General features: G+C 35.2%; 65 protein-coding genes, 6 pseudogenes and 1 riboswitch. Of the genes and pseudogenes, 17 read left to right on the top strand and 54 right to left on the bottom strand.

Annotated elements, in window-relative coordinates:
* Positions 1 to 190: 190 nt before the first annotated feature.
* The 4 genes from COO03_RS14730 to COO03_RS14715 form a co-directional block, all read right to left on the bottom strand.
* Positions 191 to 898 (bottom strand): hypothetical protein, encoded by a 708-nt coding sequence (locus COO03_RS14730; protein WP_097897881.1) that lies wholly within the window; start codon positions 896 to 898, stop codon positions 191 to 193.
* A 523-nt stretch (positions 899 to 1,421) separates the two neighbouring features.
* Positions 1,422 to 3,077, bottom strand: coding sequence for a putative ABC transporter permease subunit (locus tag COO03_RS14725; protein ID WP_097897880.1), 1,656 nt, complete (start codon positions 3,075 to 3,077; stop codon positions 1,422 to 1,424).
* Positions 3,070 to 3,795, bottom strand: coding sequence for an ABC transporter ATP-binding protein (locus COO03_RS14720; protein ID WP_097897879.1), 726 nt, complete (start codon positions 3,793 to 3,795; stop codon positions 3,070 to 3,072). The genes COO03_RS14725 and COO03_RS14720 overlap by 8 nt, the downstream gene beginning before the upstream one ends.
* Before the next feature lie 100 nt (positions 3,796 to 3,895).
* Positions 3,896 to 4,090 carry a hypothetical protein gene (locus tag COO03_RS14715; protein WP_097897878.1) on the bottom strand — a complete coding sequence of 65 codons (195 nt, stop codon included), beginning with the start codon at positions 4,088 to 4,090 and terminating at the stop codon, positions 3,896 to 3,898.
* Between the two features lie 178 nt (positions 4,091 to 4,268).
* Here COO03_RS14715 and COO03_RS14710 point away from each other — a divergent pair, with 178 nt between their 5' ends.
* A complete protein-coding gene (locus tag COO03_RS14710) occupies positions 4,269 to 4,628 on the top strand; it encodes a DUF3796 domain-containing protein (RefSeq protein ID WP_097897877.1) in 360 nt (119 codons plus the stop codon).
* On the top strand, positions 4,616 to 4,819 hold the full coding sequence (locus tag COO03_RS14705; protein WP_097897876.1) for a helix-turn-helix transcriptional regulator: 204 nt from the start codon (positions 4,616 to 4,618) through the stop codon (positions 4,817 to 4,819). The genes COO03_RS14710 and COO03_RS14705 overlap by 13 nt, the downstream gene beginning before the upstream one ends.
* 320 nt (positions 4,820 to 5,139) lie before the next feature.
* Here the strand turns inward: COO03_RS14705 and COO03_RS14700 are convergent, their stop codons facing one another.
* Together COO03_RS14700 and COO03_RS14695 are read right to left on the bottom strand one after the other, a co-directional pair.
* Complete coding sequence (locus tag COO03_RS14700; RefSeq protein WP_097897875.1) at positions 5,140 to 6,159, bottom strand: tyrosine-protein phosphatase; 1,020 nt, start codon at positions 6,157 to 6,159, stop codon at positions 5,140 to 5,142.
* A gap of 116 nt (positions 6,160 to 6,275) precedes the next feature.
* Positions 6,276 to 6,500 (bottom strand): annotated as a pseudogene (locus COO03_RS14695) (hypothetical protein); the annotation flags it as partial.
* Positions 6,501 to 6,633: 133 nt separating this feature from the next.
* On the opposite strand from COO03_RS14695, the gene COO03_RS14690 reads away from it, so the two are divergent.
* Positions 6,634 to 7,473, top strand: a complete 840-nt coding sequence (locus tag COO03_RS14690) for a DUF2785 domain-containing protein (protein ID WP_097897874.1) — start codon at positions 6,634 to 6,636, stop codon at positions 7,471 to 7,473.
* Between the two features lie 48 nt (positions 7,474 to 7,521).
* Here the strand turns inward: COO03_RS14690 and COO03_RS14685 are convergent.
* The 3 genes and pseudogenes from COO03_RS14685 to COO03_RS14675 form a co-directional block, all read right to left on the bottom strand.
* Positions 7,522 to 7,650: pseudogene (locus tag COO03_RS14685) on the bottom strand (tryptophan--tRNA ligase); the annotation flags it as partial.
* Positions 7,651 to 7,898: 248 nt separating this feature from the next.
* Positions 7,899 to 8,750: a DUF2935 domain-containing protein gene (locus COO03_RS14680; RefSeq protein WP_097897873.1), complete on the bottom strand. Its 852-nt coding sequence runs from the start codon at positions 8,748 to 8,750 to the stop codon at positions 7,899 to 7,901.
* Positions 8,751 to 8,877: 127 nt separating this feature from the next.
* A pseudogene (locus tag COO03_RS14675) lies at positions 8,878 to 9,522 on the bottom strand (sodium:solute symporter family transporter); the annotation flags it as partial.
* A 192-nt stretch (positions 9,523 to 9,714) separates the two neighbouring features.
* Here COO03_RS14675 and COO03_RS14665 point away from each other — a divergent pair.
* Together COO03_RS14665 and COO03_RS27090 are read left to right on the top strand one after the other, a co-directional pair.
* Entirely contained in the window at positions 9,715 to 10,176 is a 462-nt protein-coding gene (locus COO03_RS14665; RefSeq protein ID WP_097897871.1) for a GNAT family N-acetyltransferase, read from the top strand.
* A 38-nt stretch (positions 10,177 to 10,214) separates the two neighbouring features.
* Positions 10,215 to 10,358, top strand: a riboswitch (cyclic di-AMP (ydaO/yuaA leader).
* Between the two features lie 100 nt (positions 10,359 to 10,458).
* Positions 10,459 to 10,602 (top strand): hypothetical protein, encoded by a 144-nt coding sequence (locus tag COO03_RS27090; RefSeq protein ID WP_097897870.1) that lies wholly within the window; start codon positions 10,459 to 10,461, stop codon positions 10,600 to 10,602.
* A 309-nt stretch (positions 10,603 to 10,911) separates the two neighbouring features.
* Here COO03_RS27090 and COO03_RS14655 read toward each other — a convergent pair whose 3' ends face one another.
* The 3 genes from COO03_RS14655 to COO03_RS14645 all read right to left on the bottom strand — a co-directional run bounded on the left by COO03_RS14655 (position 10,912) and on the right by COO03_RS14645 (position 13,520).
* Positions 10,912 to 12,033: a PepSY-associated TM helix domain-containing protein gene (locus COO03_RS14655; RefSeq protein WP_097897869.1), complete on the bottom strand. Its 1,122-nt coding sequence runs from the start codon at positions 12,031 to 12,033 to the stop codon at positions 10,912 to 10,914.
* A 246-nt stretch (positions 12,034 to 12,279) separates the two neighbouring features.
* The gene (gene tsaA / locus COO03_RS14650) at positions 12,280 to 12,735 is read right to left on the bottom strand and encodes a tRNA (N6-threonylcarbamoyladenosine(37)-N6)-methyltransferase TrmO (RefSeq protein ID WP_097897868.1); all 456 of its coding nucleotides are present in this window, start codon (positions 12,733 to 12,735) and stop codon (positions 12,280 to 12,282) included.
* Between the two features lie 29 nt (positions 12,736 to 12,764).
* Positions 12,765 to 13,520 carry a class I SAM-dependent methyltransferase gene (locus COO03_RS14645; RefSeq protein ID WP_097897867.1) on the bottom strand — a complete coding sequence of 252 codons (756 nt, stop codon included), beginning with the start codon at positions 13,518 to 13,520 and terminating at the stop codon, positions 12,765 to 12,767.
* Positions 13,521 to 13,718: 198 nt separating this feature from the next.
* Here COO03_RS14645 and COO03_RS14640 point away from each other — a divergent pair, with 198 nt between their 5' ends.
* Both COO03_RS14640 and COO03_RS14635 read left to right on the top strand, forming a co-directional pair.
* Positions 13,719 to 14,312: a winged helix-turn-helix domain-containing protein gene (locus COO03_RS14640; protein ID WP_097897866.1), complete on the top strand. Its 594-nt coding sequence runs from the start codon at positions 13,719 to 13,721 to the stop codon at positions 14,310 to 14,312.
* A gap of 27 nt (positions 14,313 to 14,339) precedes the next feature.
* On the top strand, positions 14,340 to 15,590 hold the full coding sequence (locus COO03_RS14635; protein WP_097897865.1) for an MFS transporter: 1,251 nt from the start codon (positions 14,340 to 14,342) through the stop codon (positions 15,588 to 15,590).
* A 47-nt stretch (positions 15,591 to 15,637) separates the two neighbouring features.
* On the opposite strand, the gene COO03_RS14630 is transcribed toward COO03_RS14635, so the two are convergent.
* Positions 15,638 to 16,186, bottom strand: a complete 549-nt coding sequence (locus COO03_RS14630) for a CGNR zinc finger domain-containing protein (protein WP_097897864.1) — start codon at positions 16,184 to 16,186, stop codon at positions 15,638 to 15,640.
* A gap of 111 nt (positions 16,187 to 16,297) precedes the next feature.
* On the opposite strand from COO03_RS14630, the gene COO03_RS14625 reads away from it, so the two are divergent.
* Entirely contained in the window at positions 16,298 to 17,491 is a 1,194-nt protein-coding gene (locus COO03_RS14625) for an MDR family MFS transporter (protein WP_097897863.1), read from the top strand.
* A gap of 75 nt (positions 17,492 to 17,566) precedes the next feature.
* Here the strand turns inward: COO03_RS14625 and COO03_RS14620 are convergent, their stop codons facing one another.
* The 5 genes and pseudogenes from COO03_RS14620 to COO03_RS14600 all read right to left on the bottom strand — a co-directional run bounded on the left by COO03_RS14620 (position 17,567) and on the right by COO03_RS14600 (position 21,093).
* Positions 17,567 to 18,112, bottom strand: coding sequence for a DUF2179 domain-containing protein (locus tag COO03_RS14620; protein ID WP_097897862.1), 546 nt, complete (start codon positions 18,110 to 18,112; stop codon positions 17,567 to 17,569).
* Between the two features lie 161 nt (positions 18,113 to 18,273).
* Positions 18,274 to 18,653 (bottom strand): annotated as a pseudogene (locus COO03_RS14615) (ATP synthase subunit I).
* A 62-nt stretch (positions 18,654 to 18,715) separates the two neighbouring features.
* Positions 18,716 to 20,038 (bottom strand): hemolysin family protein, encoded by a 1,323-nt coding sequence (locus COO03_RS14610; RefSeq protein ID WP_097897861.1) that lies wholly within the window; start codon positions 20,036 to 20,038, stop codon positions 18,716 to 18,718.
* Positions 20,039 to 20,159: 121 nt separating this feature from the next.
* Positions 20,160 to 20,567 (bottom strand): MerR family transcriptional regulator, encoded by a 408-nt coding sequence (locus COO03_RS14605; protein WP_097897860.1) that lies wholly within the window; start codon positions 20,565 to 20,567, stop codon positions 20,160 to 20,162.
* Between the two features lie 169 nt (positions 20,568 to 20,736).
* Complete coding sequence (locus COO03_RS14600; RefSeq protein ID WP_097897859.1) at positions 20,737 to 21,093, bottom strand: SH3 domain-containing protein; 357 nt, start codon at positions 21,091 to 21,093, stop codon at positions 20,737 to 20,739.
* Positions 21,094 to 21,300: 207 nt separating this feature from the next.
* Here COO03_RS14600 and COO03_RS14595 point away from each other — a divergent pair, with 207 nt between their 5' ends.
* Entirely contained in the window at positions 21,301 to 22,188 is an 888-nt protein-coding gene (locus tag COO03_RS14595; RefSeq protein WP_097897858.1) for a DMT family transporter, read from the top strand.
* Positions 22,189 to 22,303: 115 nt separating this feature from the next.
* On the opposite strand, the gene COO03_RS14590 is transcribed toward COO03_RS14595, so the two are convergent.
* Entirely contained in the window at positions 22,304 to 23,173 is an 870-nt protein-coding gene (locus COO03_RS14590; protein WP_097897857.1) for a pentapeptide repeat-containing protein, read from the bottom strand.
* A 108-nt stretch (positions 23,174 to 23,281) separates the two neighbouring features.
* Positions 23,282 to 24,142, bottom strand: a complete 861-nt coding sequence (locus COO03_RS14585) for a LysR family transcriptional regulator (protein WP_097897856.1) — start codon at positions 24,140 to 24,142, stop codon at positions 23,282 to 23,284.
* 124 nt (positions 24,143 to 24,266) lie between these two features.
* On the opposite strand from COO03_RS14585, the gene COO03_RS14580 reads away from it, so the two are divergent.
* Positions 24,267 to 24,827 carry a cysteine hydrolase family protein gene (locus COO03_RS14580; RefSeq protein ID WP_097897855.1) on the top strand — a complete coding sequence of 187 codons (561 nt, stop codon included), beginning with the start codon at positions 24,267 to 24,269 and terminating at the stop codon, positions 24,825 to 24,827.
* Positions 24,828 to 24,989: 162 nt separating this feature from the next.
* On the top strand, positions 24,990 to 25,166 hold the full coding sequence (locus COO03_RS14575) for a DUF1272 domain-containing protein (RefSeq protein ID WP_097897854.1): 177 nt from the start codon (positions 24,990 to 24,992) through the stop codon (positions 25,164 to 25,166).
* Between the two features lie 33 nt (positions 25,167 to 25,199).
* Here the strand turns inward: COO03_RS14575 and COO03_RS14570 are convergent, their stop codons facing one another.
* From COO03_RS14570 to COO03_RS14550, 5 genes are all read right to left on the bottom strand, one after another.
* Positions 25,200 to 25,778, bottom strand: coding sequence for an SGNH/GDSL hydrolase family protein (locus COO03_RS14570; protein ID WP_097897853.1), 579 nt, complete (start codon positions 25,776 to 25,778; stop codon positions 25,200 to 25,202).
* 15 nt (positions 25,779 to 25,793) lie between these two features.
* Entirely contained in the window at positions 25,794 to 26,618 is an 825-nt protein-coding gene (locus tag COO03_RS14565; RefSeq protein WP_097897852.1) for an MBL fold metallo-hydrolase, read from the bottom strand.
* 36 nt (positions 26,619 to 26,654) lie between these two features.
* The gene (locus COO03_RS14560) at positions 26,655 to 27,218 is read right to left on the bottom strand and encodes a DUF7010 family protein (protein WP_097897851.1); all 564 of its coding nucleotides are present in this window, start codon (positions 27,216 to 27,218) and stop codon (positions 26,655 to 26,657) included.
* Positions 27,219 to 27,312: 94 nt separating this feature from the next.
* On the bottom strand, positions 27,313 to 28,173 hold the full coding sequence (locus COO03_RS14555; protein WP_097897850.1) for an aminoglycoside phosphotransferase family protein: 861 nt from the start codon (positions 28,171 to 28,173) through the stop codon (positions 27,313 to 27,315).
* 112 nt (positions 28,174 to 28,285) lie between these two features.
* A complete protein-coding gene (locus tag COO03_RS14550) occupies positions 28,286 to 28,783 on the bottom strand; it encodes an NUDIX domain-containing protein (protein ID WP_097897849.1) in 498 nt (165 codons plus the stop codon).
* A gap of 327 nt (positions 28,784 to 29,110) precedes the next feature.
* On the opposite strand from COO03_RS14550, the gene COO03_RS14545 reads away from it, so the two are divergent.
* Positions 29,111 to 29,320, top strand: a complete 210-nt coding sequence (locus COO03_RS14545; RefSeq protein WP_097897848.1) for a hypothetical protein — start codon at positions 29,111 to 29,113, stop codon at positions 29,318 to 29,320.
* 36 nt (positions 29,321 to 29,356) lie between these two features.
* On the opposite strand, the gene COO03_RS14540 is transcribed toward COO03_RS14545, so the two are convergent.
* From COO03_RS14540 to COO03_RS14535, 3 genes and pseudogenes are all read right to left on the bottom strand, one after another.
* Complete coding sequence (locus tag COO03_RS14540) at positions 29,357 to 30,256, bottom strand: PhzF family phenazine biosynthesis isomerase (RefSeq protein WP_097897847.1); 900 nt, start codon at positions 30,254 to 30,256, stop codon at positions 29,357 to 29,359.
* 74 nt (positions 30,257 to 30,330) lie between these two features.
* Positions 30,331 to 30,426, bottom strand: a pseudogene (locus tag COO03_RS28250) (SDR family NAD(P)-dependent oxidoreductase); the annotation flags it as partial.
* Between the two features lie 381 nt (positions 30,427 to 30,807).
* The gene (locus COO03_RS14535; protein WP_141523111.1) at positions 30,808 to 31,338 is read right to left on the bottom strand and encodes an NAD(P)H-dependent oxidoreductase; all 531 of its coding nucleotides are present in this window, start codon (positions 31,336 to 31,338) and stop codon (positions 30,808 to 30,810) included.
* Positions 31,339 to 31,461: 123 nt separating this feature from the next.
* Here COO03_RS14535 and COO03_RS14530 point away from each other — a divergent pair, with 123 nt between their 5' ends.
* Entirely contained in the window at positions 31,462 to 31,797 is a 336-nt protein-coding gene (locus COO03_RS14530; RefSeq protein WP_097897845.1) for a winged helix-turn-helix transcriptional regulator, read from the top strand.
* A gap of 232 nt (positions 31,798 to 32,029) precedes the next feature.
* Here COO03_RS14530 and COO03_RS14525 read toward each other — a convergent pair whose 3' ends face one another.
* The 6 genes from COO03_RS14525 to COO03_RS14505 all read right to left on the bottom strand — a co-directional run bounded on the left by COO03_RS14525 (position 32,030) and on the right by COO03_RS14505 (position 35,094).
* Positions 32,030 to 32,461, bottom strand: a complete 432-nt coding sequence (locus COO03_RS14525) for an NUDIX hydrolase (RefSeq protein ID WP_097897844.1) — start codon at positions 32,459 to 32,461, stop codon at positions 32,030 to 32,032.
* Between the two features lie 75 nt (positions 32,462 to 32,536).
* Entirely contained in the window at positions 32,537 to 32,662 is a 126-nt protein-coding gene (locus COO03_RS27630) for a hypothetical protein (RefSeq protein ID WP_255257292.1), read from the bottom strand.
* Between the two features lie 34 nt (positions 32,663 to 32,696).
* On the bottom strand, positions 32,697 to 33,518 hold the full coding sequence (locus COO03_RS14520; protein ID WP_097897843.1) for a hypothetical protein: 822 nt from the start codon (positions 33,516 to 33,518) through the stop codon (positions 32,697 to 32,699).
* 237 nt (positions 33,519 to 33,755) lie between these two features.
* The gene (locus COO03_RS14515; RefSeq protein ID WP_097897842.1) at positions 33,756 to 34,163 is read right to left on the bottom strand and encodes a DUF5360 family protein; all 408 of its coding nucleotides are present in this window, start codon (positions 34,161 to 34,163) and stop codon (positions 33,756 to 33,758) included.
* Positions 34,160 to 34,522 (bottom strand): DMT family transporter, encoded by a 363-nt coding sequence (locus tag COO03_RS14510; RefSeq protein WP_097897883.1) that lies wholly within the window; start codon positions 34,520 to 34,522, stop codon positions 34,160 to 34,162. Before COO03_RS14510 ends, COO03_RS14515 begins: the two co-directional genes overlap by 4 nt.
* Positions 34,523 to 34,536: 14 nt before the next feature.
* Positions 34,537 to 35,094 (bottom strand): TetR/AcrR family transcriptional regulator, encoded by a 558-nt coding sequence (locus COO03_RS14505; protein ID WP_097897841.1) that lies wholly within the window; start codon positions 35,092 to 35,094, stop codon positions 34,537 to 34,539.
* A gap of 451 nt (positions 35,095 to 35,545) precedes the next feature.
* Between COO03_RS14505 and COO03_RS14495 the strand changes: the two genes are divergently transcribed.
* Positions 35,546 to 35,968, top strand: coding sequence for a DUF1801 domain-containing protein (locus tag COO03_RS14495; protein WP_097897840.1), 423 nt, complete (start codon positions 35,546 to 35,548; stop codon positions 35,966 to 35,968).
* 79 nt (positions 35,969 to 36,047) lie between these two features.
* On the opposite strand, the gene COO03_RS14490 is transcribed toward COO03_RS14495, so the two are convergent.
* From COO03_RS14490 to COO03_RS27625, 5 genes are all read right to left on the bottom strand, one after another.
* Positions 36,048 to 37,232, bottom strand: a complete 1,185-nt coding sequence (locus tag COO03_RS14490; RefSeq protein ID WP_097897839.1) for an acetyl-CoA C-acetyltransferase — start codon at positions 37,230 to 37,232, stop codon at positions 36,048 to 36,050.
* 123 nt (positions 37,233 to 37,355) lie between these two features.
* Positions 37,356 to 38,018 (bottom strand): 3-oxoacid CoA-transferase subunit B, encoded by a 663-nt coding sequence (locus COO03_RS14485; protein ID WP_097897838.1) that lies wholly within the window; start codon positions 38,016 to 38,018, stop codon positions 37,356 to 37,358.
* On the bottom strand, positions 38,002 to 38,688 hold the full coding sequence (locus COO03_RS14480) for a CoA transferase subunit A (protein WP_097897837.1): 687 nt from the start codon (positions 38,686 to 38,688) through the stop codon (positions 38,002 to 38,004). Before COO03_RS14480 ends, COO03_RS14485 begins: the two co-directional genes overlap by 17 nt.
* A gap of 75 nt (positions 38,689 to 38,763) precedes the next feature.
* Positions 38,764 to 39,546, bottom strand: coding sequence for an SDR family NAD(P)-dependent oxidoreductase (locus COO03_RS14475; RefSeq protein ID WP_097897836.1), 783 nt, complete (start codon positions 39,544 to 39,546; stop codon positions 38,764 to 38,766).
* 211 nt (positions 39,547 to 39,757) lie between these two features.
* On the bottom strand, positions 39,758 to 39,988 hold the full coding sequence (locus COO03_RS27625; RefSeq protein ID WP_170958113.1) for a hypothetical protein: 231 nt from the start codon (positions 39,986 to 39,988) through the stop codon (positions 39,758 to 39,760).
* Between the two features lie 144 nt (positions 39,989 to 40,132).
* On the opposite strand from COO03_RS27625, the gene COO03_RS14470 reads away from it, so the two are divergent.
* Positions 40,133 to 41,038 (top strand): LysR family transcriptional regulator, encoded by a 906-nt coding sequence (locus COO03_RS14470; protein WP_097897835.1) that lies wholly within the window; start codon positions 40,133 to 40,135, stop codon positions 41,036 to 41,038.
* Between the two features lie 70 nt (positions 41,039 to 41,108).
* Here the strand turns inward: COO03_RS14470 and COO03_RS14465 are convergent, their stop codons facing one another.
* From COO03_RS14465 to COO03_RS14450, 5 genes are all read right to left on the bottom strand, one after another.
* Complete coding sequence (locus COO03_RS14465; protein ID WP_097897834.1) at positions 41,109 to 41,585, bottom strand: 2,4'-dihydroxyacetophenone dioxygenase family protein; 477 nt, start codon at positions 41,583 to 41,585, stop codon at positions 41,109 to 41,111.
* A 208-nt stretch (positions 41,586 to 41,793) separates the two neighbouring features.
* Positions 41,794 to 42,582: an SDR family NAD(P)-dependent oxidoreductase gene (locus COO03_RS14460; RefSeq protein WP_097897833.1), complete on the bottom strand. Its 789-nt coding sequence runs from the start codon at positions 42,580 to 42,582 to the stop codon at positions 41,794 to 41,796.
* Positions 42,583 to 42,962: 380 nt separating this feature from the next.
* On the bottom strand, positions 42,963 to 43,097 hold the full coding sequence (locus COO03_RS27620; RefSeq protein ID WP_255257293.1) for a hypothetical protein: 135 nt from the start codon (positions 43,095 to 43,097) through the stop codon (positions 42,963 to 42,965).
* Between the two features lie 64 nt (positions 43,098 to 43,161).
* Positions 43,162 to 44,451: an MFS transporter gene (locus COO03_RS14455; RefSeq protein WP_097897832.1), complete on the bottom strand. Its 1,290-nt coding sequence runs from the start codon at positions 44,449 to 44,451 to the stop codon at positions 43,162 to 43,164.
* A 166-nt stretch (positions 44,452 to 44,617) separates the two neighbouring features.
* Positions 44,618 to 45,673: a TauD/TfdA family dioxygenase gene (locus tag COO03_RS14450; protein ID WP_097897831.1), complete on the bottom strand. Its 1,056-nt coding sequence runs from the start codon at positions 45,671 to 45,673 to the stop codon at positions 44,618 to 44,620.
* 796 nt (positions 45,674 to 46,469) lie between these two features.
* Between COO03_RS14450 and COO03_RS14445 the strand changes: the two genes are divergently transcribed.
* Positions 46,470 to 47,243: an SDR family NAD(P)-dependent oxidoreductase gene (locus COO03_RS14445; RefSeq protein ID WP_097897830.1), complete on the top strand. Its 774-nt coding sequence runs from the start codon at positions 46,470 to 46,472 to the stop codon at positions 47,241 to 47,243.
* Positions 47,244 to 47,349: 106 nt separating this feature from the next.
* Here COO03_RS14445 and COO03_RS14440 read toward each other — a convergent pair whose 3' ends face one another.
* The 8 genes from COO03_RS14440 to COO03_RS14405 form a co-directional block, all read right to left on the bottom strand.
* Positions 47,350 to 48,246, bottom strand: a complete 897-nt coding sequence (locus COO03_RS14440) for an alpha/beta hydrolase (RefSeq protein WP_230322498.1) — start codon at positions 48,244 to 48,246, stop codon at positions 47,350 to 47,352.
* Positions 48,247 to 48,496: 250 nt separating this feature from the next.
* Entirely contained in the window at positions 48,497 to 49,495 is a 999-nt protein-coding gene (locus COO03_RS14435; protein ID WP_097897828.1) for a TauD/TfdA family dioxygenase, read from the bottom strand.
* 312 nt (positions 49,496 to 49,807) lie between these two features.
* Positions 49,808 to 51,097: an MFS transporter gene (locus tag COO03_RS14430; RefSeq protein WP_097897827.1), complete on the bottom strand. Its 1,290-nt coding sequence runs from the start codon at positions 51,095 to 51,097 to the stop codon at positions 49,808 to 49,810.
* Positions 51,098 to 51,233: 136 nt separating this feature from the next.
* Positions 51,234 to 52,289, bottom strand: coding sequence for a TauD/TfdA family dioxygenase (locus COO03_RS14425; protein WP_097897826.1), 1,056 nt, complete (start codon positions 52,287 to 52,289; stop codon positions 51,234 to 51,236).
* 37 nt (positions 52,290 to 52,326) lie between these two features.
* A complete protein-coding gene (locus COO03_RS14420) occupies positions 52,327 to 53,841 on the bottom strand; it encodes a long-chain-fatty-acid--CoA ligase (RefSeq protein WP_097897825.1) in 1,515 nt (504 codons plus the stop codon).
* A gap of 415 nt (positions 53,842 to 54,256) precedes the next feature.
* Positions 54,257 to 54,715, bottom strand: a complete 459-nt coding sequence (locus tag COO03_RS14415; RefSeq protein WP_097897824.1) for a VOC family protein — start codon at positions 54,713 to 54,715, stop codon at positions 54,257 to 54,259.
* 48 nt (positions 54,716 to 54,763) lie between these two features.
* On the bottom strand, positions 54,764 to 55,399 hold the full coding sequence (locus COO03_RS14410; protein WP_097897823.1) for a CPBP family intramembrane glutamic endopeptidase: 636 nt from the start codon (positions 55,397 to 55,399) through the stop codon (positions 54,764 to 54,766).
* A 140-nt stretch (positions 55,400 to 55,539) separates the two neighbouring features.
* Positions 55,540 to 55,827, bottom strand: coding sequence for a DUF5316 family protein (locus COO03_RS14405; RefSeq protein WP_097897822.1), 288 nt, complete (start codon positions 55,825 to 55,827; stop codon positions 55,540 to 55,542).
* Between the two features lie 174 nt (positions 55,828 to 56,001).
* Between COO03_RS14405 and COO03_RS14400 the strand changes: the two genes are divergently transcribed.
* Entirely contained in the window at positions 56,002 to 56,670 is a 669-nt protein-coding gene (locus tag COO03_RS14400; RefSeq protein WP_097897821.1) for an MOSC domain-containing protein, read from the top strand.
* Between the two features lie 337 nt (positions 56,671 to 57,007).
* Here the strand turns inward: COO03_RS14400 and COO03_RS27075 are convergent, their stop codons facing one another.
* Positions 57,008 to 57,169 (bottom strand): hypothetical protein, encoded by a 162-nt coding sequence (locus COO03_RS27075; protein ID WP_170958181.1) that lies wholly within the window; start codon positions 57,167 to 57,169, stop codon positions 57,008 to 57,010.
* Positions 57,132 to 57,296 (bottom strand): annotated as a pseudogene (locus COO03_RS14395) (undecaprenyl-diphosphatase); the annotation flags it as partial. The gene COO03_RS27075 and the pseudogene COO03_RS14395, both read right to left, overlap by 38 nt.

The following is a 57,296-nucleotide window of genomic DNA, read 5'->3' as shown; positions in this document are numbered from 1 at the left end:
AAACAATCTCTTGCAGATATATTACCGAAGAGGTTGTTTTTTATCGAACTTTATTTCAAAGCTACATCATTGTGAATAAGAAATAATTTCTATTTTTTATTTCTGGCCACTTTTTAATATTGTATAGATTAAATTTGCAACTTTACCACAAAGATAACCAATTGCCTTTTCCATAAATCATTCCATTTTATTATGAAAGTTTGTTTAATAGTTGGTTTAAATCTTGCTTTGTTTTCGTAGTTAGCGATTTCATCCGTTTCACATCTATTTTTTGTTTCTCAGCTCCTACAATTAAAGGATACATACTTTGTCCAATTGTTTTATAATCAGTTGGATGTGAAGCCTCTAATTCTTTTTCTACTGCATCCCATTTGTCACTTATTTGTTTTCCAAGCTTATTTACTGTGTCTAGCTTTGGATTAGCAACCAATTGTTTATCTAAGTTTTCAATCAGTTGAACAACTTCCTTTACATTTGTTTTCACAGCTATAGTTTGCTTCGTATCTTTCGTTGAAGTTTTTCCATCTGTAGTTTGATCACTTGTTTTCGTAGTCGTTTCTTTTTCTGTCGTTTTTCCATTTGTAGTTTGATCATTTGTTTTCGTAGTTGTTTCTTTTTCTGTCGTTTTTCCACTTGTAGTTTGATCATTTGTTTTCCCAGTTGTTGTTTTGGCATTACTGTCAGTTCCTGATGTTTCCTTTGAATTCTTTTGATCTTTCTCTGTTTTTTCGTTATTTTTCGTTGTAGACGTTTCATCAGCATTTGTTGTTTTTGCCTCTTCTTGTGCATTCGTTTGTTCTTTCTTTGCTTGATCTTTTTCTGCAGAAGGACTACAAGCTGTAATGGAGAGCATTGTACCAATCGCTAAAGATGCAATTGTTATCTTTTTCATTTTCATAAAAAGCCTCCTATATTTACAATTTTATCCTCCTCTTTACGATTCTATTTATCCATAAAAATCCCTTTTTGTTCTAACTATCATCTTTCCGACAGGAATCTCCATATCCGTACGTCATGTAATTATACGTTTCATGTTAATATTCGAGTTTTTTCTACTTGTTTTATATTACATTTGAAAAATATATTGTCGTATAAAGAATATCATTCTGTATTCCCATTCTTTAAAGCAATATCCCTCTATCAAAAGTCCTGATTTTTTGACAATCTACTTATTTCATACAAAAAAATAACTCGATAAAATATTTATTATTTCTCAACTTTTGTTTACATAATAATATTATAAACTATTAATCCATTGATTATTCCCCCTTACCAATCGGGCTTTTACATGGCGTTTATCTCCTCCCTGACTTCTTTGCTTTTATCGAGCTTTGAGGTGGTAGTAATACTGCCCATTCATGCGGGATAAACATGGCTTCTTACAGATAAATCCCCTGCATAAATACAGGGGATTTACTTTATTATTTAATATTTGCTAATATACGTTCTGCACCTAATTGTAAGCTTCGCGTTACGATTACATTTATAATTGTAAATACAATTAGTAGAATAATAAACATACCCCACAAACCAATTCCTAAAACAAAGTATAATGCACATACACCAGCTACGATAACCACATCCATTAAAATGTTCGCAAGGAAACTCCACAAGGTTGTGTATCGACTTTTAAACAATTTTTGCTCTGAATCCCAATGTATGTCCGCTGTTTGAGCATCCCAGCGCGTACCAATTAAATTTGTTAGCCATAAGCCATTTGCGCTTAATAAAAACCATAGCAACATAAAGAGCGGTGAAACACCCGCAACAATAATCATAATTAGGCCAAATACAGCTAAAATGGCTATATTAATAAACCATGCTGTAAATACTTTTGCAAAAAAGATATCCGATGCTTTTACTGGTAAATAACGATTGACAAACCATGAACTTCCATCCCTAGAAAAGGACGTTGTTGCAATAACATTACTTCCCATTAAAAATAAACCTGCACAAAAACCAATGCCAAGAGCTAAACCAGACCATTCTGGATCTTTTACAAACTTAGTTAACCACTGTAAGTTCCCGTCCTGTACGAAAAGAATAAAGAATAGCATAATTGGCATTATGAAAGTTTGCACGATACAATTTATAAAAAATTGTGGTGTCCGGAATAAAGTTTTGAACTCTTTTTTTACATAAGCTTTTATGTGTGAGCTTTGTATAGTTGATTTCTTTAAGTTCTCTGCTGAAATAGCCTCTTTTTTTGCTGTACTTGTTGAAAGTCCAATAACTCCTTTTAAATATGTACGCTGTGCAACATAGAAAAACAATCCGAAAAATGCTAAGGAAATTACTGCAAAAATCACTACATATATAATCCCCTTCCAAGAAGCGTTTTCTATTAATCCCATTGCACCAAAGTATGTTGTTGGAAAATAATTGGTCATCTGAACTAGTAAAGACGATTGATGATCAGCAAAATAATTTGCAACCGCATCCCCTGATACTGCACTTTTGTTTTTCCATTGCATAAATATGTTAATGCCTACAATAAATAATAGAGTTAGCACCCCGATGAACATATTGCTTCGATCTTTATTTTTAGCAATATTTGTATATCGCATAATAACTGTCATTAAGAGTGAGGCAAGTACGAGTGGAATAATAGGGAAAAATATGTAAATCAATATTACATATAAATAATATGTAATAAACGCACCACTTTGCAGACCGTAAACAATGAAAATTGGAAGTAAAATGAAAGATGCCATTACATACTGTGTAATTAATACGGTAATAAATTTCGCTGTAATAATTTGTGCTGGCTGCAGTGGTAATGGTAACAGCGTTTCAACATCATTGTTATAATAAAATACAGTTAAAATATTCGTAATACTAATTACAAATACCCATATGCTTGCAACGGCCAATCCCATGCCAATTATCGATGTTTCCTGTCCAATTGATTTCATTCCAACATACATTCCATATGTAAGTGGACCAATAAGTATAAACCCGGCAAATAATAGTGCTAAAAATGAAAATACATACGCCCACCGTTTCTTTTTATCCGTTATAATATCTGCATAATTTAATTTCAATAATACTTTTGTTAATGTCCAAATTTTATTCATTCCCAGTCATCTCCAAGAACATTTTTTCAAGAGATTCATTGGATTTAAAATGATCTCTCATTTCATTTAAGTTTCCTTGGAACTGCAAATTCCCCTTATTAATGATAGCTACGCGATCGCATAATTTCTCAGCTACTTCTAATACGTGTGTAGAGAAAAATACCGTTTTTCCTTTATCTGCATGTTCTCTCATCATCTGTTTTAAAATAAACGCTGATTTTGGATCAAGCCCTGTCATTGGCTCATCTAAAATCCACACATCTGGATCATGAAGAAGAACACCGATAATAATAATTTTCTGTCTCATTCCATGTGAATAGCTCTGAATTTGGTCAGACAAGGCATTATAAAGGTCGAATTTCTCTGCTAAAAATTGAATTTTTTCCTGCCGGATTGCATTTGGCACCTCATACATATCAGCCATAAAATTCAAATACTCTATCCCTTTTAATCGCAGAAACATATCGGGACTATCCGGAACATAACCGAATGTTTTCTTGGCTTCCATAGGATCTTTCGTCACATCTTTTCCGTTGATCGAAATTGTTCCCTTATCTATTGCGTGAATACCTGTTACCATCTTAATTGTTGTTGATTTCCCAGCACCATTGGGGCCTAAAAATCCAAAAATTTCTCCACTTGGTACCGTTAAACTTAAATCTTTTACTGCATACGAAGAACCGTTATAACTTTTTGACACGTTTACAATTTCAATCATTTTATCCAACCCTTTCCTTTATTACCAATAAACTATATTATGATTATATCATAGTTATATTTTTTGATTTTTGTATTTTTTCAGATTTCAAACTTTATTTCTACCCATTAAAATAAATGTACAAACCTACACCAACTATTAAAATAATAGCTAACAAAATGTAAATCATTGTAAGCCGTGTAATATTTCCTTTCGTTGATTTACTATAATTTTCATCCCCATTTTTTCCTACTATTATCGTCCCAACCACCGTTACTGCCACGAGAAACAATGTAATTACTATCAAATTTGTCATTTTTTAACTCCTCCCTTCGCAACCATTTTACGCTATTTTTACTATTTATAGCGTGTAAATAGTATCATTTTTCTGAATTTTATGGAGGATTTCATTTTTTCTTTTCCCCATGTATGTATTTTGTGATATATTTATAACATAAAGTGATGTATTTGTAACATCGAAAGGAGATCGTATGATGAAGACAACTTGGATAAAATATCTTGGATTCCTTGGCTTTTTTGGATTTCTCGGTTTCTTTTATGAAAAAGGATTGTTTAGTATGTTTTGTTTCTTTTCCTTTTTCACAACGTATAGGAAAGTTCATCACGATGAGCTCTTTGAACAAATTGTAAATAAAGCTTGTCGAAATGCTTTTATCATTACATTATTGACTACTACGATATTTATATTTATTGAAATGTTATTCCCTAATCCAACTATACAAGAAATCGATATCGCTATCATTTTTGGTCTACTTGTTCTTACATTTGGATTTTCTATTTACTTTTACGATACACCAATGGATGAAATGGAAGATGCGCCATGGCGTTCATAACAAAAATAAAAGAATATCGCGCCCATTTACATATGACCCAGGATGATTTAGCAAAACTCGTTGGCGTCCGCCGTGAAACGATAAGCCATTTAGAGAAAGGAAAGTATAACCCTTCCTTACAACTTGCTCATGACATTGCAAAAGCATTGCATGCTTCCATCGATGAAATTTTTATTTTTGATGAAGTTTAAAAGTAAGAGATAAATAAGTCACCCTCTCTTGGTTATGACAGAGAGGGTGATTGTAAATCTAAATACAATGTAATTAAAAATTCTTAATAACAAACCAGACAATACTATATAAATCCATTTTCATTTTTCGACATCTAAATCCTTGCTATGCAGAATAAACAATAACCTACACTCGTTTACTCTTTCTGTTTTTACTTCGCATGTGGCAGAAAAAGGCTCGACCACCGCTTCTATGCATGAATAGATGCTCTCTCCCTCCTAAAAGTCGGTTTTTTAATTGATGTATATATACAGGATTTCTCATCAAAACTATTTATATATTACTTTTCTAATAACAATTGCTTCATCTTATCTAGTTGCTCTTTTGTAAGACCTAATCCCTTTTCAGCATAGACTTCAATACTTCCATATTTATGATTGATTTCATCAATCGCAGCCTGTAAGTATTCCGCACGCGCTTCAAACATAGCACCTAATATTTCTTTACTCTCCTCATTTTGTAGCTTTGCTCCTATAAATGCCAGCATTTTTTGATTTAATTTCTCGCGGAACCCATTGCTTAATAAATAATCTTGCATAACGGTTTCCTCTGGTACACCAAGTAGCAGTAATAATAAAGCAGAACCAAAACCAGTGCGATCTTTTCCTGCTGTACAATGATTTACAAGTGGTAAATTTTCCGGATCTTGAGCAAGCTGCAAGAAGTGCACAAATGCTTCATTTCCCGTTACAAAGTCTTTGTTCATGTTAACTAAATATTCTCCCGGTTTTCCCAGCACCGATAAGTCACCAACTTGGAAAAACTCATTTATATTTAAATCTTTTGCCAAGTCTTGCATGACCGGTAAACATACTTGACGAGCACCAGTGATACTTGGATTTGGTTTATGTTTTACTTCAAAATCTGTACGATAATCACATATTAATTTCAAACCAGATTGTTGCAAATAATTAATATCGGCTTCTGTTAACCCAGCTAATTCTTCAGAGCGATATAATTTCCCCCACTTTACTCTTCGGCCATCTATCGTTTCATAGCCCCCTAAATCTCGGAAGTTAAATGCTCCTTGTAGTGGTAACTTACGTTCTGCTATTGTAACTGCTTGTCCATTACTACCTACCAATCGAAAATATGGGCGTACATCCACACTTGGATTTTTGATTGTACATGATGATTCCCCTGATATTTTTAATAGAAATTCACCATTTCCCTCAATCTGTTCTGGAGAAATACTCCAATAAATACTAACTTCCTCTGGCCCATTTTCCCATTGTATATGTAACATATTATCTTTATTTTGTTCAATGCTTGCTTGTAACCAATTGCTTTGCTGTTTCATTTTTTTCACCAACACTTTCTTCATATAGTCCGCATATATATGAAATGTCTTTTCTTTATTGTATTACAATGAGACTACTTCTGTCCTAACTGTATTTAAGACATTCCATTTTTCATTCCTTTACATGAAGAAAAGATTTCTTTCACCTCTGCAAATGTTGGCTTCATTATATCTAGAAAAAATTCTTTTACCCGAAACATTCCTGCTGGTGTACTGACTTGAAACCAAAGGGTCTCCCACTATTCCCCTTCTTGACGACCTGAAACATTTTCAACATGCCAGTCTTCCAATAACACGGATGGATAAAGCGGAATTAAATGATTGAACTTTTGGTTTAACATAACTGCCCCCTTATCTACCTCAAAGGTTTTACACTGCAATTTCAACATATACTCCTTGCATGAGCAGGGTTGTCCTTGAATATATAGAATACTAGAAAATATTGCACAATTAAAGCACAGAGGAGGTTCATCTTTGAATATCATGACATTGCAACAACAATTGGAGCTTATTCAGCAAAATGATTATACACAAATGCAGAATATCGATATGAATGAGTTAACACTCAACATGCTGCAACATATCGGGACAACTGATAGCTATGTTCGTAATCAATTAATATATGACTGCTTTTCACATTTTATTCAAAATGAATTTCTTTCTCACGATCAACTAGAATTATTGTTAACGACTTGCCTAAGTAAGAAATATTTACACTTTGATATTACTTCTTCACATACAGATGGAGTGTTTACCCGTTCGTATACGGCGCTATTAATTGCTTTAATCATACAATTCGATAACACGCATTCCTTTTTATTACCAGAAACTATTCAAGAAACAAAAAAACAACTCATTGAATATATGAACCTCGAGACAGATTTTCGAGGACATGTCAAAAATAAAGGATGGGCTCATAGCGTTGCACATGTTTCTGATGCATTTAATGAACTTGTTCATAATCCAAACATATCCTGTACTTGCTACGAAGAAATTACGCATTGCTTATTAAATAAAATATTCATTTATTCCACTGTATATCACAGCAATGAAGATGAAAGAATTGTGACTCCTCTTTTATCTATGCTGTACCATGACTTTCCGAAAGAACAATTTTTCTCAATTATTTATAAAAAAATAAAACGACTACCGCAATTTAGAAAGCGACTTTCTCTTGATGAATATTGTATTTTATGTGCCAATATAAAAACATTTTTACGCACATTATTTTTTAGAGCAAGAGAAGACCCCAATCTCACTTCTATCTCGATTCGGGCGGAAAAACTGGTAAGGGAATTGCTAAAGTATTACTAATGCGCTCAAAATATAGATTCATAAGGAGAAAAGAAAATAAGGGAACAATTATCGTTCCCTCTCATAGCCAATCCGCTTTTTAATTTCAGCTAAATTTAGCTTCGCAATTTCCCTAGCACGATTCGCACCTTTTTCTAATGCCTCATACAATAAGCTCGGTGCATTCATATAGAATTTAAATTTCAAAAAGGGGTAAAGTCACATCGCTATCAACTTAAAAATTTATAGCGCCCCCAGAACGAAATTTTTAGACTTTCTTGTAACAAAGAAGCATATTTTATCGGCTTGGTGTGATCTATTTTCTTAACTTGATGGACATGTGACACTACCCCTAATAAGAAATGTTATACTATCACAAGGAAAAGAAGCTAACAATAAATTGTTAACTTCTTTTCTTATGGAAAAAATGGTATCTTCCTTATCTTCTAATATCTAGATTGTGATTTAATATTTGTAAGGTGAGCATCAAACATATCAATTATTTCAAGGAATCTATCCGCTTCACGGAAAACATGGTCTGCTAATAGTGGGTGAATGATACTCTTTATTTTACATTGCTCAATTAAATCACGTGCCGTTTTCTTAAAATCCCGAAGAGCTGTGACTGACACACGATTTTGATCCAGAAATTGATCTAAAAGAGGAACTGTTTGAGATTGTGGTTTCATAGATTCTAAGTCAATTGCTTGATACATCAATTCATCAAAATCATTACTGAAATTCCGGGCCATATCTACAAGCTTTCTTTCGGATGGGTCAAGAAGATGACCAATAAATTTAGCATGGTCTGCCATAATCTTTAAAAAGAACACATTTTCTTTAATAATAGCATCAGGAAGAGCATCCAATTTACCTTCATTTAATTCAATTAAGCGATTTCTAAAATAATTAGCTTCCCTACTTGTATGATCAACTAACAGTGGAAAATTATTTTGTCCTGGCAATTTACATGTGAGAATTAATCCTAGAATTTTTCGTTTAAATCCAAAAATATTAGTTGCAGCTTGTTGTACTTCTGAATTAAATCTTTTTATTTGCTCAGGATCTGTTTGATTTGTATAGGAATGTGCGATTTGTTCGATATGTTCAAACAATTGGTAAAATTGATTAGCCTCTTGGATTAGTTGAGTATCCTCACATCTAAACCCCAATCTAAGAAATAAAGAATGCTCTTTCATGATTCTAGACCAAAAACGAATTTCATTTAATGATCGTTCAACAAACATTCCAGATGTAACACCCGTATCAGGATGTAATGAAGGTTCATTCCTATTCATTCCCAATCCCTCCAGTAAATACTATGCTAGTTCTATTCTTATGAATAGGTATATATAAAAATACCATCAATTTTTGTACATGTATTTTTTCTTTTATTGCTTTTAAAAGAATAGTAGAGATAAACTATGGTACACTTAGTCCCTGATTAGCTAACGTTAACAATTCAGGTTTAACAGCCTCAACAGACTTAAACATTTGCTGAATCCCACCAAAATAGTGGATAGGGATGTATAGGCCTAAAAAAATAACTACTCCCAAAATCATAATATCTTTAATCACAGCTGTCCAAGCTGAGCCATGAATACCAGAAAATATTACATATGCTGTAATAACTATCGCACCTATAACACTTGCAACTACTGGTGAAATAGCTCCGTAAGAAGCTTCTGAGACAATGATTCCTAACCCCTTCATTTGTATACAAATATATGGTATGATCGCTAAACTTCCCACAATAGCCACTATAACCCCCATTACACGACTATCGTATTTAGATGCAAAATAGTCAGGTTATGAAATAATACCATGTTCTTTACCGTATCTCCAGATTTTAGGTGCAATCCGATAAGATATCATATATGCTAGAAATATATACGCGGGCACATAGTACGCAGCAGCACCTTTTGAATACGCCCAACCACTTCCACCTAGAAAAGTAAAAGTCGTATAAACCTCTCCAGCTATTAATGGAAATACGAACAAGGTTCCAAAACCTCTGCCGCCAACTGAAAATTGCTGCAAATTCATCTTTTTTCCTCTTCTTGCTGCTATGCCTAAATAAAGAGATAGGGTTAAGAACTACACATAAAACTGCAAAAGTTCTTGGAATTACCCAAACCTCACTGATCCGTCGGTTAAAAAAATACAATATCCGCAACGAAAAAGAATTGCGTTTTTGTTGTAGGGGTATTAATTTGATGGCTATACCTAACTTAGCCTCTTTTTATGAAAGGAGATCCATTAATGATTTGTAAACTTTCTGCTACTTCTCTTGAAGTAGCATCAGCTATTTTAGCTATCCAAATTCCTGCTTATCAAGTTGAAGCAAAATACATTAACAGTACAGCGATTCCTCGTCTATATGATACTGTACAGGATATTCAAACTTGCAATGAAACATTTTATGGTTATTTCTTTGAAAATAAGTTAATAGGCTTTATTTCGTTTGTAAACGAGGAATCTTTTATTAATATTCATCGCTTAGTGATATCACCAGCCTATTTCCATAGAGGGATTGCAACAAAGTTAATCCTTCATTTATTTCACATATTCCCTAATACGACCAAGTATATTGTACAAACAGGCAAAGCAAACACCCCTGCCCTTTCTTTATATAAAAAACATGGATTTATTGAAGTAGAGGATATTGTATTACCTGATGGACTCATTCTTACGCAATTAGAAAAGACAGAAAAAAATAAATAATTTGACTTGTTTGTTTTATTATGTTATTTTTTACTTTATAAAACCTTTTGCTGAATCCAAAATTTGGAACGGGGGAACCATTTTTGTAGCCTATGCTACTTGGGGCGAATCTTTTTTAAGTAGGGAAACTCTCACTTCCCGAGTCCGACAGCTAACCTCGTAAGCGTAATGGGAGAGGGAAGGTGCTTTTTACTTATGTTACACAGTATCCCTCCTTAACTATAAAGTATATGGAATCGATATCACTAGAAACCTATATTTATAGAAAAGGAGACTTGTACAATGTTACGTTTATCAGATCATGAAATAAAAATGATGGAGCAACGTGTTCGATTGGAACAACAACGTACGTATCAAGCAAGCAAGATTGTAGATAGTTTACATCATAAATACTTTTTCCAGCATATTTTTCAGCCGAAAAGATAAATTAACATGCTAAAATTGCTAATAGGTAAAGATAGAAACGCTATAAATGTAAAAACTATGCTGCACTTTACTAGGTTAGACCTTTCATGTTTTTCCTTTCTCTAAGTGAAAAAACATTATTCGATTTATTCAGAAAAAAACTTCATTACCATGATGTGTAATGAAGTTTTTTTTGCTACGGAAGAACATATGTCCTTTTGATGCTCATATAATTTCCCTTCCCTATTAGGCCTCCTTATTACGATTATGTAGGCACAAAACAAAGCACACTTACCAAACAAGAGACTGCAAAGTTTGTGAATTAAGACACTACGCTGCAGTTACTGAATTTATTTTCTGCTTTCTCCTATTCTTTTTCTTATACCACCACATATATATTCCAGTAAACATTAAAATAGATGGAGTAAGTCCACCGATTACATATAAGACTTTCGTAAATATTCCACCAAATGTTCCTGTATGTAACGGAAGGCGCCAAGTTTGATAGGTAAGTCCACGCTCTACATTTGGATCCATCTTTGCGATTACTTTTCCACTATATTGGTCCATCCACACCTTTATATTCCCGTTGCCTGGATCATACGAACGGCTCATACGAATTTCGATAGCACCTTCTCCCTTTCCTTGTTTCACCTTCTCCGGAATTCTCACTTGCATAACTGTTCCTTCTGGCACTTCTTTTTCAGCTGTATGTAACAATTGATCAAGAGGAAGCTTTCCTCCTGGAAGTGGTTTAGAAATTAGCTGCTCTTTCGCTGGCATCGCAGTAGCCTTTGCACCAAACCATCCAAAAATAGTTTTATCATATACCAAAAGACCACCCGTTAACGAAACGATAAGTAAAAATGGAACAGAAACTCCACCAATAACTCTATGTAAATCAAATTGCTTTACATATGGATTCTTGCTTTGACGAATCATAAATCCACGCTTCCATTTTCTGATTCCAGGCCACCATAAATATAATCCTGATAAAATAATAAAAAAGAAAATAAATCCAATTATACCTACAATCTCTTTCCCCTTAAAGTCATTAAGAAGTAAATGATAATGAAGCTCGCCTACTTGATTAAAAAATGCTTTTTCTCCTAATTCTCCATTAATTTTACCGCTACCTGGATCAATATAAATTTCTTGTTTTTCTTTTCCTTCTTTCACACGAAATAAGTAAACACCTTTGGCACTTGGTTCATCAGGTGTATACACACGCTGAATTTCACCTTTAGGGTGTTCTGCTGCTATAGTTTGAATTGCTTTCTCATAAGTAACCTTTTCACCTTCTGTTACTCTGTATAAATCAGGATGTACTATACGATTTATCTCGTGTTCAAAAACAAGTAAACTTCCTGTCAATCCAATTAGCACAATAAACATCCCAGCTATCATACTAAGGTATAGATGAATCTTCCCAATCACCTTTCGTACTTTCATATATGTCCCCCTTAATTTTATAAAGATCAAATTAATATTAAGGATAATGATTATCATTGTCAATAATAAAAAGTTAGTTTACTTTTTATTTTTAATCCATTACATATTTCTTCAAAAATGAGTGATCTATAAATAAACAAAGAAAGAGAGAGAGAATTGAAATATACATTCCGCTTCTCCCTTTCTTTGTTTAGCTAACAATTTTATAATGTATCAATCTATATATAAAATCATATCTCAGTACTGTTAAAAATAATTCTTCATTAATTCACCCATCCAATTTGGAACACGAACATTATTCCTTACATCAAATTCAGGAATATATGGTTTTATATCTAAAATAGCTGTTTGATCATTCGCATCTAATCCCTTTACTGTAATAACATTGTTTTCTACTTCTACTATCTCAACAGTAGTGATTCCAATTGGATTCGGACGATACTTTGTCCTTTGCGCAAAACATCCCTTCTCATCAAAATCACTTAAACCTCTTGGCTTTCTAACCCATGATGTATTGTCTTCTTTGAAATCGTCCATAAAAGACAGAATAATAGCATGTGAATATTCCTCTAGCCCAATTAATCCTTCCGTATACTCTGGATATATCCGGATATTAGAAATAACATTCCCCCAATTGCTATACACTTTTTCATGAACAGCAGACTCTACCTCACCAATGACATTCATATTAATACTACTCACTACTATCACCTTCTTCTTTATACAATAACTTACTTTCTTGCTTTAACAATTAAAGTCGTCGGTAGCATTCTTGCTTTATACAGAGAATAATATTTCATAGAAGGCTCAGCTGTTTGCGTATCAAAGTCACTAGATGGCTCTCCTTCTACTATTCTTTCAATTGTAAATCCGGCTTTAACGAGTTCATTTATGTATGTACTTAATTTTCTTTTATATAACACAGCCTGTACATCTTCACCTTTAAATGTTTGAAATATAATCGGCACTTCCTCATGATATGAAGATTCCAAAGCAATTTCCGGTGTTCCATACTTTAAATTCGAGTAAATAGGATGCTCCCAGCTAAAAACAAAGCTGCCACCCTTTTTTAAATATGAATAAATAAGCTCCAATGTTTTTGATAAATCTGATGTCCATCCTAGCGCATAAATGGAATATACAATATCAAAATATCCTTTTGGAATATCTGTTTCCTTCTCCATCGCAGCACATATCAAATGTGGATTCCACTCTTGTAATGTCTGCTTCGCTGTTTCAATTTGTGTTGAAGAGAGGTCCACGCCCCATAATTCTTGTGCTCCATGCTTCGCCATGTATGCTAAAGAATGGCCACTGCCACAACCTATATCAAGAACCTTTTTATTCTTAATCGTATCAAACAAATGAATTTCATCTTCAGAAACAGTATACGGCCCGTACTTTGGCAAAGAATCTACCTGAAAAAAGTAAGGTGCTACTACATCCCAGCACTTTTTATTTAGCTCTAACATTTTTGTTTGTTCCATTTCTTGACTCCTCCTCTATTCCCATCATCTTAAATGCATGTCATATCCTCATATTTAATCATTTATTACTTACTATACATGAAACCCCTCCTTTTTGTTTGTTTATTTTTAAATTTCAGAAATAACTTTCTTTTCCTCTATATATGTAATAAAATCGAGTTAAATAAATTTAACCGGTTAAAAAAAGGATGGTGCAAAATGAAACAAAAAGCAATTTCCATTATTGAAACATACGAACAATTAAAAGCAATAAGTGATCCATTGCGTACAAAAATACTTATATACTTAGTCGAAAAACCATATACAGGTCACCAACTTGCCCAGCTTTTAAATCTTTCTCGCGCAAAAATACACTATCATCTTCGCGAACTAGAAAAACACAACATCATTCAATTAGTAAAAAAAGAAGAACAGAGAGGAAATATTTTGAAGTACTATCAAGCTATTTCACGTGGCTTTATTCCTGCAGATCACTTACTTCACTACGTTGAATCACAAGAGGCAACGAGACAATCCTATTTGGAAGTGTTACATCGTGCGCAAACCAGGGTATTAACTGCTCCAGATTCATCATTCAATTTAACATCTTCTCATGTTGAAGATTGGCCTAGTATATCGATGCAAACAGAATTTTCATTAACAGAAGAACAATTTATAAAGTTTTTAAACCAGTATAGAAACCTTGTTAAAGAAACCTTAAAAAGCTCCACAGAAACTGATACCAATAAAAACTTTTATGTTACTATCACAGGCTTTGAAATTGGTCAACTACTGTTTAACCAAGATTCATAATTCATTATTTATAGGGAGGAATATTCATTGAGTGAACCTTTCATATCACAACAAGTTCAACCTAAGTATACGAGTATTTCATTATTTAAAAACCGTGCATTTTTATTCCTTTGGTTATCAAGTACCACTTCTTTTCTTGCTCTTTCAACCTACCTATTTGCAGAACAATGGTATGTTATTCGGGCCTTAGGTCAGGAATCAGCGCTTGGCATTGTTATGATGGTAACTATGGTCCCACGGGTTCTCCTAATGACTGTTGGAGGTGTGTGGGCAGATCGTTTTAAACGTTCAAAAATCATGTTAGTTTCTAGCTTCACGCGTTGTTTACTCATTTTTGTTATGATTACTTTATTACATTTACACTTATTAAATTTATGGTCATTACTGGTCTTTGCACTACTGTTTGGAATTCTAGATGCTTTCTTCTCACCAGCGAATCAATCCCTTCTTCCTCTTCTAGTCCCAAAAGAGATGTTAACTCGATCTAATTCTTTTATTCAAACTTCCAATCAAATTGCAATGTTTGCCGGACCAATGATAGGTGGCTGGATTATTACCACTAGTTCTTTCTCAAGTTTATTTTTCTCCGTTGCCTGTTTCTTAGTAATTTCATGCACTTTCACATTATGTATTAAAGAAAAAAAGCTTTCACTTTCTTCTGAGCAAGCATCTGCCAAACAAGAGCTACTAGCAGGTTTTCAATATGTATGGAATATGCCTTTTTTAAAATCCATACTTTTCATTTTAATGACAATTAATGTCTTCTTCTTTGGCCCTTTACTTATGGGAATTCCATTATTAGCGAACGAAGTATTACATGGAAAGGCAGTAGAGGTAAGCTTTTTACAAAGCTCTTATCAAGGAGGAATGCTAGGGGGCGCTTTATTAATTGGACTTTTAAATATTAGAAAAAAAAGAGGGCTTTCTATTCTAATACTTATTTCTTTTCTTGGTATTTCTCTTTCTTTTCTTGGTCAAATATATATTTTATCGCAAGGAATCATTTTACTTGTGATGATGGGTTTCATGTCTTCTATGATTAATATACCACTTGTTTCTATTATTCAAGAAAACAGTGAAACAGATAAACTAGGGAGAGTTATGAGCTTCGTAAGTGCCTCTTCCAACGGTTTAGTTCCGTTATCCTATGCCTTTGTATCCATATGCTTAACATTTGGTACTCCTATATCTGACATTCTACTATATTGTGGCTGTCTCATAACTATCTCCTCTTTTCTTTTTCTAATAAAATGTAAAATTATACGTGATACAAATTAAGTAAACAGTGCAGTATTTTTAATGAAATACTGCACTGTTTCTAGAAATTAAACGTTGTAACCTGACCGCCCTTTTCTCTTCGCACGATAATTTTTCACTTTCGCAATCGTCCCGCACGCTCTCCCTTCTTTACTACCTGCATACATACCACACCAGCGTTTACTTCCATTGCGAGAATGATCGTAAAAGACCCAGCGGCAATCCGGACATGCTTTTAATCGGCCCCACTTCTTTTGATCAATAGCCGTCAAAATAATTTGTAAAATCATCGTATAGAAATTTTGTTCTCCAATTGGTTCATATGTAATAGCGTCCATATTTTCTGTCACACACACGCGAAATGGATATTTTTCAAACCACTTTTGCATTGCATTTTGCTCCTCAACTGCAAAACGAATTCCATCTCGAAATCGTTTCAGCTCGTCCAACGTACCAAACGAAAACTCCTCATCAAAATGAGTTCTCATAAATTGAAATACATCGTCTATCGTATTCAGCTCATCTATCGGATTTCTTGTGTCATTTGGAATTCTCCATGTATTTAAAAAATCTCTTACAACTTCTAATTGTCCTGGTGCCTCTTGGCCATGGCTCAAATCCCTTCACCATCTTTCTAAAATTTACTTTTTTCTGACTTTATGTATAATAATAATATAAAATAGTTAACCAGTAAAAACTTTTAATGGTTACATTGTAGGAGGCTGTCTATGAAAAACTTTTCAATACCTATACGTGTTATACTCATTTCATCATTTTTTATGGCATTTGGATACTTTGCTGTATATGCTTTCCTTGCTATCTATTTATCGAGTTTTTTACACTTTTCCGCCATGCAAGTAGGAACAATCTTAACGATTATGACGATTACATCACGAGTTATCCCTTTATTTTCTGGTATCATTGCCGACAAAGTTGGCTATATGATTATGATGATATCCGGCTTGCTATTAAGAGGTATTGGCTTTATTTGTTTAGGAATATTTTCAGAGTTCCATACGATTTCCATTTCCGCTTCGCTAATTGGATTTGGAAGTGCATTTTATGAACCGGCTGCTCGTGCTGTATTCGGCTCACAGCCAGCTCATTTCCGAAAAGATTTATTTACATATTTAAACCTCGCTTTTAACAGCGGTGCGATTATCGGTCCAATTGCTGGTAGCCTATTACTCTTATGGAGCCCTTTATACCCATTTATACTTAGCGGATCACTCATGTTATTATTTGCTATCATTTTTTATCTTCTTAGATCTCACTTCCAAGTTTCTACTGAAAATGTACAAATCTTATCTGGGTTAAAAGCCGTTTTTGAAAATAAGCATTTTCTTTCATTCTCATTTATCATGATTTTCTTTTATATTATGTTTACTCAGCTTACTGTAGCTCTTCCGCTTCATATGACGAACATTAGCCATAGTACAAAGTTAGGTGGACTTGTTATTACAGTGAATGCAATTACAGGCGTTTTGTTTATGGTTGTATTTCGAAAAATCTTCCACAAATACAACACACTTTCGATTGTAAAATGCGGTGTGTTGTTAATGGGGCTTTCTTTTTTACTTATTCCTTTGGTTTCACATCCATATTGGCTATTTGGTTGTGTCATTTTATTTACAATCGGTGAAACACTTGTATTACCTAATGCCGATATTACAATTGCAAATTACAGCAATGAATCTTATACAGCTACATATTTTGGATTTTATCAACTATCACTCGCTATCGGATTTATGATTGGGAACTATACCGGAACATGGTTTACATCGAGCTTTAAAGGAATGGATACACCTTGGATTATTTTCGGCGGAATAGGACTGTTTGGTTTTATTTCACTCCATTTTTTTAAAAATATAGCGCAAAAACATAAAACAGATTTATTAATATCTGAAAAGAAAAGTATGTAACTTTAGCCTCCTAAATGAATTGCCTTTGCAACCTCTAAAATAAAAAGGAGAAGCATCTTTCAGCTTCTCCTTTTTTCATGATGCATGATCTTTCTTTTTCATTAATGCTCGTTTTTTCATAGCTTTTGTTAAATAGCCACCTTTGAAAGAACGAATCTCATAAGAAGACATAAATGCTTTCGGCGCAATCTGGTTAATAATTTCTAAGAGTTCTTTCTCTCGTGAACGTTTCGCAACAATATCCAAACGATAGCGGACGGAATTTATCCCTTCCCCTTCAAATACTGTTACCCCAAATCCAGCATGTCTTAATTCATCAACTAATTCATTACAACGGTCTAGTAAACTAACTTGATACGTAATATATCCAATTGCTAATTTATTTTCTATATAACCACCTAATAAAAGTCCGGCGCTAAAACCGATCACATAGGCTACAATATTCATCCAATTTGATAAATCCTGAAATACAATTCCTAAACTTACAATGTAAATTGCCCCTTCTAACAATCCAACACCCGCAGCGGATCTTGTTTGATTCTTTACAAGCAAAATCGTCCGGATTGTTAAAACTGGAACATAAATAATTTGAAGTACAAAAATAAGTAGCGCTTGTAACATTTTCATCCACCTCTTTCAAAAAGTCTTTTGTCATAATAACATATATAACCTTTAGAAAGCGATGGGATTTCTAAATTTTTTTAGTTTTTTATGAAAAATAATCAAAAGGACATAAGAAGATAAAAAAGAACCATTTTCCAGTTCTTTTTTATCTTCTTATTTTAAATTCCCTGTGATTTTTTCCTGTTTTCCTCTTCTTCTTTTACTAACTGTACATTCGCATACGCTAAATTCGCGATCATTAAAAAGTGATCACCTAAAATCCCTGTACAAAATGCTCACATTTCCATTTCATGTTCAATTTCATACATAATGACGGCTCCTACTATTGCAGCTGCAAACCGATTTAAAACCTCTATCCCAGGAACTTTTTCCTTAAGTACAATACCCCGATTTTCTCCACTCGTCGGGCTAATAACCAAAGCAATATGCACTCACTGCTAATCCGATATCAAACCCTGCTACTTGTTTTGAAAACGGAGTAACAACCCACATAAGTAGTAAACCACTACAATTGTAGTCGATATACACGTAAGGCTATTTAAATCAAAATATCCACCTCTAATTTCAAGTTTTACTTTGTATAAGAAAAAAAGCAGCAACCTACACAGTTGCTGCTTTCTCTTGTTGATGATCAATTTTTCGAATTTCAACGCGTTTAATTTGATAAGCATCTTTTTCAAGTACTTTAAACTCATAATTTTCGGCTTCGACGCACTGTCCTTCTTCAATTTCATGATTTTGCATCATAATCCATCCACCAATTGTATCCACATCTTCTTCTTCAATGTGTAATCCAAATAAATCTTTCACTTCTGTAATTAACACTTTTCCATCAACGATTTTGTGATAATCATTTACATGTTGAATTGGCGGATCTTCGTCTTCATCATATTCGTCACGAATTTCACCGACGATTTCCTCCAATATGTCTTCAAGCGTTACAATCCCAGCTGTTCCTCCGTACTCATCATATAACACAGCCATTGGAATTCGCTTTTTCTGCATTTGCAGAAGTAAATCATGAATTGGAGTTGTTTCCATAACTTCAATAGTCGGACGCATATACGTACGAATCGATGACAAATCTTCTTTATCATTTTTCATATATCGAATAAAGAAATCTTTTACGTTAACCATACCAATAATATCATCTTTATCCTCTCCAAAGATTGGATAACGCGTATATCGCTCACTTTGGATCACTTTCATGTGCTCTTCTACTGAATCTTCGAGATAGAAGCCAACAATTTCTGTTCGTGGCACCATAATCTCTTTTGCAATGCGGTTATCGAATTCAAAGATATTATTTACATACTTATATTCTGCTTGGTTAATTTCTCCACTTTCATAGCTTTCAGAAAGAATAAGACGTAATTCTTCTTCAGTATGTGCGACTTCATGTTCAGAAGCTGGTTTCAAACCGAATAAGCCAGTTACAACACGCGCTGAACTATTCAGTATCCAAATAAATGGATACATCACTTTATAGAACATCATTAAAGGTCCAGCAAATAACAATGTTACCCTTTCAGCCTTTTGAATTGCCATCGTTTTCGGAGCTAATTCCCCTACTACAACGTGCAAATATGTCATCGTCATAAATGCAAGACCAAAAGTTAATACATGTGAAACGGAAGGATTTAAATTCCATTTCTCAAATAATGGATGTAACAGTTTCTCTATTGTCGGTTCACCTAACCAACCGAGTCCCATCGCTGTAACTGTAATACCTAATTGACAAGCAGATAAATATTCATCTAAATTCGATGTTACCTTTTTCGCCGCTAACGCACCGCGTTTTCCTTCCGCAACAAGCTGATCAATGCGACTTGAACGTATTTTAACAATCGCAAACTCTGCTGCTACGAAAAATCCAGTAAATGCGATTAAAATCGCAACCATGACTAAATTAAATATTTCCAATGAATCCCCTTAGTTAAAAAACTAAGGTGTCCACCTCCTGTATACTATAATGTTTTCTGATTTGATTCCGTTAGAAAACATAGCGCTATACAGAAATTAAAGGGGATAGATACAATATATACTATACAAACATGCTCAGTGCTTGCATTAAAGCTGTCGTTTGACCAGATAAAGATTTCGATATTTTTTCACGTTGTGAAGCAGTCAATCCATCTAACAGAGGTTTCAACTGCGTTAACTCTGTTTCTAATCGATGGATATGTTCTGTCACTTCATTCACTTGTTTCGAAACGTGTTCATTGACACCGAGCAGCTTCTTCTTCTCCTCGACCCTCTCTTTAATCTCACAAAGCGGCATATGCATTTCTTTGCATTTCTCAATAAATTGTAGTGTTTCAAATGCTGTTTCGTCGTAATAGCGATAATTAGATTGAGATCGCTCCGCTTTTAAGATACCTAGATTCGTATAATAATCAATCGTTCGTTTCGATACGTGAGCCAAGTGAGCCAACTGTCCGATTCGATACACCTTCCCAACGATCTTCCCCCCTCAGTTATATTAAGGACATCATACAATACATAAACTGTACAGTCAAACGTGATGGTTTATTATTTATAATATATGCAAAAAAATCACCATATATTTTAACAAAAGCTTTAAACGCAAAAATATGTATCTACTTACATTTTGAAAATTTTCACCTATATTGCTTTAAATTTTGTTTTGGTACCCAGCCTTCAGCTTCTTTTTCTAGATTTCCACACCATATCCATCCATTCCATTCATGTAAACCAATAAGGATCTCTCCTACTTCTATATTCAATTCCTTCGCCGTATATCCTTCTAAAATGAATCCTGTACCATCTGCATTGCGTTGTATCAGTTGCTCTGGTACCCAGCCTTCCCGATTATTTCGCTCTTCGTGGCAGTATACCCAATTATCCCAGTTTTCAGGTCCTGCATATTTCTTACCGATTAAAACCATATCTCCTTTTTCTAGACAAATAGGGTCTCGGTAATTACTCACATGCGGCCAAATAGCAATATATTTCATAACACCCTCCAATAATCTGAAAATTAAGTTATAATCTTATTATACATTAGCACAGAAAGGAGAATACAGATGTACTATAGCCATTTATTCGAAAACGACCAGCCAGTTGTCCGTCTATAAACTAGGGCGGGCATTTGTATAACAAATAAACTATGCCTCGTCTTAGGGATCCTATACAATCCTAAAAATAGACGGAGGTACTTCACTATGAAACAAACCATTTTAGGAGCTATATGTTTATCTCTTGCAGCAAGTATTTGGGGTGGTATGTACGTTGTAAGTAAATATGTACTAGATTTCGTTCCCCCGCTTACGCTTGTCTGGCTACGCTTTATCATCGCTTTTTTCATTTTATATATAATTTTGAAAACAACAGAACAAAAACATAACAAGAAGATACGTATTCATAAACGGGACTGGTTCCTTTTTGCTTGGATAGGTTTCATTGGCTATTTCATCTCGATTACATGTCAATTTATTGGGACGAAATTATCAGATGCCCACACAGGCTCTTTAGTTACATCAGCCACTCCAGCATTTATGGTCGTATTTGCTGCTTTAATTTTGAAAGAGAAACTAACTGCTCGCAGAATATTTTCTACCATTTTAGCTACAATAGGTGTCATTATCGTCATTGGATGGGATATAGAAGTTCGTTCATATTTTATTGGAACACTCATTTTAGTAGGAGCTGCTGTTACATGGGCTTTGCTATCTATTTATGTAAAAATTGCTTCTACTCGCTTTTCATCCTTAGTCATTACAACGTATGCAATATTCTTTGCACTATTTTTTATTACCCCCTGTATGATTTGGGAATCGCAATCGAATCCAATTGAACATGTAAATATCTATGTACTGCTAGGTATATTATATTTAGGGATCATTTCCACTGCAGGTGCTTTTTTTCTGTGGAATAAAGGACTTGAGCTAATGGATGCTAGTATTGGCTCACTATTTTTCTTTTTTCAACCTATTGTAGGATCCTTATTAGGATGGTTACTTTTAAATGAAACATTAAATAGCAATTTTTTTATTGGTGGTACCCTTATTATATTTAGCGTAGTAATTACTACATTTGAAAAGAACAAGTAGGAATCACACAAAAACACAGGCTATAAAAAATACAGCCTGTGTTTTTATTTTCTACTAAGAAAAGGATCACATACATTTATATGTAAGTGATCTTGATGTTTCATTTACCTTTTGCTCAAGCAGACCAATGTGTTGGACGAGAGAGTAACTCTGGTAATTTCGTGTTTGCATCTCCTTTTGCTGCATTAATCTGGACTTGAGTAAGAAAAATGCTGTCCGTAAGATTTGCTCCTCTTAAATCAGCATCTCGTAAATCAGCACCAATAAAGTCAGCTGACCTTAAATCAGCGTCTCGAAGATCTGCCGCAATTAGGTATGCCCCTCTTAGATTCGCTCCCCTAAGGTCTGCTCTTCTAAGCTTTGCCCCCATAAGATTCGCTCCTCGATGATTAATCCTCTTATTTTTTTTCGAATTCTTATACTGATGACGTGACTCCATCCATACTAACTCGCTTGTCTTTAAAAGAAGCGTATTGATATCCGCTCGATGTAATGGAACATTTAGTTCCATTATTGAATCTGGACTAAGATTTGAAAGTCGTTCCGTCTCATCAATCGCGGCACGAATCTCCTTATGAATCGGACGTGTCGCTTTTAACGTTAAAGCTTCATTCAAATACCAAAGCATCTCATGAAGCTGATGCATAACTGGAAAAACGTCATACATTTTCTTTGCCTGTTCTGGTCCTGTACGCCAGTCAATTCCCTCAAAAGTAACTTGAGAAACCTTTTGTCCTGCACCAAAACACTCAAAAACTGTACATCCTTTAAACCCTTTCTGTCTAAGGTTTTTATGAATACTACAACGAAAATCCGATTGCAGATTTGAGCAAGGCTTACCAGCATCCTTATTAACCGCAAAATCTACCGAAGCTGCAAAAGGTAGTGCGACACAACACAAGCCGAAGCAATTCTCGCAGTCAGCTCGTAAACTGTTAAAACTTACGCCATTTTTTGAATCCAACTCATGATTACCTTCTAACAAAACATGTCCCCCCTGTTGCTATGTTACTTGTTTAATTTTATATGTATGTGTATATAAAATAAATAGGTTCTATTATTTTAATTTGTATGAAAAAGTACCTTCTAACAATTACAAAGTAGTTTCTGTAAACATTTTAAAAAGGGCTTTACCAACCCTTTCATTTCGTGCAATCAAATATATTGCTCTTTGTTTTTGAAAATCCCGAATTGGTATAGTGCGCAGCGGTAAATGTTCAATACGCTCTGAAATCGTCCGTGGAACAATTGTAATTCCCGCTCCTGCAGCAACCATACCTAGAATAAAATCTCGAAATGATACCTCAGAACTAATATTAGGCTCTGCCTTCAGTCTTTCAAATTCTTCTATAATCGCCCTTCGAATATCACAGCCGATTGGATACATAACGAAACTCTCTATTAAAAGTTCATTTATAAATACATCTTCTTTTTTACTAAATGAATGTTTCTCCGGAAAAACTACGTCATATGGCTCCACAAATAATTGTCTATTCCAAAGATGTTTTGGCACCCATTTTTCATCTACTAAACCTGCATCTAACTTTCCTGATACAACTTCTTCCATAATCTCTTTAGACATATCATATACTTTGGTTTCTATATTGATATTCTCACTCTTACCTCCAATAATTTTTTCTGGAAGATAGAATGCTGCAAGACTAGGTAATAGGCCTAGCACTACATGTATGGATTCTCCCATACCTTTCATTTCTTTCCTAATACTATCCCATTCCTCAACAAATGGAATGATTCTTTTTTGAAAATGAATCCCTGCTTCTGTTAATTTTATTCCTTGTGAAGATCTGCTTAATAATTCTACTCCTAATTCATCTTCTAGTTTTTTTATTTGTTTACTTACTGCTGGCTGCGTAATATGGAAATGCTCTGCTACTTTTGAAAAGCTTTTATACTCTGAGCAAAGCAAAAAACACCGTAACCACTCTATGTCCATCCTCTATATCCCCTTGTTCAAACTTTTTGTTATACCCTTCAAAATTAATGGAAATTCTCTCCTTTTACAATACTTGATATTCTTTTAATAGAAAACAAATCATTTTTGAAAAGGAGAATAACAAATGAACCAATTACCTAAAAATGCTGCACTTATTCTAGTTGATATTCAAAAAGGATTCGAGGATGATTACTGGGGAAAACGCAATAATATACACGCTGAAACAAACATGGAACTTATATTACAAACATGGAGAAAAACAAACCGTCCTGTCATCCATGTACAGCACATCTCACATAAAGAAAATCACCCATTAAGAAAAGAAAGCAGCGGAAGTGAATTTAAAGACTTTGCTATCCCTCTTCCAGATGAACCAGTATTTCAAAAAAATGTGAATAGCGCTTTTATCGGAACCAATTTAGAAACATATTTACGAGAACACAATTATGAAACTGCCGTCATTATCGGTTTAACAACAGACTATTGTGTATCCACTTCAGTTCGTATGGCTGGTAATTTAGGCTTTTCAACTTATGTCATTTCAGATGCGACCGCTACATTTGGTAGAATCTCATATGATGGAAATTATTATCATGCAGAAGATATCCATAAGCTAGCATTAGTAAGTTTGCATGAAATGTTTGCTACAGTTTTAACAACAGATAAACTTTTAAAACTAGTTTAAATCTCACATATGCATTGATTAAAAATCACTTTGCAAACAAAATATCATATTTCATTTCAAATGCTACTCTAATTCCCCAATATACTTTCATATGAAAAGGAAATATTCTCCTCTTTGTATTATTATTAAATTATAAACATTCACACAATAGGAGGAACAAATATGTCATTAGAAATGAAAACAAACTGTCAAACTTGCAATGCATCTCTTCAAACAGATTCAGAAGCATACATTTGTGTTTATGAATGTACATTCTGTGCACCATGTACAGAGAAAACGCAGCAAATTTGCCCAAACTGTGGTGGTGAATTAGTGCGCAGGCCGAAAAAGAAACAGTAAAAGCAAAGCTATTGATAGCTTTGCTTTTTTCCTTTACATCATTAATTTCACAATCCCTTTTAACTTCTCTCCGATTAACTCTGATAAGTATTCATAACCAGCTACTCCAAAATGTAGTCCATCACGCTCTTCATTTTCCACAAATCTCTTATAGTCTGATTCTTGCATCATATGAGAATATAAATTAAGAAAATGACTTCCCGTTTGCTTCGCTACTTCTTCCATCGTTTTTGCATACTGTCCTAATACTTCATTTGTTCTTGCATGCTGCCTTTCCTCATCCACTGGTGCTGGACTAATTAAAAGCACTTTTTCTGGAGATATTTTTTTAACAATCTCAATCAGATTTTCTTTATATTCTTGTAGTGATACTGGTTTATGGAACGCCGCATCATTTGTACCAAAAAAGACCGTTACAAATGTCGGGTTATAAAATAAGACGTCTTCTTCTATCCTTCTCAAAGCATCAAACGTATTATCACCCGGAACCCCTGCATTTACTACTTTCCAATCAGAAAACAGCTCTTGTAAACGCGGCGTTAATCTAGGTGCTCCATTCCAAAATGTTTCATCAGCTGTAATACTATCCCCAAAGCATACTAATGTATTCATTTCTGTTTCTCCTTTTTATGTATGAAATAATTTCCCTTCTAATGCAGCAATATAGCGCTGTGCCGAACGCTCGACAGCCTCATTTGCATCATCTTTTACTACACGATGAAAAGCGTTGTATAAACGATTAAAAGGAAGTGGCTTTACTCTTTTAGCCATCTCTTCAACCTTATTTGCTGGTAACGGAATTAAATTTGGATAGCTGTACATAAAGCTCACCCACTGCTGATCCGCTACAACTTGAATAATATCGCCTGTTAATAAAATCCCTTTCCCATCATTCCCTTGTGGCCAATGTAAAACAGAACCACCTTTAAAATGTCCGCCTAAACGGTGAATAGTTAATCCATCAGCTAATTGCAATGATTCTCCTGACCAAAAAATAATATATTTACTTGGACGCATTACCCACTCTTTATCATCTTCATGTATATATATCGGTACATCGAATCTTTCTGCCCATTCTACTTGAGTAGAATAATAGTGCGGATGAGATAGCGCAATTGCATCTAATCCCCCTAATTCTTTTACTTTTCCTATCGTAGTTTCATCAAAGTACGAAATACAATCCCATAGTAAATTGAATGATTCTCCATTCACCATATAGGCTGTTTGGCCAATCGCAAATTCTGGTTTTGTTGTAATACTATAAAGCCCAGTTTCTTCCTCAATTATTTCATTTTTATATGTATGACTCTCTTGTAAATCCTCCAGTGTTGTCCAAGATTGACCTTTCGGATTAACATACTGTCTCTCCTCATTGCAAATCATACAATTCACTGGTTCTTCTACACTTGCTGCATATTGTACGCCACATGTTGTACAAATAAAGTTTTTCATAAAAATTCTCCTATCCCCTTTTTGTTTTCTATTCTTTTAAGCTGTCATTTTACCATTCCGTTGATTTCCTACTTTTTTATTTTCGATAGATAAACCTACAATTGTAATTACATAAACAGCTGTAACTGCAATCGGTATTACTATAAATCCTTTTTCCGAAAATAAAACCCCACATATAGATGTTACTAATACTGTACCAACTGATAACAAACCATAACTCTTACTTTCATATATCCACACATATGGTAAAAAATGAACTCCTACTAAAACAGCTACTGTAAATGGTAACCACTCGGGCATTTGAAAATATACAAATACTACAAGCGGAATATTTAGTACATTTATCGCGCCAATTATTCCCCCTAAAGATCCCATCGGATTCCCTTTTGCAAACATATCAATTTTCAATAGTGCCGCTAGCATTAAACCAACTGGAAAGACACACCCCATTCCAATCAGATACACCCAAACCGTATACTTTTCCGGCAATATACTGCCTGCTATACTAGCAATAATCCAAAATATTAAACCAGCCAGCACTACAGGAAGTCCCCTTTTTGTTCTTTTTGCTAAATCTCTTTTTGCTTCCAAAACATTCATTTTTCCGTGCCTCCCCAAAAACATAAAAATATGTTCAAATATAACGAAGTCGTCTCATTTTGAACAATTGGCTGTCACGTTTAAAATGAAGCGCTTAAATTTTCCAACGAATTAGATTCATCCAATAACGCCAAGCTTTTAAATAGTCTTCTAAATCTTCAGGATGATGCCTAATACAAGTTTCTAATCGAAGATACAACCCTATTATTACTTCTTCATACAAAACTTTTCCTTTTTTATTTTTATGAAATACACATTGTTCCACTACATAGTCGATTGTTTCCTTCGTCAAATCTTCAGGCGTCGAACAAAATGCATAAATTAAGTCATATATTGGATCTCCCAAAACCGGCAAAGGATCAATCACACCATATAATTTATTTTCTTTAAATATAAAATTGTGAAATCCACAATCCCCATGCAATAAAAATGGTTGATTACTATAGGGACGTCTATTTGGACTATGTACGAATTCAAGAACAATACGAAAATCCTCTTCTATTATATAAGTTTTTAAATTCTCACTAGCCTCCATCACTCTTTTTAAAAGAAAATCTTGCCAAGAGTCTACCGGTTCTTCTTTCCATCCCCACTGATTGATCTTCATAGTTACTTTATATGCATGAATCACTTCCTGTACAAGTGTACAAAGAACATCTCTTTTATTCCCAGCATCATAACTTGTGGAACCAGGAATAAATGAGTAGACCATATATCTATTGAGTGGATCAACATACAAAAGCTTAGGAAATATACTTTCGTTTTCATAAAAATTGAGAAAATACGCTTCTTCTTCGATGACTTTTGGTTCATTCAACTTTACAACACACTGCTCTTTTCCTTCTATAAGATACAGTCTACTTGTGGTACCGCCAGTTAATTTCTTATGCCCTTTCGGATAATTAGCAATAACTTCATTAACAACCAACTGTTCAATAATTTCTGAAATATCCACTTTTTATCATCCTTACTTACATATCACTACTATAGATGAAACGACTTTATTATTATTTGACAAATATAAGAAAAAACCTTTAAAAATCTTTATATTATAGAAAAGGCAATCCTTATTCTTCTGAAATCGATAATGCAGCAGCTAATATTTCATCACAAATCTCATTCCAATTCGAATAATATAATGTAACCTCACTCGGTTTCACAAATATCCTTCTATTTGATTCATACTCTCCAGCAAAATCATGCACTTCTGTAACATCCATCCGATAAAACGGCTGATATCCTATCTTTGGATATAGACCATTTTCATTCCAACTCGGATTTTCACTATGGTCTACAATCATATATCCTAGTAAGGTACATTCACCTTTCACATACCCTTCTTCCCACGCCTCCCTCTGAAAGCATTCTTCTGGTGTTTCATCCTGTTCAATATGTCCCCCAGGAAAATCCCAACTACGATTATGATGATCTATTAATACAATCTCACCTTTATAAAAACAAAAACCATGAACACTTGTAATTCCTTTATAATCTGGTAATGTATTTGCTTTTTTCCATGTTAATTTCACTTTTGATTCTCCATAGTTCGCGTATATCGTTGTCATTCTCTTCCTCCCCTTCATTGCAAAAACACCTATAAATATATGGATACCAACGATTAGATTTTCCAATCTCCCAGGCCGTATATTTTCACCTTTTTCTATCAATATTTTATTCTTGCATACTAAAACCCTACTAATTCTACATTCATTAGATGCTAGAACAATACAAAAATGATATACAGTCTTATCAAAATATGAAGTAAAGGCAACCTAACAATGAATTCAATTTCGAAGAACAAAATTACCAAGATTCGTTTAAAAAACAGCCTAACTTTTCATAAATAAGGAAATAATAAAGAAAAATAACTGTAAATATAGGAGGCCGTATTTATGAAACCCGATTTTTTACAAGCCGTACACAAAGCCATTGGTAATATTGAGCATATCCACATTGAAGAAAGTGGATCAGACAGTTTACTCATTCATCATGATGATGTACAAAAATTACAACAAGTTGCTGAGACGTTAGAAAATCAGAAATTCCATTCTACAATTAGAAACAATGGGAATACATCTTTTATTGAAGTGATAAACAGATGAAAAAAGTTCGGTTATATGCCGAACTTTTTCCTACTTTTAAATCAAAACTTGCAACTCCTCTGCATATACCGCAGTTCCAGAGATTTCAATTTGTAGAGAATCATCTTCCTTGTCTTTTGTCACATAAACAGTGACGCGACCATCTTTTTTCATCTCTTGTCCCTGTTCAACAATTAATGTCAGTTCACTATCAAAATCTTGCTTCAAAAATGTAGCATAATACGCTCCCATTACACCAGAAGCAGTCCCCGTCACTGGATCTTCTATCGTCCCAGAATAAGGTGATGAAAAGTGACGACCGTGCATATGTACTGCTTCATCGTAAGTTTCTAAACAGAGTGGATGAATGGAAGCCTTAGGCATTTCCTTTAGAATAGATGGAAACTCTTTATTATTTGGTTTCATTCTTTCGCAAGCAGCCAATGTTTTAATCGGTACTATTAACGTCCAAATTCCCGTACTCCCGTATACAATTGGTAATTTTCCATCTAAATCGTCTTCATGAAGACCAATGCTATGAGCTAAGTCTTCTCTAGAACCATCAAACTTTTGAAACTGTGGTACTGCTTGCCTCATCTTAATAAATGATTCTCCATTTTCATCCACGCCTATATGTACTGGTAAAACCCCTGCTTTCGTTTCTATTGTGAGATTTTGTTTTCCTTTTAGTAAACCTCTTTCATGAAGTGCATATATAGTTCCTACTGTCGCATGTCCACAAAGATTCATTTCATGTCCCGGTGTAAAATAACGGATTCTTATATCAGCTACATCGGAAGGAAGTACAAAAGAGGTTTCGTTAAACCCTACTTTTTTTGCAATAAGCTGCATTTCATCATCTGTCAATCGTTCTGCATCTATTACAAGACCAGCTGGATTTCCCATATTCGGTTTATTACTAAATGCATCATAATGGAAAACTTTTATTTCCTTCATGTTCTCATCCCCTAAATTTATTTAAAAATTTTGCTATGCAATTCTGTTTCTCTCCTCAGAATACAGCCGTTTTTCCTAACAATCGGGAAAACAACATATCCCTTTTCATGAAACACTTTAACTAGCTCAAATCCTAGCCCTCGATTTCCACCGGTAATTAGTGCTTTCATGTGATATTCTCCCCTATATATCAAATCTCTTCAGATTGATTTTTATAATATATTAAAAAATCAGTCCACTTACTGTCTCTACTTGTAATAATGATTGTTTCATTTTATATCTCTTCCTTTATATCTAGGTACTTGCCCAAATAAATCCTATTCTAAGTCAACTATTGTCATTTGTTATTTGAATATTCTTTATTATTTTATATAAAATACAAAATTTAGTAAATAAATATCTTTTTCCTCCTACAAGTGCTTCCACACTTGCTGATTGTTCTGCTCGTTTTTGTAAAAGTTGTTGTAGTTTACTAAAAATCAAATTTGATGACATTTATTCATTACATAAAAATATCCCGATACCTATAAAAGGACCGGGATATTTTCAAATCATATATAAAGATTACTTTTATTCATAATATATTTAATATACTGGTCTGCACTTCTCTCGATATCTTCATCCTTTAGTTGATACTCTGCTCCATACAACATAAATGTTGGTATGAACTGCATCCCTGTGTATAGACAAGTTGCCTGAAATGGCTTTGTTAGTTCATTCATTGTAAGCCCATCTTTATACTGCGTTTCTAATCCCCCTATAGAAATCGCCAAACCAAATTCTTTATTACGCACTTTATCTCCTGTAGAACCATACGCAAAACCGTACGTCAGCACATCATCAAACCACTTCTTTAGTAATGGTGGTGAACTATACCAATAAAACGGAAACTGAAATATGTAACGATCGTGTTCTAATAATAGCCTTTGCTCATAATCAATATCAAATTCCCAATTAGGAGCTGCTTTATACAGTTCATGCACTGTTATCTCATCAGAATACTTTTTTAATTCTTCTACCCATCTTTTATTAATCCGTGACTCTTCAATATTAGGATGTGCTACAATTACAAGTGTTTTCATCAATTATCTTCTCCCTTATGAAAAATGAAATCCTTTAGTATTAGTATGTATTAGTTACATATAATTGAAAAGTACGTACTTTCAGGTGCTATAGGAACCTTAAAGTACCTATGGAGGTGTAATATGAAGATGAATCATAACTTTCCTATTGCTACTACTCTTGAAGTCCTCGGAGGAAAATGGAAGAGTAGTATTTTATGCATTCTTATGAATGGAACGAAGCGGACACACGAACTGAAACGTGCGATCCCAGATATTACACAAAAAGTTCTGACGCAACAGCTGCGACAACTGGAAGCTGATGGAATTATCCATCGTACTGTATATCAAGAAGTTCCACCAAGAGTTGAGTACACAATAAGTGAATACGGAAAATCTTTAATTCAAATTATGAATGAAATGTGTGAATGGGGAAAAGATCATCAAGTCAAAAAATCAACAAAACAAAAGAACCCATAAATTTTTATTTAGGTTAGATAAGTGAAACAGTTGAAATTAAAAGGACCACACATATTAAACATGTCTAAAATGTGTGGTCCTAATTTATTTGTAGCTTTGAAATAAAGTTTGATCAAAAATACCCCTCAAGCCAGCATTTTACAATAAATAAAAAGCATCCATCTTGAAAAAAGATTGATCATTTTTTACTTATGTTGTTCAATGATAGCGCACTATAATGGAAGAGCGTTTCTTAAAATTCTATATAAAAGGGTTGTTTATTTTCATCCAAACTGTATTCAATTCTTTGCCTGAAATTCATAAAAGTTACCATTTCTAAAGCTTGCTCAATAGGATAGAACCCTACTTCCAAACTTTCTGGTGTAGTCGTTAATTTGCCTCCAACTGGTTTAGCTAAGAACAACGTATTACATATTGAATGGTTCACATTTTGGAATACTCCACAAAATTTTAAAACCTCAATATCAATACCTGTTTCCTCTTTAGTTTCCCTTATTGCAGCATCTTTCAAAGACTCTCCTTCTTCAACTTGTCCACCTGGCATTTCCCAACCTCTTCTAGGTCCCTTGATCAATAGAATTTCTTTTTGTTCATTGATTACAATAGTCGCTGCTGAAACTATATGTTTTGGCGGTGAATAAATATTTTGTGTGCTTTGTTCCAATTGACTTCCTCCATTTCTATAAATTTAGTATGTTTATCTTTATACAGCAACCTTACTCTTTTCTGGAATAACTTACTATTTCAAAATGAACCATTCAATTCCCTTCCTTATTCCAAAATATGGTCCGATTGCAGAACGAAAAAATCCTGCATCAATACAGGACTTTTGATCAATCTTTTTTAACACATGTTCTTTCCTCATAAGTATTACTTCTCCTCATTTTTTCTGCACACTCTTATTTACTAGGAAGCTCTGATAGACGTTCCTCATAATTTTTAGATAATAAAATATTTAGCACACCTATCATATTATTTGTTTCTTGTCGTGCTTTTTCATATGCTTCTGAAAAAGCTGCTTTATTATTTTCTGGTTTTTCAATGTTCGCTAATTTGTTCCACGTTTTCTTCATCATTTCATTCTTTTGATATAACCCTAAATCTGTTTCGGATTGTGCTACAGGTGCCATATAATCAAAGTCTCCACCTTTTCGAAGATATGCAAGCGCCCCTGTAATCTCTGCATTTGAAAAATCCCCTTTTCTTGCTGGAACTTCCAGTACACGAAATGCCTGAACGGACACATATACCGCTTTGACTAGTGCTCTTTCTAAATTTGTTGCTTCATCCCATGATTTATATTGAATGGAAGGATTTTGTCCTACAGTCATAAATGTAAACCCTTCCTTAACCAAATTAGCAGGCGCATTTTCAAGGGGTTCTCCCGTACGAATATTCAGAACCTGATCACCGTAATTACAAATATTCGTTGTTCGGCCTTCTTCCCCCATAATTCGACGAATTGGATGATCTGTGTAGAATATATATCCACGTTTATCGGTATGTTGCTTTAATTCTTCTACTGTTGTTGCAACTCCAATTTGCCCTTCTTCTTTCTTTTGTACATCTTGTTTTTTCTCAGTAGAATTTTTTTCTTTTTGATTAAATGACGTATTTTCTTTTTTCTCCTCTACTGGCTTTGGTGCTTCTTTTTCAGCACAAGCAGACAATGTTAATACTGCAACAATCGTTATTAGATTCAATAATCTTTTATACCTCATGTCATTTCCCCCTCCATATTCATTATACATACAAAAATTAACAAAACCTAACACAATATTCTTATCATTCGCACTTTTCTATCCCTACAGTTACATCATCCATTCACTCTTAAAATATGCTATTTATCCAATAGAACACCTACAATTATTCTGATATTTGCGATGTAACATAAAAAAGAACCTGGTGTATCCCAAGTTCTTTCTCCTCTTTAAAAATAAATTTTTGAAACGTCTCTATTATCTCATGTTAGTCGCATACCATCCACACTCTCTCCAAATACCTTTTAAGAAAAAACATGGATAAAGTAATAAATACAGATTAGGAATCCACCAAGATACATCGAAATCTAAGCGGATTGTCCAAAATACAAGTGCCTGTAATCCTGAACAAAAAGTTAAGATTAATGACAGGAAAGCAAAGTGACTCCAAATTTGTTTGTGCTTATAATATAAATATAAACTTACAAAACCTGTAAAAGAAATCAGCAAATCCAGTGGTAAAAAAGACCAGTTCCATGCCACCAAAATAGGATTTTGATAGTCTTTAAACAAATATTCTTGTGGAATCATATGGCAAATTGTTATGAACCAATATACGATAAACCCGATATCCGTAATCAAAAAGAAGTATTTTAAACGCTTCAATTTACACGTTCCTCCACTGCCTCTTTTTTCTTATCACTATGACCTGCAGCACTAAAGTTCAACGTAACCACTCCAATCAAAATGAAAAGAATGGACAACACTTTAATAAGATTCATGTTTTCGTTGAAATAAAAGAATCCTATTATCGTAATCGTAACAATTCCCATCCCTGACCAAACCGCATATGCAATTGAAACTTCCATCCCCTTTAATGTAAGTGAAAGGAATGCAAAGCTTACTACATAAAATATAAGAATCAGAACGCTTGGAACAAGCCTAGATAATCCATCAGATAGTTTCATTGCAGTTGTACCAGCTACTTCAAATAGAATTGCTAAGCATAAATAAATCCACTGCATCATTCTCCCACCCTCTATCTTTGATTAGAAATTCCATACAGCAACATATCCATAACAGATTCAAGCATACTTCCTAATGTATATTCATTCTTTTCAATAAACATTGGATCATATATGCGGTTCAGAGCTCCTAAATATAGTTCAATAAAAAATGGAATTTGAATTTCCCTAAGACTCCCTTCCTGCATACCTTCTTCCATTAATCGTATTACTACGAGCCATCCATCACGTAAAAACTGATCTAGTTTCAGCCATTGGTTATAATGATATTTTTTCAATTCTAATAATAAACGCACATCCATAAATTGAAATTCTTGTGGAATACAAATTAAAATGCGTCTTATTTTTTCAATTGTTTGTAACGTATCATCTTCAGCGATACTTTTTTCCTTTTCTTGAATACTTTCTATTACAGTACGAATAACTTCATCTACTATCTCATCTTTTGAAGAGAAATGCTCATAGATTGTACGCTTACTAACAGCTAATTGTTTTGCTAAATCACTAATTGTAAACGTGAAACCCTTTGTTTGAATTAAATGAACTGTTTCCACTACAATTCTTTGTTTCATAATCTGCCCCCTAAACCATTGGTACCAATTTAGTTTTATTGGTACCAACATCATTTTACAATATCTAACATTCAATACGCAACTAATATCAATAATTTTCTTGCAAATTAAACATAGATAGAGTTGTTTTTACTGGATACGGATGTGGTTTTCTTTGATCCTCTTCTAACCTCCATCCAAATACTGGATTAGGAACGAACCCGCAATGTTTTTCATAATCTCTCTTAATACAACTACTCTCAGAATGGATTTCAAGTGTTTCAATTTACATGTTCCTCCACTACATCTCTTTTATTTTCACCATGTCCTGCACTGCTAAAGTTCAAAGTAACAACTCTAATCAAGTGACCTTATTTTCAAACTATGCCTGAGGTTCTGTGTCTTTAATTCAAACTCTGTATTATAATTACGTATGTGGTGAAACTGATATCTAAAAAGGGGCGACTCTATTATGTACAAACTCAAAACAACAGAAACCAACAATAGTGTAATTGAGTTTATTGAAAATGTTGACAACCTTAAAAAACGTGAAAACGCATATCAATTATTAGATATATTTACTGAAACAACGGGTTATCCAGCGAAGATGTGGGGACCGAGCATTATTGGATTTGGTACATACCATTATAAATATGCATCCGGTCATGAAGGCGATGCACCATTAGTAGGCTTTTCACCCCGAAAAGCCAAAATTAGTTTATATTTTGCAACTGGTGATCCTGAGCGAGAAGAACTATTAAAGGAATTTGGAAAATACACGTCTGGAAAATCGTGTATATACATTAATAAAGTAGCAGACATTGATATTAATGTTCTAAAAGCGCTAATCAAACAATCTGTAAGCTTTTTGAAAGAAACGTATCCAAATCATTAATGTGTGTATAGCAATCGAATGAATTAAAAAACAGGTATTTGAATACACATCAAATACCTGTTTTTAGGGTTCAGTTTCATCAGCTTTGTACATTTTCTAAAATAATGGCAATGCCTTGTCCGCCGCCAATACAAAGCGAAGCTAATCCATATTTAACGTTTCTTCTCCTCATTTCAAGTGCTAAAGAATAGGTGATTCTAGCACCGCTTGCGCCTACAGGATGGCCTAATGCAACAGCCCCTCCGTTCACATTCACCTTTTCCTTATCGACACCTAACTCTTTAATTACAGCAATAGATTGTGAAGCAAATGCCTCATTAAATTCGAACAAGCCAATATCATCTAAGCTTAAACCAGCCTTTTCTAATGCTTTTTTGCTTGCTGGTACTGGGCCAATCCCCATAATGCTCGGGTCAACCCCTGCAACGCCCCATGTTACAATTTTCGCAAGCGGCTTTAAGTTATGTTCACTCACATACTCCTCAGATGCGACTAACACAGCAGCTGCACCATCATTAATGCCGCTCGCGTTCCCTGGTGTAACAGTCCCATCCTTTTTAAAAGCGGGCTTCAATTTTGCTAAACCTTCTACAGATGCACCTTCACGAATATACTCATCCGTATCAAAAATGACTTCCTTGCCTTTTCTACCTTTTAACTTAACCGGAACAATTTCCTCTGCAAAACGGCCGCTATCTCTTGCTGCAATGGCTTTCTCTTGTGATTCCACAGAAAACTGATCCTGCTCTTCTCGGGAAATTGAATATTTTTCAGCTAAGTTTTCAGCTGTCATCCCCATTCCACAGCCAACGTAGTTATCTGTTAATGTTTCCCATAACATATCATCAACTTTTGGTGCTTTATTTGGTGTGCCGAAGCGCGTGCCTCTTAATACATGCGGTGATAAGCTCATATTTTCGGTTCCTCCAGCGACAACTACTTTTGCATCCCCAGAAGCAATGGACTGTGCGGCAGATACGATAGACTGCATGCCCGAACCGCATAATCTATTAAGTGTAAGCGCAGATGATGACTCTGCCATGCCGCTTTTTAAACCGATATGTCTGGCTAAATAAGCAGAGCTACTGCTTGTATGAATAATATTTCCAAATATGATTTCATCTACATTAGAAGCTTGAATTCCGCTTCTTTTCAATGCCTCTTCCGTTGCTGCTACGCCCAAATCGATATCGGTCACATCTTTTAATCCCCCGCCAAAAGTACCAAAGGCTGTTCTTGCTCCGTCAACAATATAAGTTGCCATTCTTTTTCCTCCTCTTTTTTTATTACATGCCGCCTGCGACTTTAATATGTTCTCCTGTAATACCTCCTGCTGCACCTGTCACAATAACTGTTCTTTGCTTGCCCATGTGTGGCCCTTCATTCTTCACTTATTACTTACGAGTGTTAAATCATTCAAATACTCTAAATCAAAACCAACCTTTTTACTTAATTCTTGTATTGAAATCTCTTCCAACATTTCTACAACTTTTACACCTTTATTCGTAAATTTAAAAACAGCGTAATCGGAAACAAATAAATCTACTTTTCGAATCCCGCTAGTTTCATATGATAATTCCTTGACTAATTTAGACATTCCATCCTTTGCAAACAAGGTAGCTGCGACAATAACCTTTTTTGCTCCTGTCACCAAATCCATCGCTCCACCAACGCCTAAAATCGGCTGATTCGGAACGGCCCAGTTGGCAATTTCACCATGAACATCCACCTGAAGTGTACCTAAAACCGCTACGTCAATATGCCCACCTCTAATCAAAGCAAAAGAATCAGCACTATCAAAAAATGAGGCACCTTTCAAATAGGTAACCGGTTCTTTTCCTGCATTAATTAAATCAATATCTAAATTTCCCTCTGCAGGAGAAGGTCCCATACCTAACAATCCATTCTCAGATTGTAAATAAACCTCTTTATCACCTAAATAGGAAGCAACCAAAGTAGGAATTCCAACTCCTAAGTTAACAATCTGTCCATCTTCTAATTCTTCGGCAATCCTCTTAGCAATAATTTGCCTTTTATCTTGACTCAACATAATCACTTCCTACCTTTGAATATTTGCTTTGGATGACATAATCCACATACGCATGAGGCGTCACAACAAATTCTGGGTCCAGCTCACCAACTTCAACAATTTCATTAACTTCGGCAATGACTATTTTTCCAGCTGTAGCCATCATAGGGTTAAAGTTTCTAGCTGTCGTATGGTACACTAAATTTCCAATTCTATCTGCTTTATCCGCCTTTATAATAGCGACATCACCTTTAATAGCCTTTTCAAAAATGTATCTCTCTCCATCAATTTCTCTTTCCTCTTTGCCCTTGCTTAATTCAGTACCAACGGCGGTTCTTGTGTAAAAACCACCTATTCCGGCACCGCCGCAGCGAATTGCTTCAGCTAATGTACCTTGAGGTAGCAAATCGATTTCAAGCTCACCTTTAGACCAGGCTATTACCGCTTCTTTATTAATGGAAAAAAAGGAGCCAATTGCTTTTTTTATTTTTCCCTGCATGAATACTTTATGTAATCCTTGTCCAAGATCCCCTAAATTATTACTAACAATCGTTAAATCACGAATTTCTATTTCTAATAGTTCATCAATGATCGTTAAAGGTGTTCCTGATAAGCCAAAGCCTCCTGTTAAAATTACATCTCCACTCTTGAAATACTTTCTTATTTCACTAGACTCAATGACTTTATCCATTATTTCCCCTCCATTTCTTTATAAAGTGCTTTCTTTTTCAGTTAAAATAAGAAATCGTTGTGATTTTATGTTTATTTACACTTTTTGTTCGAGAAGTTTTCGGGTATAGATGGTCACCCATTTCCTTGGCAGCAGCCCCACAGATTTAGCCATGAGTTTATTTTTAAAACCCGGGATGATTACCCTCTTATTCTTCATTAACCCTTCAAAGCCGCACTTGGCAACCATTTGTGGATCCAACATGTTCTTATTGAACACTTTTGTGCCTGCTCCGGCGAATTGCTGCGTGAGCGGTGTTTTAGTAAAGCCTGGACATAATACGGAAACTTGAACGCCGGTTCCTTTCAGTTCTTCAGCAATCGCTTCCGAAAAGGATAAAACGTACGATTTGCTTGCTCCATACATCGACATCCGTGGAACTGGTTGAAAGGCCGCTAATGAAGCCACGTTTAAAATTTTACCTTGCTTTCGTTTCACCATGTCATCCGTAAAAAGCCTGGTTAAATAGGTAAGCGAGATCATATTGAGCTGCAGATATTCCATTTCTTTCTGAATATCCATTTCCGTCATGAACCCGAACCCGCCAGCTCCGGCATTATTAATCAAAATATCAATGTCAATTCCCTCGATTTTCAAGTGTCGATGCAAGCTCTCTACCGTCGTATAGCTACTCAAATCGCCGGCAAAAGTATTCACTTGTATGCCATAATCCTTTTTAAAATTCTCAGCTTGTTGTCCCAACAACGTTACGTCCCTGGCGACTAACACTAAGTTATAGCTATGGCTTGCGAAAATTTTAGCAAATTCCAAACCGATTCCTTTTGTAGCACCTGTAATTAAAACAGTTTCTGTTGACATCCGTCTCCTCCCCATGTATTATTTATCCCGCATTAACGAGCAGTAAGACCCCCACCTCAAGATTAAGAGAAAATCGAAGAAGATAGGTGGAGGATAACTACCCGTAAAAGCCCGATTGGTTCAACTAACCATCAGTGGGGGGATGAAGCCCCCCACTGATGGAAGTTTCACTTTATCCAGTTCTGAAATAAGAAAGCGCTTTATCCACACCTTAAACGATAGATTCAGAATCTGTTACGCCAATGCTAAAATAAGCGCTCGTCTCCCTAATACTTCGATTTCTTTCACAACTTTCTCGTGGCCCTCTATTTGACGTGAACATACTACAACGTTTGCATCTTCCTTTACCAATGCAAGCACTTTCAGGAGCCGTTAACCTGCTACTATCTTCAGAAACTATTTCTGTCTGTCCTGTTAAACCAAACAATTGTTTAGATGACATTCTAGACACCTCCATTATTTAGAATATTTCAAATTTTATAAATATTCTTATTGTCTTTGATTATACTCATAAATTATAATTAAATAAAATTAAAGATTTTAATTTGTAAGTAAGTATTACTAATATTCAAAAAGGGGGTTGATCATGAATATTGAGCAATTAGTATATATTATTGAGGTCTCAAAACACAGTTCTCTGACTATAGCAGCACAGAATCTTCATGTGACCCAATCCACGATCAGCCAGTCCATTACAAGCTTAGAAAAGGAGTTAGGGATTAAAATTCTTAATCGCTCAAGGGGACACGGTGCTGTGCCGACCGATGAAGGTAAAATCATTCTAAAACTTGCCTACGGCGTACTGAGAAAAATTGAAGAAATAAAAGAGACGGCCAACTTATTCAATTCCATGGAAGTGGGGGAACTAAGATTATCTTCTTTACCTGGATTAACGACGTTTCTAGTGAAATCTATAGCCGCTTTTAGACATGAATATCCACACGTAAATGTGGAAGTTGCCGAAAAAAGTGGGTCTGCTATCATTGAAGATATTCGACAACATAAGACCGACATCGGACTGATTACGTATTCAGCTGATTTAAACATAAATATGGAAGGAATAGCTTTTGAAACACTATTTGAAGGAAAACAGAAAGTATATGTTTCTAAACATTCTCCCTTGGCGTTCCTTGGCACCATAACTCCGCAGGATATACTTGATCAAACTCTCGTCACATATAACGGTGAATTTATGCAGGATTTTATTCAAGATTTCTTTAACAAATATAAACCCTTAAAAGTCCTATTTACATCAAATAATGCAGATGGAGTTCTCCAAGCCATCATTGAAAGTTTAGCTATTACATTTGCTCCTGATTTCATAATGAAAAATTATTCCCCTGTCATCAATGGTGATATCATTCCAATTGATTTGATGAATCATAGGACTGTAAATATTTCTTTAGGACTGGTTCGATCAGAGAATAAACATTTATCCACTTTTACCAACAAATATATTCATTATCTAAAATCCAAAATTATTCAGAGCTAAGAAAGAAAAAAAGAGAAGCATCTGCGTCGCATGTGAACGACTAGCTTCTCTTTTTTTACGAATCTATCTTTTAAAATTTTGTTACATCTACAGGTTCAATTCCTTCAGCCGCACAGTGGTCATGGTATTTTTTCAGGAATGACTCAAAATTATCTCTGGCAATAATTTCTCCATTCTCACCTAAATAGTCTAATGTTCCTTCAACAATATTCAATGTAATAACTTCTTCCTCCCCTACAGCCTGAGGTGTATGTGAGGAGCCAGCTGGCTCATAAACAACATCACCAGCTTTGGAGACCCAAGGATCTTCGAGATATCTCCAAGTACCTTGAACAGTATAAACAATGACCGTACCAGGATGAAAATGAGCTGGAAGTTGCATAGCCGCAGGAACTTTTAATAGCGTAACAGTCTGTCCTGTCACCGGATTGACCTTAAGCAATTTAAACTTCGCATCTCCAAAATAAGGAATCCACGGTAAATCATCTGGACAAATATTATTGGCATGAAATGCCACTACATCTTTTACATTTTTTACGTTACTCACTTATATCCCCTCTTTCAATTTTTTGAAATCCGCATACTGATAACGCTTACACTAGTCGGCTGATTAACTATTGCGAATTTATTATTTTTAGTATATTCATAATTTTTAATTAAGTAAAATTATTATTTTTAACTTACACTTAAGTTGTATTAATTTACACCATCAACTTGGTATATTCACGAACTAAGTTTCATTATTTGGGTGAAATTTACTTAGCGCCAAGTCCCCCATCAAGAGTTAATATTTGTCCTGTACAATAATCAGAAGCTGCTGAAGCAAAATAAAGGACTGCTCCTACTAAATCATTGTCTCTACCTAACCTCCTTACTGGAACTTGGGAGGCGATAAGCGGGCCAGCCTTATGTACAAGTGTTCCCGGTATTTCTGGATTATTCATTCCAGTAGTGAAAACTCCAGGAGCAATGGAATTCACATGCACTCCATGGCGACCCCACTTAACTGCAAGATCCTTCGTTAAAGTCATAACTGCCCCCTTACTTGTTGTATATCCTACAGAATCTACAGCTTCTGGGTCAGTACCTTTAAAGCCGATTGAAGAAGAAATGTTAATGATTTTTCCGTATTCGTTGTCAATCATATGTCTTCCAACAGCCTGACACATTAAAAATGTTCCTGTCACATTTGTATCGAGCATAGATTGCCATTGTTCTAAAGGCATATCCGTAGCAGGCGTTTCAAAAACCGTTCCGCTACTGTTGACTAAAATTTCGATTTTTCCAAAATGAGAAACTGCTTTCTCCACACCTTGAGCGACAGATTCAGGAACTGTTACATCCAATGATACAGCAAGCGCTTGTCTTCCTAACGTCTCGATTTCTTTCACAACTTCTTCGCAAACCTCTATACGACGTGAACAAACTACCACGTTTGCTCCGGCCTCAGCCAACGCCAGTGCCATTACACGCCCTAACCCGCTACCACCTCCGGTAACCATTGCTGTCTGTCCTGTTAGATCAAACAATTGTTTAGATGACATTCTAGACCCCCTCCTAAATTAAGAATATTCAAAATTTTTAAAACATATTATGTTATTGATTATACTCATAAGTTATAATTAAATAAAATTAAAAATTTTAATGTGTAAGTAAGTATTACTAATATTCAAAATGGATACAGTCATGAACATTGAACAATTACTATAAATATAGACGGAGTTCTGCAAGTCATTATTGGAAGCTTGGCTATTACATTTGCTCCTGATTTCATAATGAATAATTATCCCCCTGTCATAAAGGGGGAAATCATTCCGATTGATTTGGATTCGTAAGCTCTTAAATATTTCTTTTAGGTTGGTTTAAACAGAGAATCCGCTGCTTTTTTGCTACATGCGAAGCACCAAATTCTGTTATACACAAACTATTTCACTTCATCCTCTATGTCAATATGATCATCAGAGTAAGTCTCAGACATCTTCTCTTGACAATTCCAGCACTCACTGCGATTTCGCTCCATAATGGCTAATTCTTCATGACAATGTACACAACGATCCATTTATGCAACCTCCTTTTCATATTTACTTATTTCTTTCCCTCCTCGATCTATCCATCAATGATTTCTAAATACTCACTTGCTCCTCTGCTTTTATTGTTGTGTGACTTTGCTTCGCGGGACGTACAACAATCAAAAACAATAATCCGATAACGAACATACCTAAAGAAGTTACTTGAAATCCATAACGATATCCCATTGCCTCAGTCGCTGCATATTGGATAAAATAACCGAATACGAGCGGAGCAATAATACTTGTTGAGCTTGCAAGAGCAACGTAGGTCCCTTGTGCTTTTCCGATGTTTTGGGGAGAAAAAAAATCCATTAATATTGCGGGTGCGAGTGAAAGAATAACATACGCGAAGCCTGGAGCAAGGGTGAAGAATAGAATGGATATAGCAGTTGAATTTACAGTACTTGCCATATATACACAAAGAGCAGATAGCACCATCATGAAACCGGCAATGTTTATCCGTGCTTTACGAATATCCCCAGTTTTACGATAAATCCTGTCTGATAGCATGGAAAATCCAATTTGACTAATCGCAGCGAAAAGAAAAGGTAAAGACACAGCTAGTTTTAATGTTTGATTATTAAAATGTTGAACTTTGGTAAAGTATGCCGGAAACCATATCGCTTGAACGGACAATAACCAATAGGCACAACCTCCACACAAAACAATAAAAACAAAATTCTTAGACAAAAGATGTGGAAGAAACTGACGCCATGAAACTTTAGAGAGGGTTGATGAATGCTCCTCCTCTTGATGAAAAGAAGGCAATCCGATTTCTTGTGGACTTTCTTTACCGAAAATGACCCATAAAACTAACACAATCAGTCCAACAATTCCCATGGCTATAAAAGCAGCTCTCCATCCATATTGATTGATCAAGGAGATTAATAATGGTGAAGCAATTGCAGGCCCAATTGTTGCTCCACAGAGAACAGCGCCAAAGCCTATACCATGTCTATGTTTTGGGAACCATTTTCCCACTATAGCCGTTGATAGAGCAGGGGCTGCGCCTTCGCCTGCTCCCAAGAGTATCCTTGTAAGCACTAGCAAAGACAGACTGGAAACAAAAGGTGTAATAAATTGAACAGTCAACCATACCAGCGACATCCAAGTTAACATTTTTTTCGTGTTTTTGGAATCAGCCATGCCACCAAGAATGATAGAGGAAAAGGTAAAGAACCAAAAGAAGGAACTTCCCACCAATCCCCATTGTGAAGGACTTAAATGTAACTCCTTCATTACGGAAACGGAAGCCAAACCAATGATAATTTTATCAACTTGGTTGATCATACCGGAAGCAACTAAAAATAATAATATAATCCAAGAATATTTTGGGGTGCTCAATATAAAAATCTCCCCTTACTTTTTTCTATTTAGGGAAAACCTTTGTTTGAATTCTGAAAGGTACTCCCCATCACATGAATCAATTGGTGTTCTTATAAAACGTTTTATAAAGGTAAGTCTTTCGGGTTTAAGCTCACGACTAAACTCCTGATATTTATTAAATCCATTACCTTATGTTTTCTACAATACCACCAGCTGTTTTTTCACGAACGGGAATACCGCCGCGACCCGCTTTCCCTGTTTTCTCATCAATAAACATCGCAAAATCAGGGGCAATTTCTCGGCCATTTGGCATCGTAAGCCACAATCTTAGTAAATGACGTTTGCGTTCCGGTTCTTCATAGTCTTCGTATTGAGTACGTGAGTGAAGAACGGTATAATTATTGACGAATTGCATATCACCTGGTTCCAACATCATATCAATATGCATGTTTTCATCATGAAGGAGGGAATCCATTAAGTCATATGCTTCAATTTCAACTTTTGACAAATGGATACCTGTTTTCGCTTGTGCTGATTCGACATATCCGCGATTATATCTGCAGCTCAATTTACCATCATAATAACTAAAGACTGGTGATGAATATACCGGAGATTCTCCTGGTGCTTCCTCACCACGACGATCCAAGAAGTATGGATGATAGAGAATTCCAAGATACTCTGGGTACTTCTCAAGAATTTCATTATAAACAGCCATCGAACTTACGATACTACTGAACCCCCCAGATTTAGCTTTTCGAAGACTTAATAATCCGACTACGTCAGATCCATCTGGGTGAAAGGGAAGGTGTGCATTTGTTTGGTAACCTCGTACACTTGAATCATTTATATTGAGCCCTTGATCAATGACATGTCCTAAGAGATCACCTTTTGCGTTTTGCGTTACTGGGATGCCTAAGTGAACTCCGAGACCCCAATAAATGATGCTCGCTTCTTCATCCGTATACTTTTCCAGTGGTAATCCACGAATTAATAGGAACCCCCTCCCATTCTCCAGTTCGTCAACAAAGTAAGCGATTTCGTCAGAGAGATCAGAAATCGGGAAGTCCTCCTTGTTAAAATTAGGTGCTTTTAAACCCTTTTGTTTAACATGAAGTAAAGCGCTTTCAAGAGATGCGAGCGTTTTTTCGGACAAATAATAAACCCATGAATCATCTTTAGCTAGATCAATACCTTTCCACGCTACCGGTCCTTGAACTTTTTTCTTTAAAATGGACGACATAGATACGCCTCCTTCGTTTTCTCATGCAACTTTTAAATTTTCTCTGTTGTTTTCTTGGATAACTCCTTTAAAAATTCCACTTATCTAGGAAGCTTGTACTTCACCAGCTTATCCTAATAGAATCGGTCATCTATGGCCTAGTTTTGATGAAATAATATTGCAACCTTTGCTTTATCGGTTGTTTCTGATCTGTATAGAATTACTGCAAGTCTTTCTGGAAATGAGAGTGCTTTTATAAACATGATAGCTTGTTTCCTAATAAAAGATCGACTCCCTCTCTCCTCCCGAATCCTTTGTCAGACAAATTATCACTTATTAAATGCTGTCCTCCCTTCCATTTATATGTAAGCGCTTTTAATAACAACTATTGTGAACGTGTTAATCGTTATTAATTTCATTATATTCATAATTTTCAGTTAAATAAAATTAAAGATTTTAATGTGAAAGTAAGTATTACTAATATTCAAAAAGGGGGTATGGTAATGAACATTGAACAATTACTATATATTATTGAAGTCGCAAAACACCATTCTCTGACTAGAGTAGCATGGAATCTTCATATGGCTCCATTCACGATCAACCAGCCCATTGCCAACTTACTAAAGTATCAGTTCTATTTTATTTACAAAATAGTTTTTTCTATTTTATATTAGTAGTACTTAATTACAAATTAAAATTTTTAATTTTATTTAATTATAATTTATCTGTAGAATCAAAAATAGAAATGATCCAATATTCCGAAAACTAACTTTCGAATTTAGTCTTTTACGGTTAAATTAAAATAGGAGGTTGAACTATGGACTTAAAGTTATCTGGAAAAAAAGCACTTATTGTTGGAGGAAGCCGGGGGATTGGTAAAGCTACCGCTCGCCAATTGGCTCTGGAAGGTGTAGATTGTACAATTTGTTCAAGAAACGAATCCTCACTAAAAATCGCTGCAGAAGAATTAGCTCAAGAAACAAAAAGAAATATCTATCCAATTGTGGCAGATACCACTGATCCTGACTCTATCCTAAATTTAGTTGAAAAATCAGCAGCAGCAATGGGAAGCATTGATATTTTAATCAACAGTGGAGCCCGTGTTGGCGGCTTTGAGCCAGAGGATTTTAATAGTATTAAAGATGAACTTATTTTGAAAGATTTTGAAGAAAAGTATATGGGCTATTTTCGTTGTATGCGAGCTGTAGCTCCTTATATGATAGAAAATAATTGGGGACGTATTATAAATATAAGTGGCCTGGCTGCTAGAATTGGCGGCAATTATTTTAGTTCCGGTCCACGTAATGCATCTGTTGTCCATTTAACAAAATCCGCATCATTGGAATTAGGAAAACACGGAATTAACGTCAATGCTGTTTATCCAGGGATTGTCGATACGGAAATGTTTAGAAACCGGGTCACTAATGAAGAGGCTGTGCGTCAGATGGCAGGACTCAATGCACTCGGCCGCTTGATTACAGTAGAAGAAATTGCTAATGTCATTACCTTCCTAGCTTCACCTTTGGCGGCATCAATTACTGGCGATGTCATTTCGGTAACCGGCGGAATTGGAGATACCGTTTTTTACTAAAAAGCTAGGGTTGATATTGTAACTGTATCGTAGATTACCAATAATAATGTATAAAAAAACGAGCCTTACTAAAAGCTGAGGCTCGTTTTTTTATAACTTTTTAATCCTAATCTACCCCTATTGTATATTTAGCAGCATTCAGGAAATTGTCAATTTTAGAAACAGTTGATTCAATGTTCTTAGAGAAAATAGCCATATGTGCAAAAAAGCCGTGGATCATACCGAGTTCACATACATATTCAACTTGCACACCAAATTTTTTCAGTCGTTCGGCATAAGCTATTCCTTCATCCCGAAGCACATCATTTTCTGCTGTGATCACGATCGCTGGCGGGAGACCACTTAAATCTTCAGCAACCAAAGGAGAAGCGTATTCATTATACCTGTCCTCATCATTCCTTACATAATGATCACGGAACCAAATCAGCTGTTCGCGATCCAGACCAAATCCTTTTGCAAATGCTTGATGGGATTCCGTATTAAACTCAAGATTTGTCACAGGGTAGATTAAGACCTGTGCAGTGATGTTGGGACTTTTTCTGTCTCTTGCCATCATAGTAACTACTGTCGCTAGATTTCCGCCTGAGCTATCCCCTCCGACTACCAATCTAGTAACATCTCCGTTAAAGGAGGTCCCTTTTTCATAAACCCATTCCAATGCCGTATATGCGTCTTCGACTGGAGTCGGGAACTTATACTCTGGAGCAAGACGATAGTTTACAGATACAACAATACTAGCCGTTCTATTTGCTAGCATTCGGCAACTTGCATCCATCACTTCAATGTCTCCCAGAACCCATCCTCCACCATGGTAGTAAATGAATATCGGGAATGGACCTTGCCCCTCCGGTATGTATACCCTACATTTGATTTCTTCGTCTTTACTTACCGGTATCATCAAGTTCTCTACCTTTGAAACTGGATCTAATTTTACAGCAGGGCGCGGTGCATTGGAAAGCATATCTCTTACTGCCTTAGGATCCATCTCGTGAATTGGCGGCATCTGATTATATGCTTGTAAATATTTTTCTGCTTGCGGATCTAAATTTGCCAAGAAACATCATCCTCACTTCCATTTATTATTTTAAAATTAACTCGGCTATTTCTTAAACCTTTATTCCAGTCCTGAAACCCTCAATTAACTTCATCATTAAAAACATAAAATGGTGATTTTATTCACCTTATTTCGATGAACAAAATCACCATACCGCTTAATTTAAGAAAGAATGATGATTTTACTTACCACTAGCTGTTTATCTATTTACAGGTGCTCCTCCGATATAAAACTCGAAATCCGGGGCAATTTTTCGGCCATTTGGCATCATGAGCCACAATCTTAATAAATGACGTTTGCGGTCATCTTCTTCATAATCTTCAAATAATGTACGTGAATGAAAAACAGCATAGTTATTAACGAATTGCATATCACCTGGTTCCATCATCATATCAATATGAAAGTTTTTATCATGAGTAAGGGAATCTATAAAATCAAATGCTTCGATTTCCTCTTTCGACAAAGAGATACCTGTTTTCGTTTGTGCTGATTCGACATATTGGCGCATATATCTGCAGCTCAATTTACCATCGTAATAGCTAAAGATTGGTGATTGAACTACCGGAGATTGACCTAGTGCTTCTTCCCCACGAAGATCATGGGCGAATGGACGATAAAGAATTTCAAGGTACTCTGGGTGCTTCTCCAGAATTTCATTATAGATAGACATTGCGCTAGCGATACTGCTTAAACCACCAGATTTCGCTTTGCGAAGACATAGTAATCCGACCACATCAGCAAGATCTGTGTGATAGTCAAGATGCACATTTGTTTGGTAACCTCTTACTTTTGTATTGTCATTAAAGTCTTTACCTATGTTTTTGATATGCCCTAAGAGGTCCCCATTTTTACTTTGGATGATCGGCAGTCCCAAGTGAAGTCCGAGACCCCAGTAAATGATGCTTGCTTCTTCGTCAGTATACCGTTCCATCGGCAATCCGCGAAGCAATAGAAACCCTCTCCCATTCTCCATTTCGTCGACAAAGTATTTGATTTCGTCAGCGAGATCAGGAATCAGGAAATCCTCCTTTTTAAAATCTGGTGCTTTTAATCCCTTTTGCTGAACATGTAATAATGCCTTATCAAGTGCAACAATCGTTTTATCGGACAAATAATAAATCCATGAATCATCTTTAGCTAGTTCAATGCCTTTCCATGCTGAACGCCCTTGAATTTTTTCATTTATAATGACTGACATAAATATTCCTCCTTTATTCATTTAGTTATTTTTTCACTTTATATGACTGAATATTTAGAATTTTCTTTCCTTTAGTATACTTATAATTATAAATGAAATAAAATTGTTATTTTTAATTTATAATTAAGTTGTATTAATATATACTGGCATTCAGTCTCACAAACTAGCCCTTTCAAAAAACTAAGTAATAGATACATTGACCAAATAATCAATTAACATGGCTATAATCACCCTACCTCAATTTGGTATATTCACTAACTAAGAAGATTTTTTTTAAAAGTTATTACTGTACCCTTACTTGCTGTATATCTTTTAAATACTCACTTGTTCCTCTGCTTTTATCGCTGTGTTACTTTGCTTTGCGGGGCGAACAACGATCCAAAATAATAATCCGAAAACGAGCATACCTAAAGAAGTTACTTGAAACCCATAACGATATCCCATTGCCTCAGTCGCTGCATATTGGATGAAATATCCGAATACGAGCGGGGCAATAATACTTGTTGAACTTGAAAGAGCAATGAACGTTCCTTGTGCTTTTCCGATGTTTTTGGGAGAAAAAAAGTCCATCAATATTGCGGGTGCGAGTGAAAGAATGACGTATGCAAAACCTGGAGAAAGGGTGAAGAACAAGATAGATATGGCAGTTGAATTCACGGCATTTGCTAGATATACACAAAGAGCAGATAGCACCATCATGGAACCGGCAAGATTTATTCGTGCTTTACGAATATCCCCAGTTTTTCGATAAATCCGATCTGATAGCATAGAAAATCCAATTTGGCTAACAGCAGCGAAAAGAAAAGGTAACGACACGGCTAGTTTTAATGTTTGACCATTAAAATGTTGAACTTTCGTAAAGTATGCTGGAAACCATATCGCTTGAACGGACAATAACCAATAGGCACAGCCGCCACACAAAACGGTAAAAATAAAATTTTTAGACAAAAGATATGGAAGGAACTGACGCCAAGAAACCTTAGAGAGGGTTGATGCATGCTCCTCCTCTTGATGAAATGAAGGTAATCCGATTTCTTGTGGACTTTCTTTACCGAAAATGATCCATAAAACTAACACAATCAGTCCAACAATTCCCATGGCTATAAAAGCAGATCTCCATCCATATTGATCGATTAAGGAGATTAATAGTGGTGAAGCAATTGCTGATCCTCCTGTTGTCCCTAACAAAACAGCGCCAAAGCCTATACCATGTCTATGTTTTGGGAACCATTTCCCCATTATTGCCGTTGATAAGGCAGGGGCTGGACCTTCGCCTGCTCCCAAGAGCATTCTTGTAAACACTAGCAAAGACAGGCTAGAAATAAAAGGTGTGAGAAATTGAACAATCAACCATGTAAGTGACATCCAAGTTAACATTTTTTTCGTGTTTTTGGAATCGGCCATACCACCAAGAATGATAGAGGAAAAGGTAAAGAACCAAAAGAAGGAACTTCCCACCAATCCCCATTGTGAATGGCTTAAATGTAACTCTTTCATTAGGGGAACGGAAACCAAACCAATAACAATTTTATCAACTTGGTTGATCATACCTGAAGCAACTAGAAATAATAATATAATCCAAGAATATTTTGGAGTGCTCAACGTATAAATCCCCCTTATTTTTACCATCAAGGGAAAACCTTTTCCTCACATCTGAAAAGGTGCTCCCTATCACATGAATCAATTGATGTTCTTATGAAACGATTTATAAAGGTAAGTCTTTCGGATTTAAGCCCAATTACTTCAAGTTTTCTATAATACCACCAGATGTTTTTCCACGGACGGGAATACCACCACGACCCGCTTTACCTGTTTTCTCATCAATAAACATCGCGAAATCGTGTGCAATTTCTCGGCCATTTGGCATCGTGAGCCACAATCTTAATAAATGGCGTTTGCGTTCTGGTTCTTCATAGTCTTCGTATTGAGTGCGTGAATGAAGAACTGTATAATTATTGACGAATTGCATATCGCCTTCTTCTAACATCATATTATAATGCATATTTTCATCATGAAGGATGGAATCTAGTATGTCTAACGCTTCAATTTCAACTTTTGACAAATGGATACCTGTTTTCGCTTGTGCTGATTCTATAAATGTACGGACATATCTGCAGCTCAATTTACCATCATAGTAACTAAAAATTGGTGATGTAAATACTGGCGATTCACCTGGCGCCTCCTCACCCCGGCGATCAAAGTTGAATGGACGACAGAGAATTCCAAGATACTCTGGGTATTTCTCCAAAATTTCATTATAAACAGCCATTGAACTTATGATACTACTGAATCCCCCAGTTTTCCCTTTTCGAAGGCTTAATAATCCGACGACATCAGATCCATCTGCGTGAAAAGGAAGATGCAATTTCGTTTGGTAACCGCGTACATTTGAATTTTCTAAGCTAAGACCTTGATCAATGACGTGCCCTAAAAGGTCACCATTTGCGTTTTGCGATACCGGAATACCCATGTGAAGTCCGAGTCCCCAATAAATGATGCTCGCTTCTTCATCTGTATACCTTTCCATTGGTAATCCACGAATTAATAGGAACCCCCTCCCATTCTCTAGTTCTTCCACAAAGTACGCAATTTCGTTAGAGAGATCCGGAATCAGGAAGTCCTCCTTGTTAAAATTAGGTGCTTTTAAACCCTTTTGTTTAACATGAATTAAAGCGCTTTCAAGTGATGCGATTATTTTCTCGGACAAATAATAAACCCATGAATCATCTTTAGCTAGATCAATACCTTTCCACGCTACTGGTCCTTGAACTTTTTCCTTTAAAATGGACGACATAAATAAGCCTCCTTCAATAATATGGTTAGTTAATTTCTCACTTAACTTCAATCAATTGTCTTAACTCTCTGCGCAAAATTTTCCCTGTTGAGTTCTTAGGTAACTCTTCAGAAAATTCCACATGTCTAGGAAGCTTGTACTTCACCAGCTTATCCTGACAAAATCGGATAATGTCATTCATGGTGATCTGCTCATCATTGACTACGACATAAGCTTTTACGTTTTCTCCGTATTCTCCATCAGAAACTCCGATTACGGCTGCCTCTACAACAGCAGGATGTTGATACAGAACTTCCTCCACTTCACGAGGATATACATTGTATCCACCAACAAGAATCATGTCCTTCTTTCGATCAACGATATAGATGTATCCTTCTTCATCCATCGTTGCTAAATCACCAGTGTAAAACCATCCATCTATAAAGGCAGCTAATGTAGCTTCTGGCATTCCTAAGTATCCATTCATTACATTTGGCCCTTGAACTACTAATTCTCCGACTTCTCCTCTCGGCACTTCTATTCCATCCTCATTGACAACTTTGCTCTTGACGCCTGGTATATCTAAACCGATAGAGCCTGGCTTGCGAGTTCCCTTTAAAGGGTTAATAGCAACGAGAGGCGAAGTTTCTGAAAGTCCATACCCTTCCAAAATAAAAACGTTGTACTTGTTTTCAAATTTTTGTAGCAGCTCGACTGGAATCGAAGCACCTCCTGAGATACACACGCGAATGGATGAGAAATCTTCCGCAGTAGATTCAGGCGATTGAAAGATAAAATTGTACATCGTAGGAACTCCAGCAAACACTGTTGCCTTTTTTTCTCGAATGGTACGGACCACATCAAGAGGGCTGAATTTAGGTAGGATCAGGACAGTTGCCCCGCAAGCAATTGGCCCATTCAAACTTATAGTCATACAGAAAACATGAAACATTGGTAGAACAGCTACTACACAATCTTTATCATGGAGTTCAATTAATTCTGAAATGGAATCTGCATTCGAAGCCAAATTCCGATGCGATAACATCGCACCCTTTGGTTTCCCTGTTGTTCCTGATGTGTATAAAATGACTGCAAGGTCTTCCTGATCAATGAAAGTGCTCGAACAAACATTATTACTTGTTTCCATCAGATGCTCCCATGCCGATTCCTGATCCTCGGCATCTGTATAAATGACTAGCTTTAGATTTTCCAATTGTTCCTTTATTTCTGACAGCCTTGGCTCTACGGATATATGCGCAATAACTGCTTTAGCTTGACTATCGTCTAAAATGTAGTTGATTTCCTCTTTGGTATACAAAGGATTCATCGGAACAACAAATGCACCTAGTCGTAAAATGCCGTAGTACGTAATAAGAAATTCAGGGCTATTTCCTAATAAAAGAGCCACTCCATCTCCCTTCCCGATTCCTCGGGCAGACAAACCAGCAGCCAATCGATCTACCTGCTGGTTTAGTTCTTTATAAGTAACACTTTTATCTCTATAGATATAAGCGATACTATCTGGGAAATTACTTGCACTTCTTTTCAGATTTTCGTCTAAATTATAACTCATTAAATGATTCCCTCCTTTATTCATATGAAAGTGTTAGAATGGTAACTATTGTGAATATTCAAAATATTGTTACGTTAAGTATACTTATAAATTATAATTAAATAAAATTAAAGATTTTAATTTGTAAGTAAGTATTACTAATATTCAAAAAGGGGTGCAGCCATGTTGTTGGGAACCCTTCAGGAGTGGCAAAAGTGGCAAAGACAATAGAGGCTTGAATGAAGATAAAAGCCAGCGCCTTTAGACGCTGGCCAGTAGTATAGCTTATAGCCTTTGTGCAAACCACCCTTTGGAAGGGTGGTTATGATTAAATAATTAATATTTTAAAACAAGAACAAAAGTAAAAAAACGTAATCCTTTCTATATATTTTACAAAAAGAATAACGTTTTTTTCGTTTTATAGATACAACTTCATTCATTTTTCTTGGTGTTCCGCATCCCATTCACTTAAATAGGATGCATATTCTAATTCATCTGGATTATCATGTAACATAGAAATAAACTCTAATTTATTTCCATCACAATCCAGAAAGTATACACTTGCAGCAGGCATCCATCTTTGGACAATTGGCTCTTGATTTCCTTTTCCCTGGCTTCCTACCACTTCTATTCCACGACTCTCTAACCACAATTTAGAAGTCTTTAGAGATTCTAAGTCTACACCAAAAGCAAAGTGTTTCATCTCAAAATCTTCAATATTATGTACTTCCCATAGTCCAAGCATTTGCTTTTTACTTTCTCCTACCCAAAAGAAAGCCACTTTTCTTTTGGGTAGTTTCCTTGCTAATGCTAACCCTAACTTATTTTGATAGAAATCTATCGCCTTTTCTAAATCTCTTACATGTAAATGAATTTCATATATGCTCTGTATCATTATGCTTTTCCCTTTCTTTATTGGTAACTTATATTTATAACTTATTTATTAATTTGCTGTACTCTTTTTTGAGTAATATACTGAAAGTAAATTAAACTCCACATGCAAAAATATTGAAAAAACAATTGACAGTGAGTAATCCGTAATCATACCAAATATGATTCCCCCGAAAAATGCGAACAGCATAAATTTTATGCTAGTCTGATTAAAGCTGTAATATTGTAAATGAGCTACAGCGAATAGAAAGGAAGATATTAGGATCTGTACCGTAACTGGTATGTAAAATATTTCATAAAGAGGGTATATTGGGAATGAATTATTAAGCATTGGTATAATCATCCCTCTGAAAATTACTTCTTCAAAAATAGGATACATAATTACAAAGTTTAAGATGTTCTTTTTCCCGCTCGGCTTATACCCTGAGTATCGTGAAATGAAAATATTCGTTATTGCGGCAATCAAGATTAATAGAACAATTGGTTCGTAGTGAATTGGTAAACGGAATACATAATTATCTTCATAAAAATAAATAATTACTGTCAGCAGTGTTCCCCATATATAAATAATTTCATTTTCTATCTTTCGGTACAACGTTCTTCCAATAATAACACCAACTGTAATATCAACAATTTTATATGAAAAAGCTAATAAAACAGCAAGTACCAAAGCAATAAGGTAGCTCATATCGATTTATCACCCTATCTCACAAGGAACTCCTTTGGAATTCATGCATTTGATTGACATCCAACATTACTTGATTTTGAAATATTTTCCCGCTATTTAATTTTTTATATTATGTTAACTAGTTTGGTATACGCTATACATTAAATGACGATGTAAACTAGTGCTGCTATAAGATTTGGAATAGCCATTATTAAAAAACCTTTTGATTGGTCGATACGGCCAATTTTACGCTTTTCCTTTTTTGAAAATAGGGTTCCTTTATTACCTAAAATTAAGCTATCAATGAAGTAAGCTAAAGCTAACCCAATGCTAATTAACCCAAAAGTTCCACATACATAATAAATGTGACTCCAATCCCGACTAAAATAAGATTCTACAGATACGATAAGTAATAGAAGTATTCCTGAAATGAGTCCTCTCTTTATCATTATGATCCCTCTTTCAAAAAGATTTAATATCCACATTATACCATATTATTGAGTGTATATTTTTTAAACAAATTCCGATAATGTTGTGTTATGTTAACTCATCTTGTATAAACTATACAAGGCTTTTAACTGTTTCTTACATGATATAATTTAAGAAAACAGGGGGTTGTGAAGGTGAGCAACGAACAATATACAGTAACATCGTTAAACGCAGGCAAGATTGATACCTATACTTACGGTAAAAAAGTATATCAATCAGCCATTAAGAAGCAACGGATAGAGGGCTCTGTCTTTCTAAACAAGGTTGGGTTAGTTTGTGATGAACAAGCATATGAGTATCATGGTGGAGAGAATAAGGCATTGTGCTTATATCCGCATGACTACTATGATTATTGGAGACCTATGTTCAAAAACCTGGTAGATGTCGCTCTTTTCGGCGAAAATCTCACTGTTGCGGGACTAACAGAAGAAAAGGCTAATATCGGCGATATTTTCTCGTTTGGAGAAGCCATCATCCAAGTATCTGAACCCCGTAATCCATGTTATAAACTTGCAGCAAAATACGAAATGCCTAAATTAATTGTAACAGTGCGGGAAACAGACTATACAGGTTTTCTTTTCAGAGTTCTCAAAGAGGGAATGGTATCTAAAAATGACCCATTGATCCTGCTTGAACCTCATCCACAAAAAGTTTCAGTTGCCTTAGTTAATGATGTTAAATTTCATGACCGATTTAATCCTGAAAAGGTTGAGCAAGTTTTACAGGTTCAGGAACTATCTGAAAGCATGCGTGTAGCTATACAAGAACAATTCCGTTCAGGAAAGAAAGCTGGATGGGGATAATTCAACACATGCACTTCCAATAACAAATTTTACGTCAACTAGCACCTCTTGTGTGGGGCTAGTTGTTTTTTTACAGTAGCAAAGATGAGATTTCACTTTTAGAAACTGTCTTAGTATACGCTAAGATTCTTTCAACATAAAGATTGTTGATAACTTGTACGTGTCAGTAATACCATCTAGCTGTAGAGTGCCGAAAAAAAGTTAAGCAAACAAAAAATAACTCCAAAATCAACTTTTATTGTATATTTTGGAGTTACTTGACGTTTACTTTGCAACGAAAGAGAACCGCAACACTGCCTAAAACCTGGGCGCTTATCACATCCACAAACACACAAAATTAAGAAGCCTTCTTCATTCGTTGTTGCTCTTTAATTTGTTCAGCAATAGCTGCAACATGAATACATTCCATATATACGTCGTCAGCATCTGTATCTTTCACGCTAACTTTTATACTTGTATACTCAAAATCCCTTTGATTTGTTTTTGGATGGTAAAACATGTTTCTCTACTCTTTCATATAGAGTAAGCAATTGCTTGATAAAAGAAAATTTCGGTACTAACCAATACGAAAATAACGCTGAAACACATCCTATTAAAGCCCCTATTGCAACATCAAAAGGATAATG

The sequence above is a fragment of the Bacillus sp. AFS098217 genome (assembly GCF_002551815.1).
GTDB lineage: Bacteria > Bacillota > Bacilli > Bacillales > Bacillaceae_G > Bacillus_A.
Note: the sequence above shows the minus strand (reverse complement) of the source record. Positions and strands in the feature narration are given on the sequence as shown.

Bases quoted from the DNA above. Each gene is read 5' to 3' on its own strand.
- COO03_RS14540 (WP_097897847.1), bottom strand. From the start codon at position 30,256: ATGAAGGAAATAAAAGTTTTCCATTATGATGCATTTAGTAATAAACCG.
- COO03_RS14490 (WP_097897839.1), bottom strand. From the start codon at position 37,232: ATGGCAACTTATATTGTTGACGGAGCAAGAACAGCCTTTGGTACTTTT.
- COO03_RS14580 (WP_097897855.1), top strand. From the start codon at position 24,267: ATGAACCAATTACCTAAAAATGCTGCACTTATTCTAGTTGATATTCAA.
- COO03_RS14680 (WP_097897873.1), bottom strand. From the start codon at position 8,750: ATGAATAGGAATGAACCTTCATTACATCCTGATACGGGTGTTACATCT.
- COO03_RS14445 (WP_097897830.1), top strand. From the start codon at position 46,470: ATGGACTTAAAGTTATCTGGAAAAAAAGCACTTATTGTTGGAGGAAGC.
- COO03_RS14505 (WP_097897841.1), bottom strand. From the start codon at position 35,094: ATGAAACAAAGAATTGTAGTGGAAACAGTTCATTTAATTCAAACAAAG.
- COO03_RS14560 (WP_097897851.1), bottom strand. From the start codon at position 27,218: ATGAATGTTTTGGAAGCAAAAAGAGATTTAGCAAAAAGAACAAAAAGG.
- COO03_RS14645 (WP_097897867.1), bottom strand. From the start codon at position 13,520: ATGGAACAAACAAAAATGTTAGAGCTAAATAAAAAGTGCTGGGATGTA.
- COO03_RS14450 (WP_097897831.1), bottom strand. From the start codon at position 45,673: ATGTCGTCCATTTTAAAGAAAAAAGTTCAAGGACCGGTAGCGTGGAAA.
- COO03_RS14405 (WP_097897822.1), bottom strand. From the start codon at position 55,827: ATGATAAAGAGAGGACTCATTTCAGGAATACTTCTATTACTTATCGTA.
- COO03_RS14475 (WP_097897836.1), bottom strand. From the start codon at position 39,546: ATGTCAACAGAAACTGTTTTAATTACAGGTGCTACAAAAGGAATCGGT.
- COO03_RS14715 (WP_097897878.1), bottom strand. From the start codon at position 4,090: ATGACAAATTTGATAGTAATTACATTGTTTCTCGTGGCAGTAACGGTG.
- COO03_RS14600 (WP_097897859.1), bottom strand. From the start codon at position 21,093: ATGAAATATATTGCTATTTGGCCGCATGTGAGTAATTACCGAGACCCT.
- COO03_RS27620 (WP_255257293.1), bottom strand. From the start codon at position 43,097: ATGGATCGTTGTGTACATTGTCATGAAGAATTAGCCATTATGGAGCGA.
- COO03_RS27625 (WP_170958113.1), bottom strand. From the start codon at position 39,988: ATGTCATCTAAACAATTGTTTGGTTTAACAGGACAGACAGAAATAGTT.
- COO03_RS14440 (WP_230322498.1), bottom strand. From the start codon at position 48,246: ATGCCGCCAATTCACGAGATGGATCCTAAGGCAGTAAGAGATATGCTT.
- COO03_RS14565 (WP_097897852.1), bottom strand. From the start codon at position 26,618: ATGAAAAACTTTATTTGTACAACATGTGGCGTACAATATGCAGCAAGT.
- COO03_RS14640 (WP_097897866.1), top strand. From the start codon at position 13,719: ATGAAACAAAAAGCAATTTCCATTATTGAAACATACGAACAATTAAAA.
- COO03_RS14510 (WP_097897883.1), bottom strand. From the start codon at position 34,522: ATGCAGTGGATTTATTTATGCTTAGCAATTCTATTTGAAGTAGCTGGT.
- COO03_RS14710 (WP_097897877.1), top strand. From the start codon at position 4,269: ATGAAGACAACTTGGATAAAATATCTTGGATTCCTTGGCTTTTTTGGA.
- COO03_RS14470 (WP_097897835.1), top strand. From the start codon at position 40,133: ATGAATATTGAGCAATTAGTATATATTATTGAGGTCTCAAAACACAGT.
- COO03_RS14665 (WP_097897871.1), top strand. From the start codon at position 9,715: ATGATTTGTAAACTTTCTGCTACTTCTCTTGAAGTAGCATCAGCTATT.
- COO03_RS14520 (WP_097897843.1), bottom strand. From the start codon at position 33,518: ATGAGGTATAAAAGATTATTGAATCTAATAACGATTGTTGCAGTATTA.
- COO03_RS14575 (WP_097897854.1), top strand. From the start codon at position 24,990: ATGTCATTAGAAATGAAAACAAACTGTCAAACTTGCAATGCATCTCTT.
- COO03_RS14425 (WP_097897826.1), bottom strand. From the start codon at position 52,289: ATGTCGTCCATTTTAAAGGAAAAAGTTCAAGGACCAGTAGCGTGGAAA.
- COO03_RS14415 (WP_097897824.1), bottom strand. From the start codon at position 54,715: ATGATACAGAGCATATATGAAATTCATTTACATGTAAGAGATTTAGAA.
- COO03_RS14570 (WP_097897853.1), bottom strand. From the start codon at position 25,778: ATGAATACATTAGTATGCTTTGGGGATAGTATTACAGCTGATGAAACA.
- COO03_RS14550 (WP_097897849.1), bottom strand. From the start codon at position 28,783: ATGACAACGATATACGCGAACTATGGAGAATCAAAAGTGAAATTAACA.
- COO03_RS14655 (WP_097897869.1), bottom strand. From the start codon at position 12,033: ATGAAAGTACGAAAGGTGATTGGGAAGATTCATCTATACCTTAGTATG.
- COO03_RS14725 (WP_097897880.1), bottom strand. From the start codon at position 3,077: ATGAATAAAATTTGGACATTAACAAAAGTATTATTGAAATTAAATTAT.
- COO03_RS14545 (WP_097897848.1), top strand. From the start codon at position 29,111: ATGAAACCCGATTTTTTACAAGCCGTACACAAAGCCATTGGTAATATT.
- COO03_RS14705 (WP_097897876.1), top strand. From the start codon at position 4,616: ATGGCGTTCATAACAAAAATAAAAGAATATCGCGCCCATTTACATATG.
- COO03_RS14585 (WP_097897856.1), bottom strand. From the start codon at position 24,142: ATGGACATAGAGTGGTTACGGTGTTTTTTGCTTTGCTCAGAGTATAAA.
- COO03_RS14495 (WP_097897840.1), top strand. From the start codon at position 35,546: ATGTACAAACTCAAAACAACAGAAACCAACAATAGTGTAATTGAGTTT.
- COO03_RS14595 (WP_097897858.1), top strand. From the start codon at position 21,301: ATGAAACAAACCATTTTAGGAGCTATATGTTTATCTCTTGCAGCAAGT.
- COO03_RS14480 (WP_097897837.1), bottom strand. From the start codon at position 38,688: ATGGATAAAGTCATTGAGTCTAGTGAAATAAGAAAGTATTTCAAGAGT.
- COO03_RS27090 (WP_097897870.1), top strand. From the start codon at position 10,459: ATGTTACGTTTATCAGATCATGAAATAAAAATGATGGAGCAACGTGTT.
- COO03_RS14435 (WP_097897828.1), bottom strand. From the start codon at position 49,495: ATGTCAGTCATTATAAATGAAAAAATTCAAGGGCGTTCAGCATGGAAA.
- COO03_RS14420 (WP_097897825.1), bottom strand. From the start codon at position 53,841: ATGAGTTATAATTTAGACGAAAATCTGAAAAGAAGTGCAAGTAATTTC.
- COO03_RS14485 (WP_097897838.1), bottom strand. From the start codon at position 38,018: ATGTTGAGTCAAGATAAAAGGCAAATTATTGCTAAGAGGATTGCCGAA.
- COO03_RS14410 (WP_097897823.1), bottom strand. From the start codon at position 55,399: ATGAGCTACCTTATTGCTTTGGTACTTGCTGTTTTATTAGCTTTTTCA.
- COO03_RS14720 (WP_097897879.1), bottom strand. From the start codon at position 3,795: ATGATTGAAATTGTAAACGTGTCAAAAAGTTATAACGGTTCTTCGTAT.
- COO03_RS14460 (WP_097897833.1), bottom strand. From the start codon at position 42,582: ATGTCATCTAAACAATTGTTTGATCTAACAGGACAGACAGCAATGGTT.
- COO03_RS14535 (WP_141523111.1), bottom strand. From the start codon at position 31,338: ATGAAAACACTTGTAATTGTAGCACATCCTAATATTGAAGAGTCACGG.
- COO03_RS14530 (WP_097897845.1), top strand. From the start codon at position 31,462: ATGAAGATGAATCATAACTTTCCTATTGCTACTACTCTTGAAGTCCTC.
- COO03_RS14620 (WP_097897862.1), bottom strand. From the start codon at position 18,112: ATGTTACAAGCGCTACTTATTTTTGTACTTCAAATTATTTATGTTCCA.
- COO03_RS27630 (WP_255257292.1), bottom strand. From the start codon at position 32,662: ATGAGGAAAGAACATGTGTTAAAAAAGATTGATCAAAAGTCCTGTATT.
- COO03_RS14700 (WP_097897875.1), bottom strand. From the start codon at position 6,159: ATGAAACAGCAAAGCAATTGGTTACAAGCAAGCATTGAACAAAATAAA.
- COO03_RS14625 (WP_097897863.1), top strand. From the start codon at position 16,298: ATGAAAAACTTTTCAATACCTATACGTGTTATACTCATTTCATCATTT.
- COO03_RS14730 (WP_097897881.1), bottom strand. From the start codon at position 898: ATGAAAATGAAAAAGATAACAATTGCATCTTTAGCGATTGGTACAATG.
- COO03_RS27075 (WP_170958181.1), bottom strand. From the start codon at position 57,169: ATGTTTTACCATCCAAAAACAAATCAAAGGGATTTTGAGTATACAAGT.